We start from the raw sequence: 55,531 nt of genomic DNA, 5'->3' as shown, positions 1-55,531 counted from the left end.
AAGCAATTTGGGGTCGTTTTCCCCGACAAATACCGACTGAAAATCCTTCTTCACAAAGCACTGCACATTGAGTGGATTCTGCTGCGCCATCGTTTTTTCTCCTCTCCTCTTGTTTCTTTCTCTATGCACTTTATTATAGCAGAATCTTGAAAGTCAGAGTAGCAGATTATTGTTTTTTCCCCGCCTTGTCTCGTGTCTGTTTCTGTGATATGATACGGTCAACGCACAGGAAGAGAGGAACTGAAAATGAATCGCAGTCCATATCTTACGACCTATTATTCCCCTGTCGGCGTGCTGACACTCGCCTCCGACGGGACACAGCTGACTGGGCTGTGGCTGGAGCATCAGAAGTATTTCGGCAGCACACTCGCACCGAATGCCACAGAGCAAAATCTTGTTGTTTTTGCACAGACCATCGACTGGCTCAACCGTTATTTTCACGGCGAAGCACCTGCTATGACGCTCCCGCTTGCGCCGGAGGGCAGTGCCTTCCGGCAGACAGTCTGGGACATTCTTTTCCGCATTCCATACGGTGAAACCATGACCTATGGACAAATTGCGGTGCAGCTGGAACAGCAGACCGGAAAGCGCATTTCCGCACAAGCAGTCGGCGGCGCGGTCGGGCACAATCCCATCAGTATCCTGATTCCCTGTCACCGTGTACTCGGCGCGGACGGCAGCCTGACCGGATATGCAGGCGGCCTGCGCGCAAAAGCACAGCTTCTGACGCTGGAGGGCGCGCACTTTCGCACATAACTCTGCCGCAGCACCTTGCACAGCTGCCACAAATCCGTTACAATAAAGGCAGTAATTGATAGACTGGTTTTGCGAAAGGAAGGCTTATCTATGCAGGATTTTGAATACTATACCCCGACGCATGTCGTATTCGGCAAACATGCCGTAGAACGCGTCGGCGAACTCATCACAGGTCAGAACGGCAAAAAGGTTCTGATCCATTACGGCGGCGGTTCGGCTAAGCGCAGCGGACTGCTCGATCGCGTCACAGATGCGCTGGAACAGTCCGGGATTTCCTATGTCATGCTGGGCGGTGTCGTACCCAATCCGCGCCTCGGCCTTGTGCGCGAAGGCATTGCGCTGTGCAAGCGCGAGGGCGTCGATTTCATCCTCGCAGTCGGCGGCGGCTCGGTTATCGATTCCTCCAAGGCGATTGCTTATGGCATTGCAAACGACGGCGATGTATGGGATTTTTACGCCAAGAAGCGCGTACCACAGGCGTGTGCCCCGGTCGGTACAATCCTAACCATCGCAGCGGCAGGCAGTGAAATGAGCAATTCCTCCGTCATCACCAACGAGGACGGATGGCTCAAGCGCGGACTGAGTACCGAGCTGTGTCGCTGTAAATTCGCCATTATGGACCCGACGCTGACCTATACACTCCCGGCATACCAGACGGCAAGCGGCGCCGCCGATGTTATGATGCACACAATGGAGCGTTATTTCACGCAGGTAGACACACTCGGTCTCACCGATTCCATCGCAGAGAGCCTGTTGAAATCCGTCATGCGCGACGTAACCGCTGCGCTGAAAAATCCGGAGGATTATGACGCACGTGCCGGACTGATGTGGGCAAGCAGCCTGTCGCACAACGGCCTGACCGGCTGCGGCACGGACGGCGGCGACTGGTCCTGCCATCAGCTGGAGCATGAGCTGAGCGGCAAATATGACGTCGCACATGGCGCAGGCCTGTGTGCTGTCTGGTCGAGCTGGGCACGGACTGTCATGCCTGCCAATCCCGCGCGCTTTGCAAAATTTGCCATCCAGGTCATGGGCGTACAGCCGGGGGCAGACGACATCGAAACTGCTAACCGCGGCATTGACGCAATGGAAGCCTTTTTCCAGTCCATCGGCATGCCGGTTCGCATCAATCAGATGGGCATTGAACTGACCGAAGAGGACATGCGCGAACTCGCCTATAAGTGCAGCTTTATGGATACGCGCAAAATCGGCCGCTTTGTACCGCTGGATAAAGAAGCGATTTACAAAGTCTATCAGAAAGCAAAGGCATAACAAAAGCCAAACGGCATCGGGTATTCACCCGATGCCGTTATGACACTCCTCTGAAATGCCGATATCTGCCAGTACGATTTCACCGCAATATGGTTTGGATGTTTCCTGCACATGCAGCGGTTTATATGAATCAAAGGTCACGGTCAGATCGGCATGCACCGCGCCTTCCGCAACAGCGCCTGTATCCGCATGAATCCCGCTTGGCAGGTCAAGTGCAGCAAGATACGCCCCCGATTCATTCATGAAGCAGCATGCCTTTGCGCCGGATGGACGCAGAGTACCGTGAAATCCTGTGCCATACAGCGCGTCGATGACAACATCTGCATCTGTCAGCCGATCAATCTGCTCAATTGGGCAGACGGTTACATTCAACCCATCCAGGCGGTGAAAATTAGTCTTTGCATCCACCGTGACCGGCTCCCCCTCTGCAAGCACAACCCGTACGGCCAACCCATCCTGTGCGGCAAGGCGCGCAATGACAAATCCATCGCCGCCGTTGTTGCCCTTTCCGGCAACAATGGCAAGTACATGTGCATCCGGCTTGTGCGCACGGATGATCTGATAAGCAGCTGTCCCGGCATTTTCCATCATTTGCAGATAGGAAAGCCCGCCCGCGTCGGCATTGCATTCAATCTGCTTCATCTGTGCGGCTGTAACAATACGCATAGCAAAATTACCTCCAATTTCAATAACATAAGGAAGAATGACCTATGAAAATAATCAGTGAAACCTTTGTCTGCCCCTCCACCGGCTGGGGCGTTTTCCTCGTTTATGACGAAGAGGAATGTGAACTTTATGCCCGCGTCTGTGACGAGGGCGAATGGGATCCGGATCTGGCAGATGAGGATTCCCTTCCAGATTTTGAAGCCACAGAAATCTGGTGTGAACAGTTCGGCTACCGCCGCTGTGATTCCTATCCGGAGGCACAGATGGTTGCCGACCAGTTCAATTCGATGTTTTGACGCGCGGAGAATCGCCGCGGTCGATCTGAATTTCATATCCAATTTTGGCAAACCGTGCGCGCAGATCGGCAATATGCTGTGCTGATTCTGCGCCGGTTGCCAGCTTGTTGTCATACAACATGTATTTGCTGCGCACTGCCTGTGGGCTGAGATTCGGCATGACGACATTTGCACCCGCCAGGATGCCTTTTTCGCGCCCAACCGGATCGAGCGTTCCCAACGCTGTTGTCGCGGGCAGCAGCACATCCGGAAACATCAGCCGCAGCAGTGATAGCAGGAACAGGGTCAGTTCCACTGACCCCTGCGGCATCTGTGCAAATGGAGTATCCTGATGCGGGATAAACGGCCCGATTCCGATCATTTCCGGCTGTAAATCTGCCAGAAACAACAGATCATCTGCCAAATTTTCCGCCGTCTGGAACGGTGAGCCGACCATAAACCCGGAACCAGTCTGAAAACCGATCTCCTTCAGCCATCGCAGGCACTGTTTGCGATGTGCACCGGAAAGCTCTGCGGGATGCAGGCGGCTGTAGTGTGCCTCATCTGCTGTTTCATGCCGCAGCAGATAACGATCTGCTCCTGCGTCAAAATATGCCTGATACGTCTCTCTGGTCTGTTCTCCGACCGACAATGTAACAGCACAGTCCGGGTGCTGCCGTTTGATGGACGATACGATGTCTGCCATGCGCTCCGTAGTATAGTATCCATCTTCTCCGCCCTGCAAAACAAATGTGCGAAATCCCAGTGCATACCCCTCTGCCGCACATTGCAGGATTTCTTCTTTTTCCAGCCGATAGCGTTGTGCCTTGCGGTTGGAACGTCGGATTCCACAATAATAGCAGTCATTGCGACAGAAATTGCTCAGTTCAATCAGACCACGAATATATATTTTGTTTCCAAAAACTGCCTGCGCGGTTTTGCGTGCACATTCAGCGGCATAGGAGGCAGTTTCCGGTGCAAACGCCGAAATCAGCTGCACAAAATCTGTCCGTGGAAGAACATGCTCAGCCGAAAGGCGGTCAATCAGTCGATTCATAGATAAAATGTTCCTTTCGTGCGCGGAAATACTGAAAACAGTATACCATTCCTCTGCGAAGTGCGCAATTCTTCAAAAAAAACTTTACAAATGATGGCAGGGTTGCTATAATAACAGTTAGACACGCGCCCGTAGCTCAGTTGGATAGAGCGTCAGACTCCGACTCTGAAGGCCATGCGTTCGAATCGCACCGGGCGTACCACAAAGACCCGCTATTTCTTACGAAATAGCGGGTCTTCTTAACTATTTTTACCACTTAAAAATTTTGACGACTTTTTGACGACAAAATCTAAAATAACAATGACTAAAATTTTCCATTCCATTAAATAGGGTGCAATTCACTATTCCCCTTTTCCGCTTTATTTTCCATCTTTCCCCGAGCGGTTTTCCAACTGTGCTTTATATTTCTTGCCTACATTGAACGATTGGTCTGACATTCCGCGCTGAATCAGCTCGGAGCCGAATCTGCTGCGAATGGCATCCACTGCTTTGTCCATTTTCCTCGCTTTTTCTTTTTGTTCATCGGGAAACAGGGTGAGTTGTATGGCTTCTTCACGAGTAATCTGTGTCAGCGAAATACCGATCAGCCGCAGCGGTGTCCGTCCATCCCAAAGCTCCCGGAACAATTGTTTGCTGACCGACAGGATTTCAGATGTAATATCCGTCGCTTCATCCAATTTGCGTTGATGTGAATGATTTTTAAAATCATTTGCCCGAATGGTAACCGAAATGCAATACGCCCGTGCGTCATCTGCCCGCATACGTGCTGCAACACTGTCCGCGAGTGCAAGCAGAATCCGGTGGGCTTCTGTAACAGTTGTCACATCTTCTGCCAATGTTGTGGAAATGCTGTATCCCTTCGCCTCCTCCGGCTGCGCCAGTACCGGCGAATCGTCTATTCCATTTGCAAAATTGTGAATCTGTCTGCCCAGCTTCACGCCGACCAGTGCCTGTACCTGTCTCAGATCACTTCGAGCAAGATCTCCTATTGTACGAATATGCGCCTTTTCCATTCTGGCGGCTGTAGATGCTCCTACAGTAAACAGCTCCCGTACTGGCAACGGCCAAAGCTTCGCCTGTATCTCATCTGGAAACAGAGTGTGTACCTTATCCGGTTTTTCAAAGTCACTTGCCATTTTTGCAAGCAGCTTATTTGTTCCGATACCGACATTGACAGTAAACCCTAATGTATCGCGGATTTCATCCTTTATTTTGTGCGCAACCGCGACCGGATCAGGATAAATATGCTCTGTGCCGCTCATATCAAGAAAGCATTCATCAATAGAATACTTTTCCACTACAGGCGCATAACTGCGGCAAATATCCATAAATGCTTTGGAACACGTCTCATAGAGCCGGAAATCCGGTCTGGCAAGAAACAGCTCCGGGCACTTCTCCAATGCCTTTGCAACCGGCTCTCCTGTGCGGATGCCAAACTTTTTTGCGGGGATAGATTTGGCCAGAATGACACCGGTGCGTTTTTCCCGATCTCCGCCGATTGCCGCCGGAATCAGTCTGATATCTTCCTTTCCCTGTGAAACACGCCTTGCTGCTTCCCAGGAAAGATACGCACTGTTTACATCAACATGAAAAACAAGTGGTTTCATCGCAGCGCACCTCTCTTCATGAAATATCATCTATCAACAGACAACTAAAAACAGAAAAACCGTCCATTTCGTATGAAACAGACGGTTTAATTGGTGGACCCGAAGAGGATCGAACTCTCGACCTCCGCGTTGCGAACGCGGCGCTCTCCCAGCTGAGCTACGAGCCCAAGTGCTTTATTATAATAGCACGCTCGCTTTCAAAATGCAAGCCCTTATGACAAAAATTTTCCTGCCGGAACATCCGGCAGGAAAGGTGTTTTTATAAATTTTGAAGGGTGTTGATAATCGCAGGAATGAACTGTTTTTTGCGCGAAACCAGACCGGGCAGCTCAAGTGGCTTGCTCGTGTCGACATCCCTGTTAAATGAACGCGACAACAGTTCCGGCGCATCCTTTCCCGCAAACAAAACCTCACTCGACTGGTCAAGAATATTGGTGACAAGATAAAATACCATGTCCACATCCTCATGTTCCAGCACCGACTCCAGATATCCTGACAGCATATTCTTCGCAGCCTCACGGTTTTTCTCACTGACATAACTGCCCTGACCAACGCCAAAGCGTGTCTTTCCACTGACAAAGATTTTATAGTCCTGCAGCAGCAGCTGTTCGGCGGTCTTGCCTTCCAGATTTTCGCCCGCTTCAAACATCTCTGTCGCAAGCGCTTCCACTTCAACGCCCGCAATGCTCGCAAGCTGCCTTGCCGCATATTCATCCTGCGGTGTACAAGTCGGAGAACGGAAAATCAAGGTATCCGACAGAATGGCACTGCACAGGATTCCCGCAATATTCGGTTCTATTTCCACATTGTATTCCTGATACATCTGGAATACAATGGTCGCCGTACAGCCGACCGGCTGATTGCGGAAAAACACCGGGCCATTGGTTTCCAGATTGCCAATGCGGTGATGATCGATAATTTCAAGAATTTCTGCATCCTCAAAGCCATCGACACACTGCGTTTTTTCATTGTGATCGACTAGAATGAGCTGTTTCCGCTGTAAATTCAACAAATTACGGCGGGAAATGACACCCTGATAGATGCCTGCCTTATCCACAACAGGAAAGTAATTGTGACGCACCTGTCCCATGATCTTCCGCGCTTCTTCAACCGGGGTAGAGAGCTGAAACATAATCATGGAACGTGCCATGGGGTGGCAGATGGGAATACTCTGGTTAATCAGACAGGACGCCGCATACGTATCATATGGCGTACTGATGACAGTACAGTTGTGCTCTTTCGCAATTTTGATAATGGTCTTTGCAATGTTCGGCGTCATGCAGACGACGAGACAGGCTGCCTCCAGTTCAATGGCACACAACTGTGCCTCATAGCGGTTTGCAACCAGAACAATGTCGCCCGGGTCTACCATATTTTCCATTGCCTCCGGGCTGCCTGCGGCAATGACAATCTTGCCATGGTCAATGCGCATATCCGTCGAGCCGGTGACCAGCGTACCGTTGAGTGTTTCCACAATATTGGAAACCGACGTCTTCGCATTTGCAACCGCATGCGGATCAAGGCTGTCCATATTCGCCATGGCCAGCCGTTTCAGAGTAATCAGGCCTTCCAGCTTGTTGTCACTGTTCGTGATCGGCAGCGTGGTAATATCCTGATCTCGCATCGTCTCCCACGCGCGGCGCAGTGTCATCTGTCCGTCCACGCCATCGATATAACGGATATCAATATCTCGTACTTTTGCATGTACATCCAGACAGATTCTGGGAGGTTTCATGTCAAATTTATTCAGTACAAACGCCGTTTCCTGATTGATTTCACCTGCACGGCGCGGTTCATATTCACGGTCTGTCGTGATATTTTTCAAATGTGCATAGGCAATGGCGGAACAGATCGAATCGGTATCCGGATTTTTATGGCCAATGACATTGACTGTACGCTGCAATTTATTCTTTCGCCCCATGTAGCTTTCTCCTCCTGTGCATTTTCTCACTCTTCATGTAATTATATCGTAATTCACTGTGCAGCAAAAGTCAACCGTGTGCGCCATGGATTTTCCCAGTTTTTTGTCCTTTCTTCTGAATTCAGGCAAATTTCCCTTGACATTATTGTGTATTATTGTCAAACTGGTATTGTAACATCTTGCAACAGGAGAACAACGCTATGAACCGAACAACTTCCTCATCCAAAAAGCAACGAGCACAACGGTGTCGGCGGAACCGACACCGTGCCTTTCTCCTTCTCTGCTGTGTGGTGCTGCTGGTTTCCGCCGCCGGCATCATCCATGCCCTGTCCGGCAGCAAAGAACGCCAATCCGACCAGCAACCGGAAAAATATGCAGCCGCAGGAACAATCCGCAAATCCGCAGCGACTCTCGAAAAATACCAGCCGGCAAGTGTCTCTCTGATTGCGGTCGGCGATAATCTGATTCACAACACTCTGCTGAAGGATGCGTATGAAGGCGGAGGTTCGTATGATTTTACACCATTTTATGAGGACATCAAGCCGTATATACAGGCAGCTGACATTGCCATTGTCAACCAGGAATCCCCTCTCGGCACAGGAACACCCTCCGGGTATCCGAGCTTCAATACACCGCAGGCGTGTGGGGATGCATTGATCGATGCCGGTTTTGATGTGGTGTCCCACGCTAACAACCACGCAATGGACTCCGGCTCCAGCGCAGTGTATGACACGCTGGATTTTTGGGACAGCCGGGCAGACAGCGGTGTGATCCGTATCGGCATTGCACGTGATGCAGAAGACCGCGCCAAAGTTCGCTATCTCGAGCGAAACGGCATAAAAATCGGTTTTCTGACCTATACCTATGGACTGAACGGCTATTCTCTGCCGGGTACCAATCCCGACCTCGTTTCACTGATTGACAAAGAAAAAATTGCTGCTGAGCTGGCAGCAGTCAGGGAGCAATGCGACGCAGTTGTTGTGCTGATGCACTGGGGGGAAGAATATCAGACCGTCGAAAACAGTGAGCAAAACGAACTCGCGGAATTTCTGACGGAAAACGGCGCGACGCTGATTATCGGCGGACATCCACATGTCTGCCAGCCATGCGAATGGATTGAATCAGAAAATGGTAACCGCGCGTTCTGTATCTATTCGACCGGGAATTTTATTTCTGCGCAGAATCAGACCAATACCATGGTGGAGGCCATGCTCCAGGTGACACTCACCCGCCAGAAAGATGGCTCCGTTGTCGTCGAAAATCCGGGAGTCATGCTGCTGGTCTGCTATTTCAATTCCAGCTGGCGCGGCTACCGTGTCGTTCCTTTGGATGATTATACAGAGTCCATGGCATCCTCTCATGCACTCGCAGGGCGCTGCCAGATGAGTCCCGCCCATCTGCGCAGTGTTGCCGCAGAAATTTTTGGAGAATATGTAATTGGCAGCACAATCCCGGTCACCTATGCCGCCGAAGAGGAACCGGCATCCAATACTGCCGCATAACCTGACCGCCATAGCTGTGCTGTTTTCCCGCGCAAATGATTGCAATGCTTCGACAAATACGGTATAATATTTCTTTGATGTGGCAACATGCGAAATAATTGCCCGCGCCGGCAGTGCGGGCTTATAGAGGAAGGATATCAATGATTTATAACAACGTACTCGAAGCCATGGGACATACGCCGGTCATCCGGCTGAACCATATGACGGCGCCGGACAGCGCAGATGTCCTCGTCAAATTTGAAGGACTGAACGTCGGTGGCTCTATTAAAACGCGTACAGCGTACAATATGATCGCTGAAGCAGAGGAAAAAGGCCTGATCGGCCCGGATTCCATCATCGTCGAGCCGACCAGCGGCAACCAGGGCATCGGCCTCGCACTCATCGGTGCTGTTCGCGGCTATCAGACCATCATCGTCATGCCGGATTCGGTCAGCGAGGAGCGCCGCAAGCTGGTGCGCCATTACGGCGCCGAAGTCATCCTCATCCATGATGACGGCGATATTGGCAAATGCATTGACGAATGCCTGAACACGGCACTGCGCATGGCAGCGGAAAACCCGAAGGTCTATGTCCCGCAGCAGTTTGAAAATCCGGCCAACCCGGAAGTACATCGCAACCAGACCGCGCTGGAAATTCTGGCGCAGGTGGACGGTCCGATTGACGGCTTCTGCTCCGGCATCGGTACGGGCGGCACCATCACCGGCATCGGCGAAGTACTGCGTGAGAAAAACCCGCATATGACCATCTGGGCGGTCGAGCCGGAAAACGCCGCAATTCTCGCAGGCGGTACCGTCGGTACCCATCTGCAAATGGGCATCGGCGACGGCCTGATTCCCGGCATCCTCAACACTGGCATTTATGATGATATCTATATCGTCACCGATGAGGAAGCCATCACGACCGCAAAGGATCTTGCCCGCAAAGAGGGCCTGATGTGCGGCATTTCCAGCGGCACCAATGTTGCTGCAGCCTGTAAGCTCGCAAAGAAGCTCGGCCCCGGCAAAACAGTCGTCACTGTCCTGCCGGACACAGCCGAACGCTATTTCAGCACCCCGCTGTTCGATGAATAATACACCAGTCACCCCATCCCGCGTGCCCGGCACGCGGGATTTTTTTTTGCACTGCACAGGTATCGTTTTCCTCTATCCGGCAGATACTGTGTTTTGAGGTGAAGCGACATGAAAGATGACTGTACCCTGCTCAACCATATCCGGCAAACCACAGAAATGGGAGTCGAAGGCATTGACTCCGTAATGGAATATGCAGACGGTTCATTCCGCCAGGCACTGGAACAGCAGCGCACCGAATACCGCAAGCTGCACGACTCCGCCGACACTCTTCTCCGCCGGCACAACGGCGTACCGGAGGATCTCAGCTCATTTGCCAAATGGTCAAGTGAATTGTCTGCCGGGCTGAAAACCATGATGGATTCCTCTCAGTCCAACCTCGCACGCATGATGATCGAGGGCAGCACGATGGGCGTCACCAAGAGCCTGCAAACCATGAAGACCTGTGATGTACGCGATAAGGCGGTATCCAATCTCGCAGAAAAACTGCTGGCGACGGAACAGGCCAACATCGACCAGATGAAAACCTTCCTGTAAAAAGGAACCGGGGCATAAAAGCCCCGGTTCCTCGGTCGTTGTACGATGTTTACTGATTTTTTCTGCACCGCTTGTAGTTTTCATACCGCGGCTGCTTGTGCTGCTTTTCATTCCAGATTTCATCTGCACATACCGCCCACTCCTGTGCATAGTGTTCACACTTTGCGCACAGGTGTTCGGCGCTCTCAGGAGACTGCAAATCGGTGGACTTTGCGCCGGATTCCTTTACAATGCGCTGCAAAATTTCTGGATTCTCCAGCATCGGACACGGCCGCAGATGGTTTTCATTGAACGGCTGGTTGTTGTAGTACGCCATGAACAGCGGCTGCTTGAGTGCCTCGAGAATGGAGCACTCGTGGATATTCGCGCCGGAGTAATGGATAAACACGCACGGCTCACAATCGCCGTTTGCATTGATATGGAAATAGTTTCTGCCGCCTGCAATGCAGCCGCCGACAAATTCACCGTCGTTCTGGAAGTCCATGCAGAACAGCTGCTTGCCGCCGGTCAGACCGCGAATCTCGCGGACACGGTGCAACATATACTTGCGCTGCTCCATTGTCGGCAGCAGGTCAGGCGCTGCCTCGTTGCCGACCGGCATATAGTGGAAGTACAGCGAATACCGGCAGCCCTTTTCAATAATCATATCGAGGAACTCGTCACTGGTGACGGTCTCGATATTCGCTCTCGTATAGCAAATTGATGTGCCGAAAATCAGACCGTTCGCCTTAAGCAGGTCAAACGCATGCATGACCTTGTCGAACACACCTGCGCCGCGGCGCAGGTCATTGACATCGGTAAAGCCCTCCAGGCTGATCGCAAGCATCAGGTTGCCGACGCGCTTCATGTCATCGCAGAATGCCTGGTCAACCAGCGTGCCGTTGGTATATGCGAAAAACTCGCAATCGTTGTGCTTCTCGCACAGGCGGATGACATCCGCCTTGCGGACAAGCGGTTCGCCGCCGGTCAGCATATAAAAATAAACACCGAGTTCCTTGCCTTGCGTGACAATACGATCCATATCGTCAAACGAAAGGTTCATGCGGTTGCCATATTCGGCAGCCCAGCAGCCGGTACAGTGCAGGTTGCATGCCGTGGTCGGATCCATCAGGATCAGCCACGGGATGTTGCACTGATGCACCTCACGCATTTTTCGGATGGTTTTTGTTCCATGCAAAAATGCCTCAAAGCCCAAATTCAGCGCCGTCATTTTGATGACATGCGGATCGAGCTCATCCAGCGCGCGATATGCATACTGTACCCACTTGTTGTCCGGGTCCTGAATCATGTTGCGAACCGAATTGTAGTTTTCCTCGGTAAATGTATCACCCATAAACTTTTCAGCCAGATCGACAATTTTGAGCAATGCCTGCTCCCGGTCCCGCCGAACATATTTCAGAGCACCATCAATTGCGACACCGAAAGCCGCACGCTCCGCCTTATGCTTCAGGGTATCCATGATAATCACCTCTAACCTTAAATTTGTCTTATCATAGCACCATTTCCGACAGAATTCAACAATTTCTTTTTTAAACCGGACGTTTTAAAAATTTTGTCCAATAATCGTAACTTTTTTATCAGAAAAATGACCAATCTTAAGTTTTGGTCATTTTTCCATCACTCTGCGGGAAGACTTTTTGTTGCCCAACACGAATGCATATTCTGTTGAATTTTATGCCGCGCCATTGGCCAGATGTTCGCGCACCATGGAAAGAAAATACTGGTGTACGGCTGTGCTGTCCCCCAGCTCCGGGTGGAATGCGGTCACAAGCTGCATGTCCTGCCGTGCTGCGACAATCCTGCCGTCGACAGTCGCAAGAACCTCCGTGCCCTCGCCCACAGATGCAATATATGGCGCACGGATAAAGGTCATCGGGATGTTGCCCGCATCCGCAAACGGTGCGCAGGTGAAAAAGCTGCCCAACTGTCTGCCATAGGCGTTGCGGCAGGCCGTGATATGCATAGTTGCAATATGACGGCGGCTGTCGTTTTCCATGTCCTCCGCCAGCAGGAGCAGCCCCGCGCAGGTGCCAAACACCGGCAGTCCGGCGCGGATCTTTTCCCGCAGCGTGTCGAGCATGCCCAGCTCACGCAGCAGTTTGCCCATCGCAGTCGATTCGCCGCCGGGCAAAATCAGACCATCCAGCGGCTGATTGAGATCCTCGGCACAGCGCAATTCCACAGTCCGTGCACCCAGCTGCTCCATCCGGTGCTCATGCTCGATGAATGCGCCCTGTACGGCGAGCACGCCAATGGTTATCATTGTCCGCGCGCCTCCATAATCAGCTCAATCTCGTCCGCATTGATGCCGACCATCGCCTCGCCGAGGTCTTCGGACAGCTCTGCCAGCTTATAGGGGTCATTGAAGTTCGTGACAGCCTGTACGATGGCAGTGGCACGTTTTTCCGGATCGCCGGACTTGAAGATACCGGAGCCGACAAAGACGCCCTCTGCACCCAGCTGCATCATCAGCGCTGCATCTGCCGGAGTCGCAACACCACCTGCGGCGAAATTGACAACCGGAAGGCGGCCGGCCTCATGTACCTGGAGCAGCAGATCCAGCGGAACCTGAAGCTGCTTTGCTGCCTCGAACAGCTCATCCGGCTGCATGGATGCAACGCGGCGAATCTCGCTCATCATCTTGCGCATATGGCGTACCGCCTGTACAACGTCACCGGTGCCCGGCTCGCCCTTGGTTCGGATCATGGATGCACCCTCGGCAATGCGGCGCAGTGCCTCGCCGAGATCACGCGCGCCGCAGACAAACGGCACCTTAAACTTCGTCTTGTCAATATGATATACATCATCCGCCGGAGAAAGAACCTCGGATTCGTCGATGTAGTCGATTTCAATTGCCTCGAGAATCTGTGCCTCGACAATGTGGCCGATGCGAACCTTCGCCATGACCGGGATGGAAACCGCTTCCTGAATGCCGCGGATCATCTTCGGATCACTCATGCGAGATACACCGCCTGCCGCGCGGATATCCGCCGGAATGCGCTCGAGTGCCATGACCGCGCAGGCACCTGCCTGCTCTGCAATCTTCGCCTGTTCCGGCGTAGTAACGTCCATAATAACGCCGCCCTTCAGCATCTGGGCAAGCTGCTTGTTCAATTCATAACGTTCAGACATACTGATCCCTCACATAATTTATTGGTAGCAATCGCGCGGTTTTTACTTTGGTCTCCATTATATCATGAACTGTGCTTAAATAAATATCCAATTTTTACATTTTTCGCATGCACAGTTTTGTTGCTCCACATACCTCTCCCCCTGTGTTTTTTCGCGCCGCTACATTGATTGCATGAGTATTTTATGATATGATAATTGTGTTATATGGATATGAATGGGAAGGTGGTGCCTGTAAATGGAACAGACAGAGCAAAAACAGGATGAACAGGCTGTACAGGCTGCGCACGATTCCGCAGGCAAGATACCGACGACTCCCGTTTCCAACGGCGATGTGCGCCTCATCTGGAAGCTCAAGGGCACCGGGAAAAAGGCGCGGCGTCAGGTCATTGAGGAATGTGTCAAGGGGCAGCCCGCGTTTATCATCTGTGATTCCAACGGAGCTAACTGCACCGTCATCACGGAGGAAGGTGAGGAAATCGGCCGCCTGAACGACAGGGATTCCAAAACCTACCATGAATTTGTGGAGAAGCATCCGCACCACATCTATATCAAACGGATTCGCTTTGACGTAGACAAGCCGCGCGTCAAAATCCTCCTCATCGTGCACGAGAAACCGCCGTACCCGCTGAACGAACTGCACGCCAATTCCTGACAGAAAAAAAGAAACCTGAGACCGTCCGCACGCTGCGAATTGCCTCAGGTTTTTATATTTATCATTGTATTGTCGGTTTTATTCCTCCGCCATACGGTAACCGACACCGATTTCCGTGCGGATATAGTACGGTTCTGCCGGGTTCGGCTCGAGCTTGCGCCGGATATGTGCCATGTTGACGCGCAGAATGCGATTGTTGTCGGTCGCATACGGCCCCCAGATGCGGCTGATGATGTAATCATAGGTCAGCACGCGGCCGGGTCGGCGGGCGATCAGCTCGACAATCTTATATTCAATCTGGGTCAGATGGACAATTTCGCCGGCGAGCAGAACCTGTCTGCGCTCAAAATCTACCGTCAGGTCGCGCACCGTATAGCTGCCGCGCGGCAACTCATCGCCGGAATCCAGCTTCGCCTGATGGCGCAGTGCCGTGCGGATGCGCGCGAGCAGTTCCGAGGTGCCGAACGGCTTGGTGATGTAATCATCCGCTCCGAGGTCGAGTGCCTCTACCTTCTGGCTCTCCTCCTCTCGCGCTGACACGATAAGCACCGGAACCCCCGACCAACCGCGCAGCCAGCGCAGCAGCTCGAGACCGTCCATATCCGGCAGACCGAGGTCGAGGAGGATCAGGCTCGGGCAATGTGAATTGATAATAGACCGCGCAAGGCTTGCGGTCTCCGCCTGAAGCGTGTGGTAGCCGTTGGCGGTCAGGACAGTGGTCAGGACATGCGCAATCGGCTGTTCATCTTCTACAATTAAAATTGTTTCCCTGTTCATGTGTTCTCCTCCATCGGCAGGGTGAATACAAACTGGGCGCCGCCGTCCAGGTGGTTGATTTCACTGATCTCGCCTTCATGTGCCGCGATGATGGATCGGCACAGCGTCAGGCCAATGCCGAGGCCGCCGCGCCTGCTGTCCGCATGCACCTGCGTCGTTTCAAACAATGTGTCGCGCTGCTCCTTCGGAATGCCGGGGCCAAAATCACGCACCGTAAACTGTGCATTTCCGTTCTGGCGGCGAAGGCTGACCTCTACAGGTGTACCCGCATAGCGGATGGCATTTTCAATGAGATTGATGAGCACCTGCACAATCAGTGTCACATCCATCGGGACAAACAGCATCTCCTCCGGCAGATGTACACTGATCTGTGCGTCCGGATAGCGCTTCTTGCACCGCGCTACTGCTTCAGCAATGACTTCTTCGGCAGCTTCCTCCGATTTTTTCAGGTTCGTCACCTGTGATACGCGCGTGACGGAGAGCAGATTCTCCACCATACGCAGCAACCATTCCGCGTCTTCATGGATGTCAGCGGCGAGCTTTTTGGTCTCCACTGCGCCGATGCGGTCTCCACTCTCCTCGATTGCAGCAGATGCGCCGATGATACCGGTCAGCGGTGTACGCAGATCGTGTGAGATAGAGCGAAGCAGGTTGCTGCGGATCATCTCGCGGTCGGCAGCCAGCGCAGCGCGGTTGCGTTCCTCCGCCAGCATCTGGCGCTCCAGCGAAATACCGGTCTGAGCGAGAATCGCACGGACATGCTCCATTGTCTCCTCGTCAATCGGATTGTCTTTCCACAGAAGTCCATAGCATCCGAGCATGGTCTCACCGCTCATCAGTGGAATATAGTGGAACATCGCATACGGTGCCAGCAGGGTTCCCGCACCGGCAGCTTTCTTTTCCCGGAAGCATGCCTCCACCGCGCCGCGTTCGATGGAATCGGATACAAAACCGCTGATTTCCCCACAAACGCGCTCCTGATTGTTTACCAGACTGTCCTCATTCTGGAAATACAGCACCGGGCAGCCCAACAGCTCGTGCAGATAGCGCAGCGTCAGGTCAATCATGCTGTCGGTGTCATGTGCATTGGCCAGCTGCTGGGAAAACTCGTACAGCCTGCGGATGCGCTGCTCGCTCGCACGCGAACGGCGCGCCTGCTGCTTGACGCTGCCGGTGGTCGCACTGGTAATGATCGAAATCAGCAGCAGCGATATGAAGATAACCGGATAGCCCGCCGCCGTAAAATTGAGCTTGTAAAACGGATCGGTAAAGGCATAGTTGACGGCAAATACACCCATGACCGATGCGAGAATACCCCAGCCATAGCCCTCTGTGGTACGGGCAACCAGCAGGGCAGCAAGCATATACAGCGCTGTGACGTTGGCGGAGCTGTCCGTCCACTTTACCAGCAGCGCAGACGCCCCGGTTGTCACCGCCACAATCGCTGTAGTAATACATAAATCGAGTACATTTCGGCGGCTGATATGCACCCGCCTGCGATGCTTCTCTTTTTCTTTTCTTTGCATGCAATTTTCCCCTTTCCTGCCGAAGCCCAACGAATTCCGGCTAATCCGGCAGATTATCTTTCTATTATAGCAACCGTCTGCGGCGGAAACAAGCGACGCAGTGTTAAGAATTTGCTATGTCATACAAGCCTGATACTTTTTGAACGACATCCGCATTTTATTTACAAAGAACGGACATGTTTAGGGCAAAAATTGGTGGTTTTTTAAGATTCGCGATATATTTTATAAAAACTATTTGCAATTTCAATTTTTATGCTATAATATGGAGAGACACAGGAGGATTACCGATGAGTTTTTTGAAACCAATACTTATTGCTGTTATCGTGATTCTGACAGTACTGATTATAGTAAAGGCAAACAGCTTCGCAACGTCTGACCAGCCGTCCGGCAAACAGAAGCCGGAAAAGGAACCGCCGGCATCGCCGAAGCCTGAACCGCCGATGCAGACCCCGATCGAATTTTTTATCGTCTATGTCGGTCGGCGTGTGCCGGTCACACATTACCCGTTCACCATCGGCAGCCGCAATGACAACGACCTGATTATCACCGATTCGACGGTTTCCCGCCAGCATGCCGAACTGTTCCGCAAGAATGGACAGGTCTGCCTGCGCGACCTCGGCTCGCTCAATGGCACAATTGTCAATAAGGTTCCCCGTTCCGAGACGCCGATTGTCGGCGGAGAACGCATCCAGCTCGGCACGACCATCCTTCAGATCGAACGCGCAATCGATGACGTGTCGGATGATACGCAGTTTATCCGGAGGTGATTGAGAGCATTATGGCTAATAAAAAATCCCCAAAAACAGCCAAGGCACCAAAAACGAAAAAGCAGAGACCGGCTCGTTCAGAATTGCGCACCATCGGTTCCCAGCCGATTGTCCTGTTCGTTCTGTTCCAGCTGGTTTCTCTGCTTATTGTCATGGTCAGCGGACGCGGCACCGCATACCTGTATATGATGATCCCGCTGTTGGTTATCACCTACGGCGGTTGGTTCCTTGTCAATCGCATCGGCGCGGAAATCTCTTTCTTTATCAACGCCGCTATGCTGCTGACTTTCGGCACAATGATTCAATGCATGCTCCTCAAGGAGGACGGTATTCCGAAATCGCTGATCGTCATCTATGCGCTGGCAGCTGCCGCAGGTCTGATCTGCGGCTTCCTTTACCGCCGTATGCCGGTGATCGCATCGGCCAATGGCGTGGCGATCCTGATGATCGCATCCGTCGTGCTCTATCTCGCCACGCTGGTTCTCGGCGCGGCAGTCGGCGGCGGCGTGCGCAACTGGATCCGCATCGGCGGTATGTCCATCCAGCCGTCTGAATTTAACAAGGGCATTTATGTCCTCGTCATGGCAGGTCTGCTGTGCACCAAGGATCAGCCCGGGCGCAAGCGCATTTGGACTTCCATCCTGTTCACACTGGTCAACCTCGGCTTCCTCGGTATTCAGGGCGAGTTCGGCACCTTCCTGCTGATTCTGTGCACATTTCTCGCATTTATTTTCCTGTTTGTCCCAGATATCAAGGTATTCATTTCCGTCTTCAGCATTCTGCTGGCGGGCGGCACAGCGGTCACAGCCTGCTGCATGGCACTGCTCAAGGTAACCGGCGGCACAAGTGATTTCGGCCCGATGAGCTTTATTCTGGCACAGATCAAGAAAATTTCCAACCGATTTGTCTACTGGCTTGACCCGGCAAGTGATGCGCAGGGCGCAGGCTATCAGATTTTACAGGCGCGCAAGGCGCTGCTCAATTCCAACCTGTTCGGCAGCGACACGACAACACCGCTGTCCAACCCAACCAACGACATGGTATTCCCGGCGCTCACCGAGCGCTGCGGCCTGCTGATCGCGCTGACGGTCTGCATCCTGTTCGGTCTGCTGCTGGTTCGCGGCACGCGCATCTATTTCCGTTGCTCGGATCGCTACCATCAGGCTGTATGCGCAGGCCTGTGCTTCCAGCTGATTCTTCAGGCATTTATCATCATCGGCGGTTCGATTGGCATGTTCCCGCTCACCGGCATCACGCTGCCGCTCATCTCCCGCGGCGGTTCCTCGCTCATGTCAACGTTTATCTTCCTGGCGGTTATCCTCGTAATCTCCGCAGGAAATCTCTGGGATGGAAGGAGGGACTACTCCCATTATGAAACCAAGCTTCAAAAAGCGCGTACAGTGCATACAAACCGCGTTTCTTCTGTGCGCAATCGCAGTCGGCGTCGGACTGGTGTGGACAACGCTCGGAAATCCTGAGAGCCGTGAAGCTGCGGCGGCGGAAACCGCACAGCGCACCTATCTGCGCGGCACAATCTATGACCGCGACGGAAAAGCAATCAACTATTCCGAAGAGGTCAACGGCACCCGCAAATACACCGGCGGACGCGCTTTTTCCACAGTAACCGGCTATTTCTCGCGGATTTACGGTACCACCGGTATTGAAAAGACATTTAACACCGAGCTGGTCTCCAGCAAATGCAAGGGTGATACCAAAAAGGGTCACGACATCACGCTGACGCTGGACCGCGATCTGCAAAACGCCGCATATGATTCGATTTCCAACATTGCAGAGGGCGCCGCAGTTGTGCTCGATGCGCAGACCGGTGAAATTCTCGCGCTGGCATCCACACCGACCTATGAGCCGGAAACGCTCGAGGACAACTGGTCGGAGCTGTGCTCGGTAGATGGCCTGTTCCTGCCGAACGCCTATAAATCGACCTTTGCCCCCGGTTCTGACTTCAAAATCATTACGGCCTGCGCGGTCATTGACAACGGCGTAGCAGATACCACAGTCAACGACCAGGGCTCGTATACCTTTAAAAACGGCCAGACAATCACCAACTATGACAGCCGTGCATTCGGCGAAATCGATCTGGACGGCGCGATCAAGAACTCTTCCAACGTCTATTTTATCACCAAGGCGCTGGAAATGGGCAGCGACAAGCTGGAGGCAAGTCTGCGCAAGTTCCTGCTCGGCGAAGACATTCAGCTGGATTTCACAACGCTCAGCTCCAATCTCGATTTTGAGGACTACCGCGATGAGGTTGTTGGCTCCATTGCTTTTGGTCAGGGCAAAACCGAAGTCACGCCACTCTACATGGCTATGGCTGCACAGGCGATCGGCAATGACGGTGTCATGCTCAAGCCGTACATGATTCAGTCTATCGACACCGGCGATGGCAAAAACGTCACGACCGGACAGACCACCGAGCTGACTACCGTGACCAGTAAGGAAACGGCAGATCAGGTCACCAGCGCAATGACACTGGCAGCAGAGCATTACGGCTTCGATTATGTCGGCCCGGAGGGCTGGGATATCGCGGCAAAGACAGGCACGGCGCAGACCGGCACCAACACCAACGCCTGGATTGTCACCTTCGCCCCGTCGGAGAACCCGAAATATGTCGTCGTCGTCATGGCGGCACATCAGGGACATGATGGTATCTACTACAAGGATTCCGTCGACCAGCTGTACGACGCACTGGTTGATTATGACCAGTCCAAAAACAGCAGCTCCAACAGCTCTAACAGTGACGAATAATATATGATATGCATGATAAAAGCTCCTGTTCCCGATAAAAAGGGACAGGAGCTTTTGTTCTGTTCTTATCTTAAAACCTTTCTGCGAAGGAACTTTCCCACCACATCGTTGAATTCGTCAAAATTATCCGCATTGGCATTGTGTGCCGCCGCCGAAATAACATGCATCGGATATCCGCTCTGCTCTGACCATTTGCGGCAGTATTCCGCAAATTTACCTTCGTAGTCCAAAGCACCGACAATCAGCAGCACCGGACAGGTGAAATCAATCGCTTCTCTGCGTGTAAACCGGTCTTCAAATGTGTCACGAAATACCTGGACGATCTCACGCTTCGGCATCTGCTCAATCATGGCGAGTGCATTGTGATAGCCATAGCTGGATTGCCCGCGTGCCCGCGCCAAACTGGTGTGCAGCAGATGCTCCGGCAGACGTTTGACCGACATCGGTACGCGGCGCATCTGCCGCATCTCTGCCGCCGAATAATACTGATCGCCAAACGGCATGACGCCGACACCGATAAATGCCTGTACCTTTTCCGGGTGCTGAGCTGTATACTCCTGACAGACATAGCCGCCAATGCCGACACCCACCAAAATCACACGGGACAGCCTTTCCCGCTGCAAAATCGCTTCCAGCTCCTCCGCTGCATGCGCATACGAGAAATCCTGATAGGCACGCGACCTGCCATGCAGTGGAATGTCCCATGTCAAAACGGTGTAATCGCGCCCAAAATACGGTACCTGTTTGTCAAACGCATGGTGGTTTACTGCAATGCCATGTGTAAATACAATACACGGCGCATCGGCGTCCGCATGGCGCTCCACCCAATAATACGTCGCTCCGCGCGGCGAAGATATCAGCTTCCCGACCACAGCCATTCCTCCTGTTCTCAATCTCTCATCATATCTTCTCTCAGCTTCTGCACGCCGTCACCGTGAACCGCAGAGCAATGCACAATTTTCGCCCGTGGATTCAGTTCATGCACATCCTGTGCAAAACGCACCGGGTCAAAGTTGGTATATGGCAGCAAATCCATCTTATTCAGCACCACCAGATCGGATGTCTGGAAAATCAGCGGATATTTGCGCGGTTTGTCATTTCCCTCGGTCACACTGATGACGGCAATCCGCTTGTGCTCACCGAGTGCAAATTCCGCCGTACAAACCAGATTGCCAACATTGTCGATGATAATCGTTGTAATCCCGTCCAGATTGAACTGATCCAGTGCGGCTTCGATTGCATCTGCCTCCAGATGGCAGGCGCCCTGTGTATTGAGCTGTACTGCCTGCACCCCACAGGCACGTATGCGCTGCGCGTCCTCGTCGGTAAACAGGTCACCTTCGATGACCGCAATGTGTGCTGCGTCCTGCCGGAGCAGCTGTTCCAGCAGTGTCGTCTTACCCGATCCGGGCGTGCCGAGCAGATTGAACAGGCGGATGCCCTGCGCATCCAGTCTGTGCCGCACACGCTGTGCAATGTTGTCATTGCGCGCATAAACCGATTCATTCAGTTCCACTTGCTTCAAACTGTCAATCCCCCTCTATGCCGCGGACAAATTCCTGCCGCGCGCCTGTAATCGTGTCATCCTGTTCGATGGTCAACACGGCATGTGACGCCTGCGTGCCCTGCTTCGCAATCTCAAAAAAGAATTGCAGCTGCGCCGGATTGACACAGGACTGCGCACCGACAGCAAGCGTAATGCCGGTGATATCGCGAATGCCGTGCTGCTGCGCGGCACGCTCCGCGATCAGCAGAATTTCCCGGCAGACTGCGCCCTCATGCATGGGTGCGCCTCTTTGTCCGGACAAACACCTGCCGCTCGTTCCTGCGCAGTACGCGCACCGGGAATGGACACTGTACCGCACACTGTCCGCATCCAATGCAGCTTTCCGGCAGGAAGTTCAGCTTTTTCTGTTTTTTGTCATACCAGGTCGCCTCCGTCGGGCAGAAATTTCCGCATTTGCCGCAACCGACACAGGCGTTCTCATCCACAATCTCCGGCATAACGTATGCCTTCACCAGAATTTGCGACAGCGACCCGCTGCGATAGCCGTGATAGAGAAAACAACAGTCGACACAACAGTTACAGATCGCGATTTCCTCTTGATTGGTGTCCATGCCATAGTGATAAATCGTGTGGATACAGCCCTTCTGCTCAAAATCCGCAATCATGCGTCTGGCTTCCTCCAGACTGATTTTTCGGCCGATGCCGCTGTCTGCAATCTGTTCGCTGAGCGCACCGACCATCATACAGCCTTCCAGCGATAGGTCAAACGCACAGCTTTCCCCCTTCACGCGCCTCAGCGTGCGGCAGAAACAGTTCATCACCGCCAGCTGATCCGCATGTCGTTCGAGCATGGGCATGATTTCCCCCGCTGTCGTGACCGCCTGCTCTGCCGTAATCGGTTCATCCAGCGCGATGCTCTTTTTGCCGCGCGAAACCGTAACCGACATGCGTGCGGGCAGCTGCTGAATCGTGCGGCTGTTGACATGGTTCATATACAGGCGCACCGGCGGGATATTGAGCCGCAGCAGCCAGTCTTCAAATGCCGCAAATTCCTCCATCATACGCCTGCGAGCGGGATCATCCAGCGAGCCGCCGCCATAGACCTCAATCCAACCTGGAAAAATCGGTGCGAGCTCATAGGCTCCGTTCCGCTTCCACATCAGGCTCTTGCGCAGAATATCCGCAAAAAATGCGTCAAACTGCTGTGGCTTGCCATACAGTTCACACAGCTGCTCCCGTGTCATCTGCCGCGCGCCCACGGCAAGGAGAAAGTCTGCTTCTTCCTCATTCATGACGATGCGGAAGCAATTTTTTACCGGCTGTACGAGCGGAATGGTGAACTGCGATTTTGCATTCATCTGCGCGCCAAGCTGTTTGATTTTCTCGTCCGAGATCGTCATGCCTGCATCTGTCCGGGCAGCCTGCGTGCGCGGAACTGTTCGATCATATAATGCGTCAGATCAAGCGGGTCTTCCTCATATGCCGGCGGAATTTCATCCGGTGTAAACCATCCTGCTTCCTTCAGTTCATCTTCCTGAAGCGTGATTTTATCGCTGCCGTCCAGTTCTGCCCAGTAGCCGATCATCTGTGCCCCAGAGAAGCCCCACGGCTGATTGCCATAGTATTGCAGATTCTTAATCTTCAGACCAGTTTCTTCGAGTACCTCACGATGCACGGTCTCCTCCATCGTTTCGCCCACGCTCATATAACCGGAAACCAGTGCATAGACTGGATTTTTATAGACCGAAGAACGGGTCAGCAAAATGCGGTCACCATTGCGCACACCGACAATCACTGCCGGACACACGGTCGGATAGGTGACCGAATGGCAGTCCTCATTGGTACAGCGCATGGCCAGCTCTTTTGCATCCGGGCGCATCGGAGCGCCGCACACACCGCAGAAGCGATGTGTCTGGAACCACTGGTACAGATGCAGGCCGGTAACTGCTGCAAGCCGCAGCCAGCGCGGTTGGGCGGTACGCAGGCAGCGCGAAACATCCTTTTTCAACTGACTGCGGATATCCTCCGGCAGATCGAGTACAGTGAAAAACTGGATGCCGTCCACCTCCAGCATATGTACCAGCAGCTCATCCGAGCCGCCCAGTGCACACCAGTCACGATATGTCGGCAGCGTGCCGGTTTCCGGCAGCAGGAACACATCGGTATGCTCAAACAGCAGCACAAAATCGGTTGCCTTCGGCTTTGGTTTTGCAAATTCGGTACTGAGCATATGCTGTCCAATTTCCTGAATCATAGGTATCCTCCCAATTCATTTCTGTGAATGAATATCTTTTTATTTTATTGCGGTCATATTATGCATTTCTATCGCTTCTTTTATTATACGTTCTGTCGTGTAAAATGCAAGCATTTCTGCCGGCTCCGAGTTGAACAGCACGTAAAATTTCAGTATAATAACTATGGTATTGATTGGAGGGAATCACAGATGAAACCATCCTTATGTCATCTCACGCCGCTGCGGGCAGACATTGTCTCGACCGCGCAGCGTGCATATCATTCCGGCCTGATGGCAGGAACCAGCGGAAACCTGAGCTGCTATGACCCGGAGAGCGGCTGTATGGCGATTACGCCGAGCAACATGGATTATTCGGTCATGACACCGGAGGACATCGTTCTGATGCAGCTGGACGGCACCGTGCTGGACGGCGGCAAGCCGTCGTCCGAATGGAAAATGCACGCAGAGCTTTATCAAAATCTGCCGGAGGTGCGCGCCGTCGTGCACACGCACTCGCCCAACGCCACCGCCTATGCCGTGCTGCGCCGGGAAATCCCGTGCGTGCTTGTTGAAATGCTGCTGTTCCTCGGCGGCAGCATCGAGGTCGCGGCATATGCCGCCCAGGGCTCCGCCGCCGTCGGCACACACTGTCTGCCTATTCTGCGCCGCAAACCCGCCTGTCTGCTCGCCAACCACGGCGTTGTGACAACAGGAGCCACTCTCGAGCAGGCGTACACCAACAGTATATACGTCGAGGATTCCGCCAAAATAGTCCGGCTCGCCATGAGTACGGGCAGCCCAATTCCGGCGGTCATCGATGAGGAAGGAAGCAAACCCTACCATGAATGAATATCTGTCCGACCACGTCCATCTGACTGACGACGGCACAGCTGTCGTCATCCTCGACCAGACACAGCTCCCCTGCCGCACAGAATATCTGACTCTGCGCACAGCGCAGGAAATGTTCGATGCCATCCGGCTTTTGCAGGTACGTGGTGCGCCCGCCATCGGTATCTGTGCGGCATATGACCTGTATGTGCTCGCACAGCAGGTTTCGTCCGATACACCGGAGGCATTCCTCACACAGCTCCGGCAGCAGGCGGACTATCTGGCATCCTCCCGCCCGACTGCGGTCAATCTGAGCTGGGCGCTGAACCGTATGCTGGACATCGCCGCTGCACAGACATCCATCGCGGACATGCTGTCCGCCCTGCACCGCGAATGTATCGCCATCCACGAGGAAGACATCGCAATGTGCCGCGCCATTTCGGAATACGGCCTGACGCTTATCAAAGACGGCGACGGCATCCTGACGCACTGCAATGCAGGTCCACTGGCCACCTCGCGCTACGGCACTGCACTCGGCCCGCTGTTCCTCGGCAAAGAACGCGGCATGCATTTCCATGTCTTTTCCGATGAAACCCGTCCACTGCTTCAGGGCGCGCGGCTTACCTCCTATGAACTCAGCCGCGCGGGCATTGACGTCACTCTGATCTGCGACAATATGGCCAGCCTGGTCATGAAAAATGGCTGGATACAGGCGTGCTTTGTCGGCTGTGACCGCGTCGCGGCCAATGGAGATACCGCAAACAAAATCGGTACCTCCGGCGTCGCCATTCTTGCCCGGCACTACGGTATTCCGTTCTATGTACTCGGCCCGACGTCCACCATTGATCTGTCCTGTGCGACCGGCGCGGATATTCCGATTGAACAGCGCGACCCTGAGGAAATCAAACAGAAATTCTATGCCGAACCGATGGCGCTGCCGGAGGTCAAGTGCTACAATCCCGCATTTGATGTCACCGACCAAAGCCTGATCTCCGGCATTGTCACCGAATACGGCATCTGCCGCGCGCCATATACCGAAAGCCTGCGCACGGTCTTTGCACAGAAAACCGCCGGACAATCCGGCGAAGGGAGGAATCCGCTTTGAACACCCGCCTGTATAACGCCCGCATTCTGACCATGGCGGACGGAACTGAACCCATCTGGGGCGAAATCTGGATTGAAAACGACAAAATTACTTATGTCGGCGCGGAAAAGCCGACGGAGATCCATTGGGATGTCGAGCGCAATGTCTGCGGCAATCTGATTCTGCCCGGCTTCAAAAATGCGCACACGCATTCTGCGATGACATTCCTGCGCTCGTATGCCGATGACCTGCCGTTGCACGATTGGCTGAACACACAGGTATTCCCGATGGAGGCCAAACTGAACGAAGACCTGATCTACCATCTGTCCAAGCTCGCCATTCTGGAATACCTCACAAGTGGTATCACGGCGAATTTCGACATGTATCTCACACCGGATTCCATTCTACAGGCGTCCATTGACTGCGGCTTCCGCACCGTACTGACCGGTGCCGTCAACGATTTCAGCCAGTCTGCCGCCCTGATCGGTGAATGGTACCAGAAATACAACGGTTATCACCCGCTGATCTCATTCGAGCTTGGTTTCCATGCGGAATACACCACCTCGCGCGATATTCTTGAGGATCTCGCGGCACTCGCTGCGCTGTACCGCGCCCCGGTCTACACACACAATTCAGAAACCGCATCCGAAGTGCAGTCCTGTGTCGAAAAGACCGGCATGACACCGACACAGTACCTCGACTCACTGCACCTGTTCGACTACGGCGGCGGCGGATATCACTGCGTCCACATCACGCCGGAGGACATTGAGATTTTCAAGCAGCGCGGTATTTCCGTCATCACAAACCCGGCATCCAATCTCAAGCTCGCCAGCGGCATCGCACCGATTCAGGCGCTGCTGGATGCAGGCGTCAATCTCGCCATCGGTACGGACGGTCCGGCGAGCAACAACTGTCTCGACATGTTCCGCGAGATGTTCCTGACTACAGCGCTCGCCAAGGTACGCGAAAATGACGCCTCCGCCGTCGATGCAAACGCCGTGCTGCGCATGGCGACAGTCGGCGGAGCGAAGGCCATGCGCCTGACCGACTGCGAGACACTGACTCCGGGCAGCCAGGCAGACCTGATCGTCCTCGACCTGAACCAGCCAAACATGCAGCCGCTGAACAACATCAGCAAAAACATCGTCTACAGCGGCAGCAAGCAGAACGTCGTGCTGACAATGGTTGCCGGTAAAATTTTGTATGAAAACGGACAGTTCGATGTCGGCGAAGATCCTGCATCGATTTACGCCAAGGCAAATGAAATTACCGCACAGCTGAAAGCGCAATAAACACACAAATACACGCAAAAAATCCACCCTTGCAGGTGGATTTTTTTGCGCGATCTGAAACCGAAGAAATTTTCGACGATTTCGCAAACGCAAGGAATCACCCCGCATTTGCAAAAACAGGCGAAATTTTCAACTTTTCAGATATGTTATCCATTTCAGTCCTGACGAAACTTCTCCGACTGGCTTGCAATCAGATCCACGTCATCGAAATAGTTGATTTTCATCGCATCGCGCACATCATGCAACGTCTGTGCTGCGACCTCACGCGCCTTTGCGCTGCCTTCCTTCAGGATTTCATAAATCGCCGGAATATCCTTCTGCAACTCCTTACGGCGCTGACGAATCGGCTCCAGCTCTTCCTGAAGGACATTGTTCAGGAATTTCTTAACCTTGACATCACCGAGACCGCCGCGCTGGTAATGGGCCTTGAGTTCATCGAGATTTGCATACTCCGGCCAGTAGCGCTCGAAATGCTCCGGCTTGCAGAATGCATCCAGATAGGTAAAGACCGTATTGCCTTCAATCTTGCCGGGGTCCTGTACGCGGATGTGATCCGGATCGGTATACATGCTCATGATTTTCTTGCGCACTTCCTCCGGTTCATCCGACAGGTAAATGCAGTTGCCGAGCGATTTGCTCATCTTCGCCTTACCATCAATGCCCGGCAGGCGCATGCATGCCTGATTGTCCGGCAGAAGAATCTGCGGCATGGTCAGGGTCTCGCCGTATACACTGTTGAACTTATGGACGATTTCGCGCGTCTGCTCGACCATCGGCATCTGATCCTCGCCCGCCGGGACAGTAGTCGCCTGGAATGCGGTGATATCGGACGCCTGGCTGATCGGATAGGTGAAGAAACCAACCGGAATGCTGGCCTCAAAATTGCGCATCTGGATTTCCGACTTGACGGTCGGGTTGCGTTGCAGGCGGGATACCGTGACGAGATTCATATAATAGGTCGTCAACTCGCACAGCTGCGGCACCTGTGACTGAATAAACAGTGTAGACTTTGCCGGATCCAGACCACAGGACAGATAGTCCAGTGCGACCTCAATGATGTTCTGGCGAACCTTCTCCGGATTGTCGGCGTTGTCGGTCAATGCCTGCGCGTCTGCAATCATGATGTAAATTTTATCATATTCTCCGGAATTCTGTAATTCAACACGCCGTCTCAGCGAGCCGACATAATGTCCTACATGCAGTCTGCCGGTCGGACGGTCTCCGGTCAAAATAATCTTACCCAATGTACTTCCTCCTAAGCGGCGCACAGCACACAGCATGCGCACGTTTGTTTCCTTTACTAATGTAATACAAAATGCCCATAAATGCAAGTTATTTTGTACGCTGTGTCTTGCACAAAACGCAGAAGAAGCATGGCATACATGCCATGCTTCTCCCGCAGAACAATGGTTCCTGTCCGAACGCTCCGGCCAGACGGCTGCCCGGCCTGTCCGGCAGGCGATCAGCCCATCTGGAACGATTCGCAGTCAGTGCACTTCTTCTCAGTCGGGTTCATCTCATGGGTGCCGACCTGAATGCTCTCGAGCGCGCAATAATCTGCGTCAGAACAATGGTTCTTGCACTGCTGTACCGAACAGCGGATGCTCTTGTTTGCATGACATTTGTCCATCATAACAATGTCCTCCTTTTGATTGGTTCACCTATAGCATGCCCGCCCGCGCACAATTTATTCACTCTGCTGTGCGTTCTGGAGCGCTTGTGCATCATAGGCTCCCTGTACCATATTGAGAAAATCGTTCCATTTGTTCTCATGAATGATGGTCTGTGGACAGATTTTTCCGGAAAAATCGCGGTGCTGCTTGACAGCATCCAGCGGCAAGTCATATTTGAGCAGCAGATATGCCGTCAGCTGTGCCGCGTTGCGCATTGTGTGGTCAAAATTTCCGCCCGCATTGACGCACAGCTCAATGCCAATACCGCACTGATTGCCGCCGCCCGGTGTCATGCGGTCACCCGCATGGTAACCAACCTCGTTGTCCGGCAGATGATGCCAGATTTCCGTATCGTCTACCGTATAATGCCAGCTTTTCTGTTCCTTCCAGCAATTTTCATGGATGTATTCGTTGTGTGCCTTTGCGGTTGCATGCGCACCCGTATTGTCAGTTTCATGGATTACAATATAGCGCACCGTGCGTTTTTTCTCCGGACGCGCCGGTGAATCCTGCGGGATGTAATCGGTATGTACGGCAAGACCTGCAATGGAATCCGGTGCGTCCGATTGCTCCTGTGAAGACTCCGGGCCGAAAACCGCATACAGCACACATGCCGACAGCGTAACGGCGAGAATGGCACCGAACAGCAGCCAGAGCATGGCACCCGATGATACTTTTTTCTTTTTCCGTGCCACTGCGCCTCACCTCCGCCGCAAAACAATGTATGTGGAACGGTTCTGAAAAATCCCGCCCGGAACAAATTCCGAACGGGATTGGAAATTCAAACAGACTTTTTCTTCCGCAATGCAAACAAGGATTTTCTTCTGGAAGACTTCGCCGTCTGAGGATATTTTCTGATCTTTACCAGGTAATAGATAACTGCCAGAATCACAGACAGATAGAATGACGCATTCGGACGGCGCAGGATACCTGCCGTATTATATGCGTTAATCAGTGCCAGCAACAGCGAAATGCCAAAGGCGCCCGCATCCAGCGTGAAATATTTTTTCGCGTCCTTCACCAGCGCCCAGCCGACAAGATACAGGAAATACGCCAGAAATGCCAGAAACAAAATAAGCCCGACGATGCCATACAGGAAATAGATGCCGTGGAAATCGTTCTCTACGTCATACATGTCACCCTTGTATACCATCTTATCGCGTTCCAGGCCAAACAGGCGGGATGAGAACGGCTCCTCATCCATCAGCAGCGAGCAGAACATGATTTTACTCATGCGTGCACCGGTGATCTGGGAGACATCCGTGGAAAAATTGCAGTTTTCCATCACCTTCTCCACGCCAAACCGCTGTACGAGGTCAGAACGGTAATACACATAAATCTGATTGAACTGACGCATTTTATCGATGCTGGTTTCTTCTTCCTTCTCTTCCTCTGTCAGAACAGAGGTACCGCGGTCAGCCGACATCGAGTTGAGCACACTCTGCTTTTCCTGCATCGTCTGGCCATAGCTCATCTGATGCTCATACATCGGAGAAATTTTGAAACACACAAGGCTGATGGCTGCAACCAGCACGAGAATACCATATTTCACTTTATCTGCATACCCGCATACCGCCGTGACAAAAAGAATGCCGATGGTGGAGGCAAAAATCGCCATATATGCCAGCCGGGTACCGAGAAAATACAGCTGTCCACAGCTCAGGACGGCCACCACAGCCAAAATCCATGGCTGTTTTGCCCGATATGCCATACAGAGCAGCACCGGTGTCAGCATACTCATAATGGATGCCTGTGAATTGGTAGTCGAAAACCAGCCCAGAATCCCCGACTGCGTGTCCACATAGGTATGCGGATTGGTGCCGGTGATGACACTGAGCAGAACGACAATCGTGATGATACCGAAGGAAATAAAAAATCCAGCTTTGACCCAGCGGAATGTGCGCGGGTCAGCCTTTAAAAACGAAATAAAACAGAAGGTGAACAGCGGGATTTGAATCACACGGATATAATTCGTGAAATCCGCAACCGGGCTGACATACCCCGCGATGAAGCAGCCCGCCATATGCAGCACAAAAAAGACCGCGCATACTGCCGCAAGATACCAGTAATACTTCCGGCGGTCGGAAAGGATGTAACCCGCCAGCGCCGTTGCCGCCAGCACCAGCATGCGCAGCAGCAGCGAAGGTGCGGTGCTCATTCCCAATCGATCCAGCCAGAAGGACAGGACATCCATCGCCGGCTGGGCGGCGAATAAAACAAAGATACACACAGCCAGATGCTGTTTCAGCACTGACCGGCATCGCTCCAACAATTGAACAGCCATCATAGACTCCTAACAATACCCTTTCTCTATTTGCCATATGCGGGAAAACAGCAATTTTCCCTTGGATAACGCAACACATTATACCGTTCGACAAGAAACTTGTCAAGCAGGCGGCAGCTCTTCCTGCTCCGCGCTGTACGCTTTGATTTTTACAAAATAATAGATTACTGCCAGCACAACGGACAGGTAAAACGAAGCATTTGGACGACGCACAACGCCGGCCGTACAATAGACATGCACGAGCAGCAGGCACAGCGATATGCCGAACGCGCCCGCTTCCAGCGTGAAATACCGTGAAAAATCACGCAGCATGGCTCGCACGATCAGCCACGCAAAATACAACAGGAACAGAATAAACGCTGCAAGCCCGACAGCACCGTACAGATAAAAGATGCCGTGAAAATCGTTCTCCACATCATAGGTCTCGCCGTCCCACGTCATGTCGGACAGCTCCATGCCGAACAGTACGGCAGGCAGACCGGTGTCTTCCATCAAAAGCCGACAATACGTGATTTTCATCTCGCGCCAGCCGGACAGGCGCTCCGCATCGCGTGAATAGCCGTATTGCTGCATGACACGCGCCGCGCCGAACCGATCGACCAGCCCGCCCAGATGCTCCTCATAAACCGGGAGCAGACACAGCTCCGGCGACTGCTCCACCGTTGTGCCGTATTCCTCCTCTGCCTGTGCAATCATCTCGTCTGCGCGCTGCTGCTTTTCGCGTACAATGTCCTGATGCTCCGCCTGATTGCGGTACATCGGTGAAACAAAATAGCCCGCACCGCAGATAACTGCCCCTGCCAGCAAAATAGCTGCCGCCTTTTTGTCCAATCGACGGCACAGCAGCATGACGAGAATCAGTCCGGCGGCGCTGACGAAAATCGCCAAATACGCCAGCCGCGTCGCAAACAGATACAGCACCCCGAACGAAGCTACTGCTGCTGCCACTGTCCACAGTGTTTTTTTGGCCCGGATCGCCTGCATCAGCAGCACGGGAACCAATGCCGATAAAATCGCACTCTGCGAATTGGCGAAATAAAACCAGCCGAGCAAGCCAATGGACTTGTTGGGATATGTATACGGATTGGTTCCGGTTGCCGCACTGAGCAGCTCGACCGCGACAATCATGACAAAATTGACGGCAAAGCCGCGCTCTATCGCGCGGTAGCTGTCCTCCCCGCCCTCACGCAGGAACGTGACAAAGCAGAAGACAAACAGTGGAATCTGTGCCACACGGATGTAATTGGTGAGATCATAGACCGGATCGGAATAGCCTGCTGTCCCGCACGCCCAGATATGCCCTGCTGCCAGCAGCATGAGCACGGCACACAGCGCAAAATAAATTTTTCTGTTCCGGCTCAGCCCAAAGCCCACCAGCGCTGTCCCGGCGAGCATGGCAAACCGCAACAACAGGGAGACAGTATTTCCTCCGCCCAGTGCATCCAGCCAGTAGGACAGCACATCCATACCTGGCTGCGCGATAAACAGCAGCAAAATCAGCTGCGGCAGATGCTGCCGCAGGTACGTCTGCCCCGCCGCAGCAGGTTGTTGTTGTGACATAAGCAAAATTCCTTTCCCCGGTTTATTGCAGCACGCCGCGCAGGCTGCCCAACAGCTCCGCCGTGCGGAAACGGATCTCATACTGTGTACCGTCCCTGTGAATCAGTGCATCTTCTTCCTCCGTTAAAGCCCGTTCCCCGCTTGCGGCGTCGTAACACAGCGACGGATACAGCACACACCACCAGTTGTGACCCTCCGCCTGTCCGATACGAATCTGGAGCCCTTCATACTGTCCTGCCGGAAGCGAAAATGCCGCGTAATCGCGTGTCGGGTACCATTCCTCAGCCAAGCATGCAGTAACGTGCTCGGTGTGCCCGTTGTCATAGACCTCCTGCTGGGCGGCATTGGCGATTTCCTGCATGTGCGCACGCAGCATTTGCTGCATATCCGCACGGCTGTCTGCCTGCTGCTCCAGCGGCTGCATGAGTTCCAGCACGCGGTCGCGTACGCGCAGCTTGAGCGCCTGATCTTCTTCCGAGTCCGAATGAGCGACCACGCGCAGGCGCAGAACATCGTCCGCCAGCTCCTTCTGTACGGTATCACAAGCCGCTGCATAACACAGCGCGAAAAAAAGTGTGAGTGCAACCGTCAATTCCCAGCGCGCGCGGCGCATGTTTTTGATTTTCATAAGTACAGCTTCCTTTCGATATCTGAAGATATCAAAAGTATCGCCTGTTGTGTCAGCGTTTAACCTGTGCCGCCGTACAAAAATTCGTCAGATAGGTTTCCGGATACTGCGCCGCAAGGGTATCGCACGCCGCCTGCGCCTCCTCCGGCTTCTCAAACAGGCCGAAATTCGACGGCCCCGAACCGCTCATAATCGCGCCCATTGCGCCGCAGCTGCGCAGCGTGCCGCAGATTGCCTCCACCTCGGGGTGCATACCCGCCGTAACCGGCTGCATGACATTGCACAGCAGCTGTGCCACACGGAAACAGTCCCCGGCGGCAATTGCGGCGCACATCGCCTGTGTGTCTGGGCGCTCCGCGATCTCTGCGGAATCAATTGCGCGGTAAATCGCCGGCGTGGAAACCGCAATCGGCGGCTTGCACAGTACAACATGTGTCTGCGGTACATCAGGCAGGCGCGTCAACACCTCACCGATGCCCTCCGCCAGCATCGTACCGCCGGAAATGCAGAACGGTACATCCGCCCCCAGCTTCAACCCGATCTCCATGAGTTTTTTCTCACCCAGATGGGTATCATACAGTTCATCCAACAGCACCAACACCGCAGCGGCATCCGTGCTGCCGCCCGCAAGTCCTGCCGCCACAGGAATATTTTTCTCAATAACAATCGAAATGCCGTCACATGGCGTTCCAGTCTCGCTGAGAAACAGCTCCGCCGCACGATAGGCCAGATTGCTGTTGTCAGCGGGCAGGTCGCTGCCTTCGACAGACAGCCGGATGCAACTGCCCGTGCCGACGCAAGCTGTCACCATGTCGTGCAGCCCGATGGACTGCATGACCATGCAGACATCGTGATAGCCATTGGAGCGCTTTCCTGTGACGTCCAACGTCAGATTGATTTTGGCATGTGCCTCTGCCGTTGCCTGTTTCATATTCTCTCCCCCTGTCTCACAGTCTGTGCTGGATTGCTTTTCCGTTTTCAAAATCGGTTATGTAGGCAAAGCCAAATGCGCGCAAACGGTCAAGTGCCTGTGGAATGCCTGCGCCGATGCTCTCCGGCGCATGGGAATCCGAACCGGTCGTGATATATGTGCCGCCCAGCTCGCGATACCGCGTCAGCACGAAATCCTCCGGCCCGACCGATTGCTGCCAGCCAAATAATCCTTTTGCATTGCATTCCAGCGCGATGCCACGCTCAATGATGCCCTTCAAAATGATATCCACACGCTCCATGTAGCCCTTCAGGGACGGGCGGTTGTGCGGCAGCTTCATGACGCGCAGCGGATAATCGATGTGCCCCAGAATCTGAAAATGGCCATATGCCAGCATGGCTTCCATCTCGTCAAAATATGCGTGCAGGAAATCGTTCTGGTTGATATTCTCATAGCGGTAAAAATACATGTCCATATCAGCCGCCGTCTGATGAATCGAACCAATGACATAGTCAAACGAAAATTCTTTTTGCAGCTTGTCCGCAAGCTCTGGTGCTGCATGCGGCTGTCCCATCTCAATTCCCGCGCGCAGCGTAATCGTTCCGACAAATTCCTCCCGGCAAGCGGCAATATCCCGCTGCTGTGCTGCGATATCCGGCAGAATCATACGTCCGCTGCGGAACGGCGCAATTTCACGCGCATATCCCGCAAAATCCACCTCATCCGGTGCAAAGTCCGACGCTGACAGCGCATCCGTCCGGAAAAATTCCAAATGCTCGGTAAACCCCAGCACATCGATGCCGCCCTGTATTGCCGCCTGCACGTGCTGCCGGAGCGGCCGGTCTGCGGCGTCATAGGAATAGGCGGTATGTGTATGCAAATCTGTTGTCATTGCGAATTTCCTCATTTCGTGCAGCAAATTATGATTCATTATACCGCCTGTGAACGCGAAACACAAGTGCCACACGCATAAGTCAGCGAAAACCGGTCATACTGAATATAGCATGAAAAGGAGGTTTTTATATGGACAAATTTGTCCTGACGCTCGTCATCATCGGCGCGGTCAACTGGGGCTGTATCGGCCTGTTTGGGCTGGATATCGTCGGTGCGCTGTTCGGCGGGCAGGGCGCGATGATCAGCCGCATAATTTACGCCGTGATCGGTCTGGCGGGCCTGTGGGCGCTCACCTTTTATTCCAAGCTGCACAGCGGCAGCTCGGATGAGTCGTAATTCTGTGCACAGCAAAGCGGGCTGTCTCCGATAAGCCGGAGACAGCCTTTGCTGATTTTTCCGGCGATAAAACAGGGGGCAGGAAACTGATTTTCCTGCCCCCAAATCGTTCTCTTTTTCAGATTATTCGTCCTCTGCTGCCTCAACCAGGCGCTTGGTATCCTCTGCGATAACCAGCTCCTCGTTGGTCGGGATGACCAGAACACGGACACGCGCGTAATCGACGGAAATATCCATCTGACGGCCGCGGTACTTGTTCTTCTCCGGGTCAACCTTGATGCCGAGGTATTCCATGTGCTCACAAACGTCCCAACGAACAGAACGGTCGTTCTCGCCGACACCTGCGGTGAATACGACTGCGTCAACGCCGCCCATTTCTGCGATGTAGGAGCCAATCAGCTTCTTAACCGAGTTGATGAAGATATCCTTTGCCAGCTTAGCGCGCTCATTGCCCTCGTTGATTGCGGTATCCAGATCGCGGAAGTCGGAGGATACGCCGGAAACGCCGTATACACCGGATTCCTTGTTCATGACCTCGAGGATTTCCTCTGCGCTCTTGCCCTCATGCTCACACAGGAAGTTGATGATTGCCGGATCGATATCGCCCGAACGGGTGCCCATCGGCAGGCCTGCCAGCGGGGTGAAGCCCATGGAGGTGTCCACCGACTTGCCGCCCTTGACTGCGGTTACGGAAGAACCGTTGCCCAGATGGCAGGTGATGACGCGCAGGTGCTCCAGCGGGATGCCCAGCATTTCAGAAGCCTGCTGTGCAACGTACTTATGAGAGGTGCCATGGAAGCCGTAACGGCGGATCTTATACTTCTTATAGTAGTCGTAAGGGATGGAATAAATGTAATCGACTGGATCCATCGTCTGATGGAATGCGGTATCAAATACGGCAACCTGCGGAATGTCGGCACCCATGACATCCTTGCAGGCGTCGATGCCGATCAGGTTTGCGGTGTTGTGAAGCGGTGCAAGCGGGATACAGTCCTCAATTGCCTTGATAACGGAATCGTCGATAATAACGGAATCAGCAAAGTACTCGCCGCCGTGTACAACGCGGTGTCCGACTGCATCGATTTCCTTCATGGACTCGATGACGCCCCACTCCTTGTCGACAAGGATGTTGATAACCGCACGGATTGCGTCCGCATGATCCTTCATCGGTACGTTTTCACAATACTTTTCCGACTTATTCGGGTTTGTATGAGTCAGACGACCGTCAATTCCGATTCTCTCACACAGACCCTTGGCAAGAACTGCCTTGTTGTCCATGTCAAACAGCTGATACTTGAGCGAAGAACTGCCCGCATTAATAACAAGTACATTCATTTCTCTCATACTCCTTTATCATAATCATAACATTGCAAGAATATCGTCATCATAGTACAATAAACTTATCAGTAATTTTATTTTACACCACCTGATAAAATTTCTCAACTACTTTCCTTAGAAATTTGTGGAGGATTTATGAATATCTGCGCGATCATAACAGAATACAATCCGTTTCATGCAGGACATGCCTATCAAATTGAAGAAGTTCGCCGACGATTGCCGGATTGTGCGGTTATTTCGCTCATGAGCGGCAATTATGTCCAGCGCGGTGAGCCTGCAATCTGGGACAAATACTTGCGCGCGGCGTGTGCCGTGGACGCAGGCGGGCCCGATCTCGTACTGGAACTGCCGTTGACGGCAGCGCTCTCCTCTGCCGAAGGATTTGCACAGGGAGGAATCCATCTAGCCGCTGCACTCGGCTGCGTGACACACCTCTCCTTTGGCTGTGAAACCGGGACAGAAGAATATCTGATGCAGCTGGCCGCCTGCCTGAACACAGATGAATTCTCTGCTCGTCTGCGCGCCCTGTTGCCGAACAGCGCCAGCTATGCGCACGCAGCAGCTGCCGCCGCACAGGAACTGTGCCCGCAGGCGGCATCCCTGCTGGACTCCCCCAACGACCTGCTCGCTGTACAATACTGCCGGTTTTTACAGAAAATCTGTCCGGGGGTTCAGCCGATTGCCGTGCGCCGGCGCGGCGCGGCACATGACGGCACGCCGGAAGACGGCATCCCATCGGCCTCGCATGTACGCCGCCTGCTGCGCGCGGGACGGGCAGATGAGGCATTCGATCTGCTCCCCTCCGCCTGCCGGGAACGCGGCAGCGTGGCACGCCGGCACAGTTGGGATGATCTTGCCTCCGCCGTGCTCCCTTATCTGCGACGCCTGACTCCGGAAGACATCCGTGCGCTGCCCGGTGTATCCGAAGGGCTGGAAAATCGGTTTTATCAGGCATGCCAGAAGGCACAAACGCTGGATGAACTGTGGGACAGAGTTCGTTCGCGCCGCCATCCGCTCAGCCGTGTGCGCCGCCTGGTGCTGTGCGCCTATCTCGGCATCACACAGGAACTCACCGCACTGCCGCCCGCCTTCGTGACTGTACTTGCCATGAACACGCGCGGCCGCGAGGTGCTGCGAACCATGAAGCAAACCTGCTCCCTCCCGGTCATTGTAAAGCCGACGCAGGCGCGCACACTGACCGGAACTGCCGCCCGCCTCTGGAACCTGACTCTGTCTGCTGATGACCAGTTTTATTTCCCCGCCCCCGCCGGAACCAGCTGGACACAGACGCCGTTTTACCGCAGGCCGTACTGACATGTGCCTGCGGTAAAAAATTCCCCAAAGTACTTTACCTGATAGAGTAATCGCGTGATCCTTCATAAAAAAGAAACACAGGAGTTAAACCAATTTCAACTCCTGTGTTTTTCCTACTCTCCGTCTATGCGCTCAATTTTGAAAATAACCGGACGGGTACCGTCGTTGCAGCACGCGATCATGACGCGCTCATCATTTGTCCAGCCGTCCATAATCGAACCACCCTGTAATGCCGCATAGACATAGCGGCTGATACAGTCCCATGCCTCCGCACAAAATTTTCCGTCCATCATGTGCCAGAAATCATCGCGCTTGTCGCTGCGTTCCAGAATAAATTCCTGTCCAACCTCGAATATCGGACAGACACCAGCGTTCGGGTCTGCCAGATATTCCTCCTGTAAATCGGTAAACAGTTCCTTTCTGAGCACTGTAATCTTACACTTGCGTTTTCTCTTCACAGAACGCTCTCCTCCTTTTCCTTCAGACGGGCAAACTGGCGGATCGTTCATCCGACATGTTTGCAGCGCGCGGGAGCGAGCCACAAGGTTTTCTTTTGCCTACTTTTCTTTTCCTCAAAAAGAAAAGTACGGTTATCTCTCGTATTCAAATTCCATCTCGCCCATGATAACCGGGTCGCCATCCTGAATGCCCATGGCTTCCAGCTTGTCGAACACACCGGCTGCGCGCAGGCGGCGGTCGAGATACTGGCGGGATTCATAGTCGTCAAAATTGACCGAACCGGTGACGCGATCAATCCACGCGCCGGATACAATATAATAGTCGCCGTCCTTCGTAATTTCGATATCGTCCTCGGTGACCGGTTTATCTGCCGGCTCCGGAATGAACTCCGGCTCATAAACGAGCACCGGCGGCAGCTCCTCGAGCGCGTGCCAAGTCTGGTTCATCAGCTCACGCACACCCTGATTGGTCGCGGCAGACATCTCCGCATAGGCAAAACCATGATCCTCTGCCCATTTGCGGATGGCTTCCAACGGCTCACGGTTGTCGCCCAGCAGGTCAATTTTGTTCGCAACGACAATCTGCGGGCGGTTTTCCAGATCAATGGAATACTGTCCCAGCTCGCTGTTGATCTTTTCCAGATCATCAATCGGGTCGCGCCCTTCACTGCCTGCCGCATCGACGATATGCAGCAGCAGGCGGCAGCGGTCAATATGACGCAGAAACGCATGTCCCAGACCGGCGCCTTCAGACGCACCTTCGATGATGCCCGGAATATCTGCCATGACGAACGATTCGCCCTCGCCAATCGATACAACGCCGAGATTCGGTACCAGCGTGGTAAAATGATAATTGGCAATCTTCGGACGCGCCGCCGATGCCATCGACAGCAGTGTGGATTTGCCCACATTCGGGAAGCCGACCAGTCCGACGTCCGCCAGCAGCTTGAGCTCCAGACGGATTTCCAGCTCCTGACCGGGCAGACCCGGCTTGGCAAACCGCGGTGCCTGACGGGTCGGGGTGGCAAAATGGACATTGCCCCATCCGCCCTTGCCGCCACGTGCCGCAACAAACGGCTCGGAATCAGACAAATCCTTGATTACCTGTCCGCTCTTCGCGTCGCGCAGAATGGTGCCGCGCGGCACGCGGATGACCAGATCCTTGCCGTCCTTGCCGGAGCAGCGCTTGCTGCCGCCCGGTTCGCCTGCGGGCGCGGTATATTTCTTTTTATAGCGGAAATCCATCAGTGTCGACAGGTTGTCATCCACCTGAAACACAATCGAACCGCCGCGGCCGCCGTCACCGCCGTCCGGACCGCCGGAAGCAATGTATTTCTCGCGGTGGAACGATACCTTTCCGTCGCCGCCCTTGCCGGAACGAATCCAGATTTTCGCGGTATCAATAAACTGTGGCATATGAACTCCTTTCCAGAGTGTTCCTGAAAAAAAGCACCTCAGACAATATGTCCGAGGTGCCTTTCGCATCAAAGAATATCTTACTGCTCGATTTCGTAAACAGAAACCTGCTTGCGGTCACGGCCGAGACGCTCGAAACGAACAACGCCGGTAACCTTTGCAAAAAGGGTGTCATCGGAACCAATGCCGACATTTACGCCCGGATGGATGTGGGTGCCGCGCTGGCGAACCAGAATGTTGCCTGCCGGTACAACCTGACCATCAGCACGCTTAACGCCAAGTCTCTTGGACTCGGAATCACGGCCGTTCTTGGTAGAACCTACGCCCTTTTTATGAGCGAAAAACTGTAAGCTAATCTGAAGCATGACTTACACCTCCATTACTTCGATAAAATCCTGATATCGTGCCTTGAGGTTGACAAAATACAGCATCAAGGCGTCAAGTGCGTTCTGCGCCTGCATCTCATCTGCTTCATCCAGCTTCTTCGGAAGCTCGATGCGGATGCGCGCCTGTTCGTCGTCGACTTCGGTCTTGATGTCCAGACCCAGAACGTCGGCAAGCAGGCAGCTTGTCAGATCCAGATTCGCAGATACCGCCGCACAGACAATGTCTTCGCCTTCCTCCGCGTAGCCCGCGTGTCCGGTTACTTCCACTGCATCAATGCGGCTGCCTGTTGTAAAAAAACGGGCGGTTGTCATCTTACGCGTTGATTGCGCCGATGGTTACCTTGGTGTAGGGCTGTCTGTGACCCTGCTTGCGGCGGTAGCCCTTCTTCGGCTTCATCTTGTAAACGATGATCTTCTTCTGCTTGCCGGTCTTCTCAGCCGTGCCAGCAACGGTAGCGCCCTCAACATACGGAGCACCAACCTTCAGGTCTGCGCCCTCGCCAACTGCCAGGACCTTGTCGAACGTTACGGAAGCACCGTCTTCTACGCCGAGCTTCTCAACGTAAATAACGTCACCTTCGGATACCTTGTACTGCTTGCCACCGGTCTCTAAAATTGCGTACATGCGGTAGCACCTCTCTTTCTTTGATAGAGTCACGCTCTCACGGGCGGTGTCATGAGGCACACTTTTCCAACCCGGTCAATGCGGCTTTTCATATAGTATCACAGCAGTCGCCCGCTGTCAATACCAAATTTCGTGTTTTTTCAGTCCTCGATGCCTGCGTGCAGCTTAGCCGCTTTCAGTGTATTTTTCATCAGCATCGTGATGGTCATCGGGCCGACACCGCCCGGTACCGGCGTCAGATATGCGGCCTTTTCATTGACCTCATCAAAGCAGACATCGCCGCACAGCTTGCCGTTCTTGCGGTTCATGCCGACATCGATGACAGTCGCGCCTTCCTTAACCATATCAGCTGTGACGAAATCCACCTTGCCGACAGCGGCAACGAGAATATCCGCCTGCGCACAGACCTCTTTCAGGTTCTGTGTGCGGGAATGGCAGATGGTCACAGTACCATGGCGGTGCAGCAGCAGCATAGCCATCGGCTTGCCGACGATGTTGGAGCGGCCGATCACGACACAGTTTTTACCCTTCGGGTCAATGTTGTATTCATCCAGCAGCTGCATGACGCCTGCCGGGGTGCACGGCAGAAAATCAAAATTGCCGACCATGATCTTGCCGACATTGACCGGATGGAACGCATCGACATCCTTGCTCGGGTCAATGGCATCAATGACAGCCTGCTCGCTGATGTGCTTCGGTACCGGCAGCTGGCACAGGATGCCGTCAATGCGCGGATTGCGATTGAGCTCATCAATCAGGCCGAGCAGCTGCTCCTGCGTCGTTTCCTCCGGCAGCGCATATTTTTCCGAGTAAAAACCGCACTCCTCACACGCGCGCTCCTTATTGCGCACATAGACCTGCGACGCCGGATCCTCACCGACGATAATAACCGCAAGACCCGGACGCACGCCGCGCTCCTTCAGTCTGTTTACCTCATCCAGAATGCTTCCGCGAACCTTCGCGGAAACCATTTTGCCGTCCATTCGAATTGCACTCATGTTGTTTCCTCCGTGTTTGTATCGTTGTCGTTGACCTCCGCAGCTGTCTCACGCAAAAACGGCATAACCCGATTGAGCAGGAAGCCGCCAAAGCCGATGATAACAGAAATCAGTGCCACCACCTGTGAGACCCGGATGCCTGTGCCCCACAGGTACAGGCTGTCCGTGCGAAGACCTTCTATGAAGAACCGCCCGAGGCCATACCACCCGAAATAGAGCAGCAGAACCTCTCCGCGGTATTTCCGCTTTTTTGAGTAAAAATACAGCAGCACAAAGCCGATGGCATTCCATGCCGATTCGTAAAAAAACGTCGGATGGTTGCCGAATTGTCCCGCCTCGTCAAGGCCCTTGCCGATGACCATGCGCCACGGAAGCGAAGTCTCACTGCCAAACGCCTCACAATTAAAGAAATTGCCCCAGCGCCCGAGCACCTGCCCGATGGGCACAGCGCCCGCAACAAGGTCAAGCATATCCATGCAGTCGATTTTCCTGACACGACAGAACACAATCGCCGTAATCAGACCGCCAATCAGGCCACCGTAAATCGCAAGACCACCGTGCCATACGGCGAAGATCTCCGCTGGGTTGTCCTTATACTTCTCCCATTCAAACGCGACATAGTACAGTCGCGCACAGATAATTGCAATGGGAAGCACAAACAGCATCATATCGAGCAGGTCGTCCGATTTGACGCCGAACTGCTGCGACCGTTTGGATGCATAGGCAATCGCGAGAAGAATGCCCAGTGTAATCACAATACCATACCAGTAAATCGGTTTGGAACCAATGGTAAATGCCACACTGGAAAAATGAAATTCAAGCCCCAGTCCGGGGAACGATACCGTCTGGCTCATGTATTGTCCTCCCTCTGCGGCGCGATAACGGCAAGCGAAGTCATGCCATCTGCCGACCACTGCCGGATACGCCGCACAATGTCCTGCTTCGTGACGGAATGGAAGACCTCCGCGAAGTCGAAACACGATGCGCCGGAAAAGCATGCTTCTGCCTGCATGCGGCACACCTCTGCCGGATCATTTGTCCTGCGGATATATTTGCCATATGCCGCCTTTTTCATGCGTGTAAACACCGCGTCCTCCAGTCCACCGTCTGCGATGCGGCGCATTTCCGCCTCCAGCGCCGCGCGCACCGCCTGCGGGTCACGGCTCTCACCACTGAACATGGCACATGCGCCGTCCGGGAACGTAAAGTAATCCGGGTCAAACGTGCGGTCAATCAATCCGTCACGGTACAAACGCTCGTACAGCGGCGCGGACTTGCCGCATACGCAAGTTGCTGCCAACTCACCAATCAGCTGACGCGCATACGGCTGCTCCGGCACGGTATCTTTACAGCCCAGGATAAACATCGGGCGCGACACCGCCATACGTCGCTCTATATAAGGTAGCATTGCCTGTTTCGGCTCCGTACCATAGTCACGCGCCGCAATGCGCGCGGATTTCTTCGGTGTCATTCGCTCTGCCATCTCCACGACGCGGTCAAAGTCGTACCGGCCGCATACAATCAGCGCAAGATTTGCAGGAGAATAAAAGGCGCAATGGCAGACGCCCAGCACCTGCGGGTCAATCGGTTCAATCGTCTGCTTGCTGCCGGCGACTGAAATGCGCACCGGATGCTCGGCATACAGCCCCTCCAGCACGCCGACATAAGCCTGCCAGCTCGGTGTATCATCCAGCATACCAATCTCCTGCCCGATGATGCCCTTTTCCTTCGCAACATTCTGATCTGTAAAATACGGTGTTGTCACAAACCGCAGCAAAATTTCCAGGCAGTCATAAAACCGATCGGTGCACGTAACATGGTATGCCGTCATCGTATGGCTGGTGAACGCGTTCGGCTGCGCGCCGAGCGCGGTAAACTTTTGCAGCGCATTGCCGTCCTCCTCCTCAAACATCTTGTGCTCAAGGAAATGTGCAATGCCCGGCGTGACGTCGTACTTTGTCCCGTCCAGTGTAAACCGGCAGTCAACCGAACCGAAATTCACGGCGAGCATGGCAAATGTCTTTGTGCCGCGCTCGCGCGGGACGCAGTAAATATGCAGGCCGTTGTCCAGAACCGTCGTCTGGATGCAGTCATCTAAATTCGGATACGAAATGGTAGTCATGCGCCCGCTCCTTTGAGAAAATATACCGTGTCCGGCACCGCTCTGCGCGCCGCACGGGTGACGTCCTCTGCCGTCACCGTCTGGATGCGCGCAATCAGCTCATCCAGTGTTTCAGTCAGACCTGCCGCTGCCTGCGTCTGGTAAAAATTTTCCAGCGACAGCGGAGAATCCTGCATCGCCCGCAGTGATGCCGTCACTGACCGGCGCGCAACCTCGACCTCATCGACAGTCATGCCGTCCTGCATCTCCTCCAGCTGATGCAAAATCTCTGCGCGCGCCTTCGGTTCGCTTTGGTTCTCAATGCCGGAAGATACCGCCATGACGCCCTTGAGCTTGTCCGTCTGGGAAGACGCATAATAGCACAGGCTCAGCTGCTCACGTACCGTGCGGAACAGACGCGACGAGGTCGTACCGCCGAAGCAGGCGTTAAACAGCACCATCGCGGGATAGTCATCGTCAAATGCGGTGATGCCCGTGCGCAGGCCAATGGTCAGCTTGCCCTGTGCGACCGGCTCTTCCTCGGTCACTTCACGCAGCGCTGTGCCCTGCGACGCGCGCGGCGCATCAAACTGCGGGCAGATCAGTGCATTTCGCTCCGGGAACGCCTGCATCGCCTCGCGCAGCTGTTGTGCGACAGTTTCCGCCGGCAGCGAGCCGCAATAGAACAGCTCAAGCGGCGCGGTCTGAATGACGCTTTGATAGTGCATCTCCAACGCCTCCGGCGAGACCGCACGGACAGCATCGATGTCACCCAGCTCCACCGCACTGTATGCCTCCTGTGCACACATATGCTGGTACATACGCCGCACCGCCCATGACCGTTTGTCATCCGGCAGTGACGCAATGCGCGCACACAGCTGCTCTGCCTCACGGGCAACCGTCCCGGCCTCAAATCTGTCCGGTTCAAGCAGCAGCGCGGAAAGCAGCTGTGCCGTCCCGGCAAACAGGCTGCCCTCACCCGGCATAGCAAATCGCTCATCAATCACATCCGCGACAAAACCCACCAGCTGTGCCTCGCCGCGCTTGCGCACAATCGGTTCCAGCCGCGCGCCATACAGGTTGTCCAGCTGTGCCGCAACTGCCTGGTGCCCCGGATAGGCGCGGCTGCTGCTGCGCAGAACATAAGGCAGCAGCGCCGATTTGCTTCTTCCCTCTGCGCCCAGCGGAAGCGCAAGCATCGCGCTCAGGCACGAGGTCTTGGACTGTTTGGTTGTCACGCAGGTCAGCCCGATCCCGTCTTTCAGTGACATTCTCGTTGTATGGTACATATTTGTCTCCGTTACATGGCAATGGCGCAGAACGCCCGTTTCTCTGTGCTATTATATCGCTGTTTTTACCTTTCGTCTACCCGTTACTGTGTCGTTTTTTGCTTTCACTGCCATTTTGATTGCATTTGCCGCCTGCGAGTGGTATGATTATAATTCAATGAAAACCGGAAAGGAGTTTTGTGCGTGTCGGTAAAAAAACGGCGCTCTCCGCTGATTACGGTGCTGCTCTGGCTGTGCCTGATTGCCTATGTGCTGCTTTTGCTCAAGGTAATTCTGTTTAAATTCGATCACGACACCATTGTCAACATATTAAATGATACTGACGAGCTGGCGTATACCCGTGTCAATCTCGTCCCGTTCCAGACCATCCGTTTTTACGCGTTCTCCGGCCGCGTTCCCGCGTCCGTCGCAGTGCGCAACCTCGCCGGAAATATCGTCGCATTTATGCCCATCGGCATTCTGATTCCGCTGGTCACGCGCAGCCTGAGCCTTGGCCGCACATTCCTCGTTGGTTTTGTGCTGAGCGCAGGCATCGAGCTGACACAATACCTCACCGGGCTGGGCTCATGTGACATCGATGATATCATCTTAAACGTCCTCGGCGCAATGTCTGTCACACTGATTCTCGCTGTGCTCGACCTGATCGGATTTTTTCTCAAAAAAATCACAAAAATTATGCGAAAATCTCTTGACAAAAAACACAGACGGGTTTAGAATACCAAAAGTGTTGTAAAGCAAAATACCTTTACAAAGGTCAAAGCCTTTACACCACAGTGTTTCATCGGAGGTGTGTCATGAAGAACAAACCGTTTGAAATGTGCATGCTCTATGATTTTTACGGTGAAATACTCACGGCGAAGCAAAAAGAGCTGTTCGACCTGTATTACAACGATGACCTCTCGCTGGCGGAAATTTCCGAACACATGGGCATTACCCGTCAGGGCGTGCGCGACGGCATCTTGCGCGCGGAACGCACGCTGCGCGACACCGAGGAAAAGCTCGGGCTGGTCGCAAAATACGGTCAGACACAATCCGATCTGGAGCGTCTGGCGGATATCGTCTGGGAGCTGCGCGGCATCAACAACGTGCGCTACCACGATCCGAAGATTGCAGAATTGTGCGAACAGGCATTCCAGATTGCCAAACAGCTTTCGGAATAAGGAGAAATCATGGCATTTGAAGGTCTTTCCGAAAAAATCACTTCTGCCTTTAAGAAGCTGAAAAGCCGCGGCCGTCTGAGCGAGGCCGACGTCAAAAGCGCAATGCGCGAAATCAAGCTGGCGCTGCTCGAAGCAGATGTCAACTTTAAGGTCGTCAAGGACTTTACCAAAACCGTGACCGAGCGAGCAACCGGTGCAGAGATTCTCGAAAGCCTCTCGCCTGCGCAGCAGGTCATCAAAATTGTCAACGAAGAGCTGACCAAGCTCATGGGCGGCTCCAACGCAAAAATTAACATCTCCCCCAATCCCCCGACTGTCGTCATGATGGTCGGCCTGCAAGGTGCCGGTAAGACAACAAACGGCGCCAAGCTCGCTGGATTGTTCAAAAAACAGCAGCAGAAGCGCCCGCTGCTCGTCGCCTGCGACGTGTACCGCCCTGCTGCCATCGATCAGCTCAAGGTTGTCGGCGAAAAGTTGGATATCCCGGTCTTTGAAATGGGACAGGGCGACCCGGTGGAAATTGCCAAGGCGGGCGTGGATTACGCAAAGAAGAATGCGTATGACATGGTCTTCCTCGACACCGCCGGACGGCTCCACATCGACGAAGCGCTGATGGATGAGCTGAAAAACATCAAGGCGGAGGTTCAGCCCTCCGAAATCATGCTGGTTGTCGACGCGATGACCGGTCAGGACGCCGTCAACGTGGCAACCGCGTTTGACGATGCACTCGGGATCGACGGCATTCTGATGGCAAAGATGGACGGTGACGCTCGCGGCGGCGCAGCCCTCTCCACCAAGGCCGTCACCGGCAAGCCGATTAAATTCATCGGCACAGGCGAAAAGCTCGCCGACATCGAACCGTTCCACCCCGACCGCATGGCATCCCGCATCCTGGGCATGGGCGACATGCTCACGCTGATTGAAAAGGCACAGGAGAATTACGACGCCAAGAAGGCCGCGGAGCTGGAAAAGAAAATGCGTGCCAACCGCCTGACGCTGACGGATTTCGCCGATCAGCTCGCGCAGTTCAAAGACCCGGAAGCCATGCAGAACATGCTCTCCATGATCCCGGGCATGGACTCCAAGGCACTTTCTGGCGCGCAGGTCGATGAAAAGGCGGTCGCACATGTCGAAGCGATCATCAGTTCCATGACGCTGAAGGAGCGGGAAAATCCCTCCATCATCAACTTCAGCCGCAAAAAGCGTATTGCGGCGGGCTGCGGCCTGAAAATTGAGGATGTCAATCGTCTGCTCAAGCAGTTTGAGATGATGCAGAAGATGACCAAGCAGCTGAACGGCATGACAAAGCGCGGCAAAAAGCGCGGCGGCATGAACTTCCCCGGCATAGGTAACTTAGGCAAACGCGGCGGCGGCTTCCGCTTCCCGTTTTAATATCGTGTAAAGAAATTTACAATAATCAATTCACAGGAGGTGAAAACCATGGTAAAAATCAGACTTCGCAGACTGGGTGCTAAGAAGGCTCCTTTCTACCGTATCGTTGTCGCTGATTCCCGTTACCCGCGTGACGGCCGTTTCATCGAGGAAATCGGCACCTACAATCCGCTGGTTAACCCGGTTGAGATCAAGATCGATGGCGAGCGCGCACAGCAGTGGATCAAGAATGGCGCACAGCCGACCGATACCGTACGTGCACTGCTGAAGAAATCCGGCGTACTGTAATGCAAGTGAGGTTGTTTTAGATGAAAGAACTTTTGACCTACATCGCAAAGAACCTTGTAAACGACCCGGACGCTGTCAGTGTGACCGAAACCACGCAGGGCGAGGAGATCATTTTTGAACTCCGCGTCGCTCCTGATGATATGGGTAAGGTTATCGGCCGTCATGGTCGCATCGCAAAGGAAATTCGTACTTTGATGAAGGCGGCCGGAAATCGTCAAAATAAAAAGGTATCTGTCGAAATCGTCGACTGAGTCTTTTCGAGAGCCGCATCGCGGCTCTTTTTTTCTGCTATTGAAATTTCGGGCGTAGCTCACGCCCTGCATTCCCCGTGGAGGATTTTATGAAGAAGCAATTTCTGGAAATCGGCAAGATTGTCAACACGCATGGCGTGCGCGGCGATGTCAAGGTGCAGCCGTGGTGCGATTCCCCCGACTTTCTCGCCGAATTCGATACGTTATACCGCAAGGATCGGACACCGGTGACCATTCTCTCCGCGAAGGTGCACAAGGGCTGTGTGCTCATGCATCTCGAGGGCGTGGACACCATGGAGCAGGCGCAGCAGCTGCGCGGCATGACACTGTATATGAACCGCGACGACGTCGAACTGGAGGAAGGCGCGTTCTTCATTCAGGATGTCATCGGCCTGCCGGTCTATGACGAACGGGTCGGCCATGAAATCGGCGTGGTTAAGGAGATCAACGACGGCCCTGCGGGCGATTTGTATGTCATTCAGGACGGCAAATCTCAGCATCTGATTCCGGGCATGCCGTTTGTCGAAAATGTCGATTTGGAAAACGGCCGGGTCACTGTCCGCACGATTGAAGGGCTGCTCAGCGATGAAGATTGATATTCTCACCCTGTTCCCCGAAATGGTGGACTGCGTGATGCACACCAGTGTCATCGGACGCGCACAGCAGGCGGGGCTGATTGAAATCAATGCTGTCAACATCCGCGATTTCACGTTGGACAAGCACAACCGCGTGGATGACACGCCCTATGGCGGCGGCAAGGGTATGGTCATGCAGGCCGATCCGCTGTACCGCTGCCACGAACACGTGACCGGCGGCACACATGTCCACACCGTCCTGATGAGTGCACAGGGCGCGCCGTTCTGCCAGAATAAGGCACGCGAGCTGTTGGCGCACGAGCATGTCATCCTCGTCTGCGGCCATTATGAAGGCATTGACCAGCGTTTTATCGACGAGTGCGTCGACGAGGAAATTTCCATCGGCGACTTTGTGCTGACTGGCGGCGAAATTCCTGCGATGGCAGTCGCAGACGCGGTCTGCCGCATGGTGCCCGGTGTACTCGCAGAAGAGGTCTGCTTCACCGAAGAGAGCCACTGGAGCGGCCTGCTGGAATATCCGCAGTATACCAAGCCTGCGATCTGGCACGACCGCGCCGTGCCGGATGTCCTGCTATCCGGGCATCACGCCAACATTGAAACCTGGCGGCGCAAAAAAAGTCTGGAACGAACCAAAAACGACCGCCCGGACCTGTTTGCGAAGTTTGAACCGCAGGATAAGCGCGACCGTAAGCTCTTGCAGGAGCTGGAAGCTGAATCAGAATAACCGCGAAATCTTTGAAAAAGCGCTCATCTGAACAGAGTTCAGATGAGCGCTTTGCTTTCTCCCTGCAAATATCGTTCCGCAGATACAACACAGCTCGCGCCGTCTGCCGCTGCCGTCACAGCCTGACGCAGCGGCTTGCTGCGGATGTCTCCTGCTGCAAACAGGCCGGGCAGATTCGTTTTGCCGTCCTCTCCCGTCAGCAGATATCCGGCCGCATCGCGTGCGGTCTCCGGCGGCAGACAATCCGTATGCGGCACGGAGCCGACTGCAATAAACACACCGTCCGTTGGGATCGTGCGTTTTACGCCCTGTGTATCTGTGGTAAATGCCGTGACCTGCTCCTTCCCGTGAATCGCCAGCACGACAGTGTTCCACAAAAAAACTACATTTTTCTTTGTGCGCAGCAATTCCTGCCGCCGCCGGTTGGCGCGCAGAGTCTCACGCCGGTGTACCAGATACACGGTTTCCGCCAAGTCGGACAGATATAAGGCATCGTCCACGGCGGTATCCCCGCCTCCGACAACCGCGACCGTCTTTCCACGAAAAAATGCGCCATCACAGGTTGCACAGTATGACACACCGTGTCCGGTATACTGTTCCTCTCCCGGCACCTCCAGCCTGCGTCGCTGCGTGCCCATGGCGGCGATGACTGCGCGCGCCTTATATCGCGTTCCATCCGCACACTGCACCTCCCAATGTGATTGCCTTTGAATAAGGCGCAATACCTCTGCGGTCTCAAACACACTGCCCAGTGCTTCCGCATGCCTGCGCATCGCCTGTGCGAGGTCAAATCCGGATATCTGTGTCATTCCGGGATAATTTTCCACCTGCACGGCTTCTGCCAGTTGTCCGCCACCCATGCCGTCGCGTTCGAGTGTGCGCGCCTCCAGTGCTGCGCGCTGCGCATAAACGGACGCGCTCAACCCCGCGACACCTGCACCGACAATAATCAAATCCAGCATCTGCTTTCGCCTCGTTTCTGTCTGGAATATCCTTAGGTTTCCTGAAACAAGGTGAATTTATTCCATCGGAAACATAACAAAGGGCATGCCGTCCCTGTATGGAACACGGCATGCCCTTCCGCAGTGCGCCCCCGGGCGCAATCCCCCAGTGTTGACTTTTCAAATCCCCTTCAACCAGCTCGCGCAGCGCCTTGCCGCCGCAACAAACCGAACAGGTACAAGAAAAAATCAGCATATAGAAATAGGCTATTTCCTGTATCTAAGATATCATATTTCCTTCCGCCTGTCAATATCTAAAGATATTTATATATAATATCTTTAGAATTTTGATAGAGTCACAAATTTCGCATACATTATAAGTAAACCATGTGGGAAGTGATTGTGATAGATAGTCAAAAGCAAAAGATTACAGCGGAAACCGGACAGCGAATCCGCCATTTCCGCCAGCTGCGCGGCATCAGTCAGGAAGCGCTTGCGCTGAAAATTGGAATGAGTCCGGCCTATCTCGGACATTTGGAGCGTGGACTGAAATGTCCGACCATCGATACCCTTCACCGCATCACCGATGCACTGGGAATCTCGCTGTCAGATTTCTTTTCCTGCGACAACCTGGACAGCACCCGTGAACAGGAAACCCGCATCCAGCTTGCCATGCGACAGATTCCACCTCACAAAATGGAGCACATCGTTAAAATAATCGAAGAGTTAGCTGCATTGTATAAAGATGAAACCGGCACAGCCTGAACGTGACATGCACCTCATTTGCAGATAGTATCTCATACTGTCTGACAAATGGGGGCAGTTCATCTCGGGCTGTGCCGGTTTTATTTTAATAAAAATCGAAGTATTTGACGTATGTTATGCGTTGCTGCCGACAACCTGAACCTTAATCATGTTGGTCGTGCCGGAAACACCGATCGGAACACCAGACGTAATGACAGCGATGTCGCCTTCCTTCATCAGCCCCTGATCTCTGGTAGTATCCAATGCGTAATCGAACAGATCAAATACATTGTTCTTTTCCTCAACCAGAACCGGGCTGACACCCCATACGAGGTTGAGCTGGTGTGCGACCGTTTCGGACGGCGTACAGCCGATGATATCACAATCCGGACGATAGCGTGCAACCATACGCGCCGAGCGGCCGGACTTGGTTACCGTGACAATTGCGCGCGCATTCAGGTCATGCGCTGTCGTGCAGGTCGCATGGCAGATTGCATCCGTAATATCCGGATTTGCCTTTCTGTCGCGGACAAAGAAGCGCTTGCGGTAGTCGATGTCTTCCTCTGTGCGCTCCGCAATGCGCGCCATCATGGTCAGCGCCTCAACCGGGTACAGGCCGGCAGCGGTTTCGCCGGACAGCATGATTGCGCCGGTACCGTCATAAATTGCGTTTGCAACGTCGGTGACCTCCGCACGAGTCGGGCGCGGATTCTTCATCATGGAATCCAGCATCTGCGTCGCCGTGATGACCTGCTTACCTGCCAGCGTAACCTTCTTAATCAGCAGCTTCTGGATCGACGGAACATCCTCTGCCGGAATTTCAACGCCCATGTCGCCGCGGGCAATCATAACACCATCTGCCAGCGCAACAATGCCGTCGATGTTCTCAACGCCCTGCTGATTTTCAATCTTTGCAATGATGTTGATGTTTTCGCCGCCATTCTCATCCAGCAGCATGCGCAGCTGCTGTACGTCGTCCGGCGTGCGGACAAACGATGCCGCGATAAAGTCAACACCTTGCTCAATGCCGAACTTGATGTCTTCCTTATCCTTATCGCTCAGATACGGAATGGACAGATGTACGTCCGGTACATTGATGCCCTTGTGGTTGGAAACTGCGCCATCATTCAGGACACGGCACAGAATATCCTGCTCCTGCGTCTGCTCCACACGCAGCTCAATCAGACCGTCGTCGATCAGAATGCTCGTGCCCGTCTGCACATCCTTGTACAGATCCGGATAGGTAATCTGAATCTTTTCCGGCGTACCCAGGCAGGCGCGCGGGGTCAGGCGGAGCACCTCGCCCTTCTTCAGGAAAATCTTTCCGTCCTTCATATCGCCGGTACGGATTTCCGGTCCCTTGGTGTCCAGCAGGATGGCGATCGGCAGACCAGCTTCCTCACGAACTTTCTTCAGGCAGTCCATGCGCTGCTTGTGCTCCTCATGCGAGCCATGCGAAAAGTTGAAGCGCGCGACGTTCATGCCGGCCTGCGCCATCTGCCGCAAAACCTCGATGTCGTCGGTAGACGGGCCCATCGTACAAATAATTTTCGTTTTTCTCATAACCAATACCTCACAAAATACCCACGGGCATCCATTCTCAAATGCCCTCACACCGCACCAATTCAGTGCAAACGAAACCAACAATTTCCCAACAAAGTACAAATTCTTTGTACTTTTATGGGTTGTTCCTATCCCCTAACATCCTAATCGGATTATACCATATTGCACAAAAACAGTCAATTGTTTTTATGCATGATTAACAAGATATTTTCGCCCGATCAATCGTATGTTTCGCCGAGGCTATTGTGTCCAATTCTGAGTGGTTTATGCCGGTTTTGAGCAAAAAAGCACCCGAACAGAGCCAAAACCTGTCCGGGCGCAATTTATAAAAATATGCAGTTTATTCTGCTGCGGGCGGAATTTCGCCGACACCGGACAGCACAAGGCGCGGACGGTACGGGAATTTATCGATATCCTCCGGAGCGGTTACACCGGACAGCACGAGAACGGTATCCAGGCCGGATTCAATGCCCGCGATCATATCAGTGTCCATGCGGTCACCCACCATTGCGGCCTCTTCAGAATGCACACCGAGCATGCGCAGGCCGGTGCGCATCATCAGCGGGTTCGGCTTTCCGACAAAGTATGCCTTCTTACCGGTCGCCCGCTCAATCGGAGCGATCAGCGCGCCGCAGCCGGGCACAATCCCGCTTTCCGTCGGGCCAGTGATATCGGAATTCGTACCGATCAGCTTTGCCCCCTTGTTGACCAGGCGGATCGCACGGACAATATTGTCATAGCTGAATGACTCCGGCTCGCCGATAACAACATAATCCGGATCAATCTCATTGACCGTGATGCCTGCGGCAAACAATGCATTCTGTAAGCCATGGTCACCGACGACATAAGCGCTGCATCCCGGCGCCTGATGGCTGAGGAAGCTCGCCGTCGCCAGTGCACTCGTATAAAAGTGTGACTCATCGACATCCAGACCCATGCGCGCCAGCTTCTGCTGAAGCTCCTTCGGCGTATAGTGGCTGGAATTGGTCAGGAACAGAAAATGCTTGTTTTCGCGCTGGAGCCAGTCGACAAACTCACGCACGCCGGGCAGAATTTTGTTCCCGTGGTAGATGACACCGTCCATATCACAGATAAAGCCGGATTTCTCTCTCAAACGATCCATACAGTCTTTTCCTTCTTTCCGTATTCAGAATGACCGTCCGCTCTGACGGCCTATATTCAAGGTATCAGAATGATGCGCACATGTCAACCATACATAAAAAAATCCCCTCATATATACCGCATATTCGCGCAAATATATGAGGGAATGCATCAGCCGATTTTATAACCCACGCCGCGGATGGTCTGAATTTTGGTGCCGTCGTCATCGATTTTCCGGCGCAGCGTATTGATATGGATATCCACCGTGCGTGTTTCGACATCATAGCCTGTGTCCCACACATGCTCCATAATGCTTTCGCGCGTGACAACGCGCCCCTGATTTTCCAGCAGAAACCACAGCAGCTTGAACTCCTTGCGTGTCAGATGGATTTCCTCACCGCGCAGGGTGACAATATGGCTGTCTCCAAAGATGGATACATCCTTATATGTATAATGTTCCTCTGTATCCTCTCCATTCGCGCCTGTTCGCCGTGCAACCGCGCGGATGCGCGAAAGCAGCTCAAGGATACCGAACGGCTTTGCCACATAATCGTCGGCGCCGAGATCCAACCCGGTCACCTTATCCATTTCCGATGCCTTTGCAGTCAGCATGATGATGGGGATGGACGCAGTCCGGTCGGATGCGCGCAGTCGCTTCAAAATGGACAGTCCATTCTCACCCGGCAGCATAATATCCAGCAGGATCATATCAGGCAGACGCGCGCGCATGGCTACATTCAGCTCCCGGCCACTTTCAAATCCGCTCGCCTCAAATCCGTTGCCGCTGAGCGCGTACAGCACCATCGTGCGGATGCTCTCATCGTCTTCGACCAGATAGATGTTCATTCCCTTTCCCTCTCTGTGCTTCAGCCCAGCACGCGCATCTTTTTATGCGTGCCGGTGATGGAAAATTCAACCCACTCGGAGATATTGACCGCGTGATCTCCAATGCGTTCAAAATACTTGGCAATCATCATGATGTCCATCGCCTGCTCTGCGTCCTCAAGCGATTCGTGGATGCGCTCCACCAGCACGGTACGTGTCTCCGAAAACAACTTGTCTACGACATCATCATACTCAACAACGGCATGTGCTGCCGCAAGGTCTCGTGCAACAAAGGCATCGATAGAATCACGTACCATTTTAATGGTCGCCTCCGCCATATACGACAGCTGCTCCGGCGCAACATACGACGGCTTTTCACACAGGAACAGCGTGACCTCTGCAATATCCTCCGCGAGGTCGCCGATCCGTTCCATATCGGTAATCATTTTGAGGGCAGTCGAAATTTCGCGCAGATCACGCGCCACCGGCTGCTG

Annotated in this window: 61 protein-coding genes and 2 tRNA genes (2 of these 63 cut by a window edge); 24 read left to right on the top strand and 39 right to left on the bottom strand. The window is 53.7% G+C overall.

Translation table 11 applies throughout. The features are described from left to right. Positions 1-90: the start of an AraC family transcriptional regulator gene (locus tag ACLM7Z_RS09105; protein ID WP_273349553.1), read on the bottom strand. Its footprint begins 843 nt before the window's first position; the window shows 90 of its 933 coding nt (coding positions 1-90); its start codon is at positions 88-90; the stop codon falls past the left edge of the window. A 156-nt stretch (positions 91-246) separates the two neighbouring features. Here ACLM7Z_RS09105 and ACLM7Z_RS09100 point away from each other — a divergent pair, with 156 nt between their 5' ends. Beyond that, entirely contained in the window at positions 247-756 is a 510-nt protein-coding gene (locus ACLM7Z_RS09100; protein ID WP_435644925.1) for a methylated-DNA--[protein]-cysteine S-methyltransferase, read from the top strand. Between the two features lie 90 nt (positions 757-846). Then, the gene (locus ACLM7Z_RS09095; protein WP_087020029.1) at positions 847-2,028 is read left to right on the top strand and encodes an iron-containing alcohol dehydrogenase; all 1,182 of its coding nucleotides are present in this window, start codon (positions 847-849) and stop codon (positions 2,026-2,028) included. A gap of 24 nt (positions 2,029-2,052) precedes the next feature. Here the strand turns inward: ACLM7Z_RS09095 and ACLM7Z_RS09090 are convergent, their stop codons facing one another. Then, the gene (locus tag ACLM7Z_RS09090; protein ID WP_087020025.1) at positions 2,053-2,694 is read right to left on the bottom strand and encodes an NAD(P)H-hydrate epimerase; all 642 of its coding nucleotides are present in this window, start codon (positions 2,692-2,694) and stop codon (positions 2,053-2,055) included. A gap of 44 nt (positions 2,695-2,738) precedes the next feature. On the opposite strand from ACLM7Z_RS09090, the gene ACLM7Z_RS09085 reads away from it, so the two are divergent. Further along, positions 2,739-2,990 (top strand): hypothetical protein, encoded by a 252-nt coding sequence (locus ACLM7Z_RS09085; protein ID WP_087020022.1) that lies wholly within the window; start codon positions 2,739-2,741, stop codon positions 2,988-2,990. Here the strand turns inward: ACLM7Z_RS09085 and hydE are convergent. After that, a complete protein-coding gene (hydE, locus tag ACLM7Z_RS09080) occupies positions 2,974-4,026 on the bottom strand; it encodes a [FeFe] hydrogenase H-cluster radical SAM maturase HydE (protein WP_435644924.1) in 1,053 nt (350 codons plus the stop codon). The genes ACLM7Z_RS09085 and hydE overlap by 17 nt on opposite strands. A gap of 125 nt (positions 4,027-4,151) precedes the next feature. Here hydE and ACLM7Z_RS09075 point away from each other — a divergent pair. After that, positions 4,152-4,228 (top strand) — tRNA-Arg (locus tag ACLM7Z_RS09075). 157 nt (positions 4,229-4,385) lie between these two features. Here ACLM7Z_RS09075 and ACLM7Z_RS09070 read toward each other — a convergent pair. The 3 genes from ACLM7Z_RS09070 to ACLM7Z_RS09060 form a co-directional block, all read right to left on the bottom strand. Then, positions 4,386-5,633, bottom strand: a complete 1,248-nt coding sequence (locus ACLM7Z_RS09070) for a DNA polymerase Y family protein (protein ID WP_087018150.1) — start codon at positions 5,631-5,633, stop codon at positions 4,386-4,388. Positions 5,634-5,724: 91 nt separating this feature from the next. Continuing rightward, positions 5,725-5,800: transfer RNA gene (locus ACLM7Z_RS09065), tRNA-Ala, on the bottom strand. 92 nt (positions 5,801-5,892) lie between these two features. Beyond that, complete coding sequence (locus ACLM7Z_RS09060; RefSeq protein ID WP_435644923.1) at positions 5,893-7,554, bottom strand: putative manganese-dependent inorganic diphosphatase; 1,662 nt, start codon at positions 7,552-7,554, stop codon at positions 5,893-5,895. Positions 7,555-7,754: 200 nt separating this feature from the next. On the opposite strand from ACLM7Z_RS09060, the gene ACLM7Z_RS09055 reads away from it, so the two are divergent. The 3 genes from ACLM7Z_RS09055 to ACLM7Z_RS09045 all read left to right on the top strand — a co-directional run bounded on the left by ACLM7Z_RS09055 (position 7,755) and on the right by ACLM7Z_RS09045 (position 10,660). Continuing rightward, on the top strand, positions 7,755-9,056 hold the full coding sequence (locus tag ACLM7Z_RS09055) for a CapA family protein (protein WP_435644922.1): 1,302 nt from the start codon (positions 7,755-7,757) through the stop codon (positions 9,054-9,056). A gap of 140 nt (positions 9,057-9,196) precedes the next feature. Next, entirely contained in the window at positions 9,197-10,126 is a 930-nt protein-coding gene (gene cysK, locus ACLM7Z_RS09050) for a cysteine synthase A (protein WP_273349830.1), read from the top strand. 108 nt (positions 10,127-10,234) lie between these two features. Beyond that, complete coding sequence (locus ACLM7Z_RS09045) at positions 10,235-10,660, top strand: hypothetical protein (protein ID WP_087018158.1); 426 nt, start codon at positions 10,235-10,237, stop codon at positions 10,658-10,660. A 49-nt stretch (positions 10,661-10,709) separates the two neighbouring features. Here the strand turns inward: ACLM7Z_RS09045 and ACLM7Z_RS09040 are convergent, their stop codons facing one another. From ACLM7Z_RS09040 to pdxS, 3 genes are all read right to left on the bottom strand, one after another. Continuing rightward, a complete protein-coding gene (locus ACLM7Z_RS09040) occupies positions 10,710-12,119 on the bottom strand; it encodes a radical SAM protein (RefSeq protein WP_087018160.1) in 1,410 nt (469 codons plus the stop codon). A gap of 213 nt (positions 12,120-12,332) precedes the next feature. Continuing rightward, positions 12,333-12,920 carry a pyridoxal 5'-phosphate synthase glutaminase subunit PdxT gene (gene pdxT / locus ACLM7Z_RS09035; RefSeq protein WP_087018661.1) on the bottom strand — a complete coding sequence of 196 codons (588 nt, stop codon included), beginning with the start codon at positions 12,918-12,920 and terminating at the stop codon, positions 12,333-12,335. Next, the gene (gene pdxS / locus ACLM7Z_RS09030) at positions 12,920-13,792 is read right to left on the bottom strand and encodes a pyridoxal 5'-phosphate synthase lyase subunit PdxS (protein WP_435644921.1); all 873 of its coding nucleotides are present in this window, start codon (positions 13,790-13,792) and stop codon (positions 12,920-12,922) included. The genes pdxT and pdxS overlap by 1 nt, the downstream gene beginning before the upstream one ends. A 235-nt stretch (positions 13,793-14,027) precedes the next feature. Between pdxS and ACLM7Z_RS09025 the strand changes: the two genes are divergently transcribed. Further along, positions 14,028-14,444 carry a hypothetical protein gene (locus ACLM7Z_RS09025; RefSeq protein WP_087018164.1) on the top strand — a complete coding sequence of 139 codons (417 nt, stop codon included), beginning with the start codon at positions 14,028-14,030 and terminating at the stop codon, positions 14,442-14,444. A 78-nt stretch (positions 14,445-14,522) separates the two neighbouring features. Here ACLM7Z_RS09025 and ACLM7Z_RS09020 read toward each other — a convergent pair whose 3' ends face one another. Together ACLM7Z_RS09020 and ACLM7Z_RS09015 are read right to left on the bottom strand one after the other, a co-directional pair. Then, positions 14,523-15,221: a response regulator gene (locus ACLM7Z_RS09020; RefSeq protein WP_087018165.1), complete on the bottom strand. Its 699-nt coding sequence runs from the start codon at positions 15,219-15,221 to the stop codon at positions 14,523-14,525. Continuing rightward, the gene (locus tag ACLM7Z_RS09015; protein WP_273349838.1) at positions 15,218-16,747 is read right to left on the bottom strand and encodes a DUF4118 domain-containing protein; all 1,530 of its coding nucleotides are present in this window, start codon (positions 16,745-16,747) and stop codon (positions 15,218-15,220) included. Before ACLM7Z_RS09015 ends, ACLM7Z_RS09020 begins: the two co-directional genes overlap by 4 nt. A gap of 287 nt (positions 16,748-17,034) precedes the next feature. On the opposite strand from ACLM7Z_RS09015, the gene ACLM7Z_RS09010 reads away from it, so the two are divergent. The 3 genes from ACLM7Z_RS09010 to ACLM7Z_RS09000 are packed head-to-tail and all read left to right on the top strand — an operon-like array spanning position 17,035 to position 20,277. Next, positions 17,035-17,514, top strand: coding sequence for an FHA domain-containing protein (locus ACLM7Z_RS09010; protein WP_165761052.1), 480 nt, complete (start codon positions 17,035-17,037; stop codon positions 17,512-17,514). An 11-nt stretch (positions 17,515-17,525) separates the two neighbouring features. After that, positions 17,526-18,992 (top strand): FtsW/RodA/SpoVE family cell cycle protein, encoded by a 1,467-nt coding sequence (locus tag ACLM7Z_RS09005; RefSeq protein WP_273349841.1) that lies wholly within the window; start codon positions 17,526-17,528, stop codon positions 18,990-18,992. After that, positions 18,886-20,277 (top strand): peptidoglycan D,D-transpeptidase FtsI family protein, encoded by a 1,392-nt coding sequence (locus ACLM7Z_RS09000; RefSeq protein WP_435644920.1) that lies wholly within the window; start codon positions 18,886-18,888, stop codon positions 20,275-20,277. Before ACLM7Z_RS09005 ends, ACLM7Z_RS09000 begins: the two co-directional genes overlap by 107 nt. A 65-nt stretch (positions 20,278-20,342) precedes the next feature. On the opposite strand, the gene ACLM7Z_RS08995 is transcribed toward ACLM7Z_RS09000, so the two are convergent. Genes ACLM7Z_RS08995 through nudC form a run of 5 tightly spaced genes read right to left on the bottom strand, consistent with a single transcriptional unit; the run spans position 20,343 to position 24,038 of the window. Then, complete coding sequence (locus ACLM7Z_RS08995; RefSeq protein WP_165761054.1) at positions 20,343-21,149, bottom strand: alpha/beta fold hydrolase; 807 nt, start codon at positions 21,147-21,149, stop codon at positions 20,343-20,345. Between the two features lie 17 nt (positions 21,150-21,166). After that, a complete protein-coding gene (gene hypB / locus ACLM7Z_RS08990) occupies positions 21,167-21,793 on the bottom strand; it encodes a hydrogenase nickel incorporation protein HypB (RefSeq protein WP_242969808.1) in 627 nt (208 codons plus the stop codon). A 13-nt stretch (positions 21,794-21,806) separates the two neighbouring features. Continuing rightward, positions 21,807-22,061: a hydrogenase maturation nickel metallochaperone HypA gene (locus ACLM7Z_RS08985; protein WP_087018177.1), complete on the bottom strand. Its 255-nt coding sequence runs from the start codon at positions 22,059-22,061 to the stop codon at positions 21,807-21,809. Beyond that, a complete protein-coding gene (locus ACLM7Z_RS08980) occupies positions 22,054-23,184 on the bottom strand; it encodes a 4Fe-4S dicluster domain-containing protein (protein ID WP_435644919.1) in 1,131 nt (376 codons plus the stop codon). Before ACLM7Z_RS08980 ends, ACLM7Z_RS08985 begins: the two co-directional genes overlap by 8 nt. Next, positions 23,181-24,038 carry an NAD(+) diphosphatase gene (nudC, locus tag ACLM7Z_RS08975; protein WP_273350396.1) on the bottom strand — a complete coding sequence of 286 codons (858 nt, stop codon included), beginning with the start codon at positions 24,036-24,038 and terminating at the stop codon, positions 23,181-23,183. Before nudC ends, ACLM7Z_RS08980 begins: the two co-directional genes overlap by 4 nt. Before the next feature lie 189 nt (positions 24,039-24,227). Between nudC and ACLM7Z_RS08970 the strand changes: the two genes are divergently transcribed. Genes ACLM7Z_RS08970 through ACLM7Z_RS08960 form a run of 3 tightly spaced genes read left to right on the top strand, consistent with a single transcriptional unit; the run spans position 24,228 to position 27,221 of the window. Continuing rightward, positions 24,228-24,866 (top strand): class II aldolase/adducin family protein, encoded by a 639-nt coding sequence (locus tag ACLM7Z_RS08970; RefSeq protein ID WP_087018183.1) that lies wholly within the window; start codon positions 24,228-24,230, stop codon positions 24,864-24,866. Further along, a complete protein-coding gene (gene mtnA, locus ACLM7Z_RS08965) occupies positions 24,859-25,950 on the top strand; it encodes an S-methyl-5-thioribose-1-phosphate isomerase (RefSeq protein ID WP_087018185.1) in 1,092 nt (363 codons plus the stop codon). Before ACLM7Z_RS08970 ends, mtnA begins: the two co-directional genes overlap by 8 nt. Further along, positions 25,947-27,221, top strand: a complete 1,275-nt coding sequence (locus ACLM7Z_RS08960) for an amidohydrolase (protein WP_435644918.1) — start codon at positions 25,947-25,949, stop codon at positions 27,219-27,221. The genes mtnA and ACLM7Z_RS08960 overlap by 4 nt, the downstream gene beginning before the upstream one ends. Before the next feature lie 155 nt (positions 27,222-27,376). On the opposite strand, the gene trpS is transcribed toward ACLM7Z_RS08960, so the two are convergent. The 8 genes from trpS to ACLM7Z_RS08920 form a co-directional block, all read right to left on the bottom strand. After that, positions 27,377-28,465: a tryptophan--tRNA ligase gene (trpS, locus tag ACLM7Z_RS08955; RefSeq protein ID WP_273350397.1), complete on the bottom strand. Its 1,089-nt coding sequence runs from the start codon at positions 28,463-28,465 to the stop codon at positions 27,377-27,379. Positions 28,466-28,683: 218 nt separating this feature from the next. Beyond that, a complete protein-coding gene (locus tag ACLM7Z_RS08950; RefSeq protein ID WP_407922950.1) occupies positions 28,684-28,854 on the bottom strand; it encodes a DUF1540 domain-containing protein in 171 nt (56 codons plus the stop codon). Between the two features lie 54 nt (positions 28,855-28,908). Then, on the bottom strand, positions 28,909-29,589 hold the full coding sequence (locus tag ACLM7Z_RS08945) for a peptidoglycan recognition protein family protein (RefSeq protein WP_435644917.1): 681 nt from the start codon (positions 29,587-29,589) through the stop codon (positions 28,909-28,911). A gap of 86 nt (positions 29,590-29,675) precedes the next feature. Continuing rightward, positions 29,676-31,178: an O-antigen ligase family protein gene (locus ACLM7Z_RS08940; protein ID WP_435644916.1), complete on the bottom strand. Its 1,503-nt coding sequence runs from the start codon at positions 31,176-31,178 to the stop codon at positions 29,676-29,678. A 102-nt stretch (positions 31,179-31,280) separates the two neighbouring features. Further along, the gene (locus ACLM7Z_RS08935; RefSeq protein WP_435644915.1) at positions 31,281-32,738 is read right to left on the bottom strand and encodes an O-antigen ligase family protein; all 1,458 of its coding nucleotides are present in this window, start codon (positions 32,736-32,738) and stop codon (positions 31,281-31,283) included. A 22-nt stretch (positions 32,739-32,760) separates the two neighbouring features. After that, positions 32,761-33,366: a stage II sporulation protein R gene (locus ACLM7Z_RS08930; RefSeq protein ID WP_273350400.1), complete on the bottom strand. Its 606-nt coding sequence runs from the start codon at positions 33,364-33,366 to the stop codon at positions 32,761-32,763. A gap of 52 nt (positions 33,367-33,418) precedes the next feature. Beyond that, entirely contained in the window at positions 33,419-34,297 is an 879-nt protein-coding gene (gene ispE / locus ACLM7Z_RS08925) for a 4-(cytidine 5'-diphospho)-2-C-methyl-D-erythritol kinase (RefSeq protein ID WP_087018197.1), read from the bottom strand. A 16-nt stretch (positions 34,298-34,313) separates the two neighbouring features. Beyond that, positions 34,314-35,189 (bottom strand): histidinol-phosphatase HisJ family protein, encoded by an 876-nt coding sequence (locus ACLM7Z_RS08920; RefSeq protein WP_165761057.1) that lies wholly within the window; start codon positions 35,187-35,189, stop codon positions 34,314-34,316. A 131-nt stretch (positions 35,190-35,320) separates the two neighbouring features. Here ACLM7Z_RS08920 and ACLM7Z_RS08915 point away from each other — a divergent pair, with 131 nt between their 5' ends. Continuing rightward, the gene (locus ACLM7Z_RS08915) at positions 35,321-35,527 is read left to right on the top strand and encodes a DUF378 domain-containing protein (protein ID WP_087018201.1); all 207 of its coding nucleotides are present in this window, start codon (positions 35,321-35,323) and stop codon (positions 35,525-35,527) included. Between the two features lie 123 nt (positions 35,528-35,650). Here ACLM7Z_RS08915 and ACLM7Z_RS08910 read toward each other — a convergent pair whose 3' ends face one another. Continuing rightward, on the bottom strand, positions 35,651-36,862 hold the full coding sequence (locus ACLM7Z_RS08910; RefSeq protein ID WP_087018202.1) for an acetate kinase: 1,212 nt from the start codon (positions 36,860-36,862) through the stop codon (positions 35,651-35,653). Between the two features lie 138 nt (positions 36,863-37,000). On the opposite strand from ACLM7Z_RS08910, the gene ACLM7Z_RS08905 reads away from it, so the two are divergent. After that, entirely contained in the window at positions 37,001-38,179 is a 1,179-nt protein-coding gene (locus ACLM7Z_RS08905) for a nucleotidyltransferase family protein (RefSeq protein ID WP_273349120.1), read from the top strand. Positions 38,180-38,292: 113 nt separating this feature from the next. Here the strand turns inward: ACLM7Z_RS08905 and ACLM7Z_RS08900 are convergent, their stop codons facing one another. The 9 genes from ACLM7Z_RS08900 to yfmF all read right to left on the bottom strand — a co-directional run bounded on the left by ACLM7Z_RS08900 (position 38,293) and on the right by yfmF (position 45,452). After that, positions 38,293-38,637 carry a TIGR04076 family protein gene (locus ACLM7Z_RS08900; RefSeq protein ID WP_242969793.1) on the bottom strand — a complete coding sequence of 115 codons (345 nt, stop codon included), beginning with the start codon at positions 38,635-38,637 and terminating at the stop codon, positions 38,293-38,295. 132 nt (positions 38,638-38,769) lie between these two features. Beyond that, the gene (gene obgE / locus ACLM7Z_RS08895; RefSeq protein ID WP_087018208.1) at positions 38,770-40,053 is read right to left on the bottom strand and encodes a GTPase ObgE; all 1,284 of its coding nucleotides are present in this window, start codon (positions 40,051-40,053) and stop codon (positions 38,770-38,772) included. An 80-nt stretch (positions 40,054-40,133) separates the two neighbouring features. After that, a complete protein-coding gene (gene rpmA, locus ACLM7Z_RS08890) occupies positions 40,134-40,418 on the bottom strand; it encodes a 50S ribosomal protein L27 (RefSeq protein ID WP_087018210.1) in 285 nt (94 codons plus the stop codon). Between the two features lie 3 nt (positions 40,419-40,421). Next, a complete protein-coding gene (locus tag ACLM7Z_RS08885) occupies positions 40,422-40,751 on the bottom strand; it encodes a ribosomal-processing cysteine protease Prp (protein WP_087018212.1) in 330 nt (109 codons plus the stop codon). A gap of 1 nt (position 40,752) precedes the next feature. Further along, positions 40,753-41,064 (bottom strand): 50S ribosomal protein L21, encoded by a 312-nt coding sequence (gene rplU, locus ACLM7Z_RS08880; RefSeq protein WP_087018214.1) that lies wholly within the window; start codon positions 41,062-41,064, stop codon positions 40,753-40,755. 140 nt (positions 41,065-41,204) lie between these two features. Beyond that, positions 41,205-42,062: a bifunctional methylenetetrahydrofolate dehydrogenase/methenyltetrahydrofolate cyclohydrolase FolD gene (folD, locus tag ACLM7Z_RS08875; protein ID WP_087018216.1), complete on the bottom strand. Its 858-nt coding sequence runs from the start codon at positions 42,060-42,062 to the stop codon at positions 41,205-41,207. Then, on the bottom strand, positions 42,059-42,916 hold the full coding sequence (gene lgt, locus ACLM7Z_RS08870; protein WP_165761058.1) for a prolipoprotein diacylglyceryl transferase: 858 nt from the start codon (positions 42,914-42,916) through the stop codon (positions 42,059-42,061). Before lgt ends, folD begins: the two co-directional genes overlap by 4 nt. After that, positions 42,913-44,184 (bottom strand): EF-P 5-aminopentanol modification-associated protein YfmH, encoded by a 1,272-nt coding sequence (gene yfmH / locus ACLM7Z_RS08865; RefSeq protein ID WP_435644914.1) that lies wholly within the window; start codon positions 44,182-44,184, stop codon positions 42,913-42,915. The genes lgt and yfmH overlap by 4 nt, the downstream gene beginning before the upstream one ends. Next, a complete protein-coding gene (yfmF, locus tag ACLM7Z_RS08860; RefSeq protein ID WP_435644913.1) occupies positions 44,181-45,452 on the bottom strand; it encodes an EF-P 5-aminopentanol modification-associated protein YfmF in 1,272 nt (423 codons plus the stop codon). The genes yfmH and yfmF overlap by 4 nt, the downstream gene beginning before the upstream one ends. Before the next feature lie 183 nt (positions 45,453-45,635). Between yfmF and ACLM7Z_RS08855 the strand changes: the two genes are divergently transcribed. From ACLM7Z_RS08855 to trmD, 7 genes are all read left to right on the top strand, one after another. Next, positions 45,636-46,166 carry a VanZ family protein gene (locus ACLM7Z_RS08855; protein WP_165761059.1) on the top strand — a complete coding sequence of 177 codons (531 nt, stop codon included), beginning with the start codon at positions 45,636-45,638 and terminating at the stop codon, positions 46,164-46,166. Positions 46,167-46,246: 80 nt separating this feature from the next. Next, on the top strand, positions 46,247-46,612 hold the full coding sequence (gene ylxM / locus ACLM7Z_RS08850; protein ID WP_087018226.1) for a YlxM family DNA-binding protein: 366 nt from the start codon (positions 46,247-46,249) through the stop codon (positions 46,610-46,612). A 9-nt stretch (positions 46,613-46,621) separates the two neighbouring features. After that, positions 46,622-48,004 (top strand): signal recognition particle protein, encoded by a 1,383-nt coding sequence (gene ffh / locus ACLM7Z_RS08845; RefSeq protein ID WP_087018228.1) that lies wholly within the window; start codon positions 46,622-46,624, stop codon positions 48,002-48,004. A gap of 48 nt (positions 48,005-48,052) precedes the next feature. After that, the gene (gene rpsP / locus ACLM7Z_RS08840; RefSeq protein ID WP_435644912.1) at positions 48,053-48,292 is read left to right on the top strand and encodes a 30S ribosomal protein S16; all 240 of its coding nucleotides are present in this window, start codon (positions 48,053-48,055) and stop codon (positions 48,290-48,292) included. A 20-nt stretch (positions 48,293-48,312) separates the two neighbouring features. Next, positions 48,313-48,543 carry a KH domain-containing protein gene (locus ACLM7Z_RS08835; RefSeq protein WP_087018232.1) on the top strand — a complete coding sequence of 77 codons (231 nt, stop codon included), beginning with the start codon at positions 48,313-48,315 and terminating at the stop codon, positions 48,541-48,543. An 89-nt stretch (positions 48,544-48,632) separates the two neighbouring features. After that, positions 48,633-49,139, top strand: coding sequence for a ribosome maturation factor RimM (gene rimM, locus ACLM7Z_RS08830; RefSeq protein WP_087018234.1), 507 nt, complete (start codon positions 48,633-48,635; stop codon positions 49,137-49,139). Continuing rightward, positions 49,129-49,863 (top strand): tRNA (guanosine(37)-N1)-methyltransferase TrmD, encoded by a 735-nt coding sequence (gene trmD / locus ACLM7Z_RS08825; protein ID WP_087018236.1) that lies wholly within the window; start codon positions 49,129-49,131, stop codon positions 49,861-49,863. Before rimM ends, trmD begins: the two co-directional genes overlap by 11 nt. A gap of 38 nt (positions 49,864-49,901) precedes the next feature. On the opposite strand, the gene ACLM7Z_RS08820 is transcribed toward trmD, so the two are convergent. Then, on the bottom strand, positions 49,902-50,825 hold the full coding sequence (locus ACLM7Z_RS08820) for an NAD(P)/FAD-dependent oxidoreductase (RefSeq protein ID WP_087018238.1): 924 nt from the start codon (positions 50,823-50,825) through the stop codon (positions 49,902-49,904). Positions 50,826-51,206: 381 nt separating this feature from the next. Between ACLM7Z_RS08820 and ACLM7Z_RS08815 the strand changes: the two genes are divergently transcribed. Then, on the top strand, positions 51,207-51,569 hold the full coding sequence (locus ACLM7Z_RS08815; protein ID WP_205703611.1) for a helix-turn-helix domain-containing protein: 363 nt from the start codon (positions 51,207-51,209) through the stop codon (positions 51,567-51,569). Positions 51,570-51,683: 114 nt separating this feature from the next. Here the strand turns inward: ACLM7Z_RS08815 and pyk are convergent, their stop codons facing one another. The 4 genes from pyk to phoU all read right to left on the bottom strand — a co-directional run. Beyond that, the gene (gene pyk, locus ACLM7Z_RS08810) at positions 51,684-53,111 is read right to left on the bottom strand and encodes a pyruvate kinase (RefSeq protein WP_165761060.1); all 1,428 of its coding nucleotides are present in this window, start codon (positions 53,109-53,111) and stop codon (positions 51,684-51,686) included. Positions 53,112-53,451: 340 nt separating this feature from the next. Continuing rightward, the gene (locus ACLM7Z_RS08805) at positions 53,452-54,234 is read right to left on the bottom strand and encodes an HAD-IIA family hydrolase (protein WP_087018244.1); all 783 of its coding nucleotides are present in this window, start codon (positions 54,232-54,234) and stop codon (positions 53,452-53,454) included. Positions 54,235-54,383: 149 nt separating this feature from the next. Beyond that, positions 54,384-55,058 (bottom strand): winged helix-turn-helix domain-containing protein, encoded by a 675-nt coding sequence (locus ACLM7Z_RS08800; RefSeq protein ID WP_087018246.1) that lies wholly within the window; start codon positions 55,056-55,058, stop codon positions 54,384-54,386. A 20-nt stretch (positions 55,059-55,078) separates the two neighbouring features. Next, positions 55,079-55,531, bottom strand: the 3' portion of a protein-coding gene (phoU, locus tag ACLM7Z_RS08795; protein ID WP_087018248.1) for a phosphate signaling complex protein PhoU. Its footprint extends 207 nt past the window's final position; only the last 453 of its 660 coding nucleotides appear in the window; the start codon falls outside the window, past its right edge; it ends in the stop codon at positions 55,079-55,081.

Source organism: Butyricicoccus porcorum (assembly GCF_051246315.1).
Classification (GTDB): Bacteria; Bacillota; Clostridia; order Oscillospirales; family Butyricicoccaceae; genus Butyricicoccus_A; species Butyricicoccus_A porcorum.
Note: the sequence above shows the minus strand (reverse complement) of the source record. Positions and strands in the feature narration are given on the sequence as shown.

Bases quoted from the DNA above. Each gene is read 5' to 3' on its own strand.
- ACLM7Z_RS09055 (WP_435644922.1), top strand. From the start codon at position 7,755: ATGAACCGAACAACTTCCTCATCCAAAAAGCAACGAGCACAACGGTGT.
- folD (WP_087018216.1), bottom strand. From the start codon at position 42,062: ATGAGTGCAATTCGAATGGACGGCAAAATGGTTTCCGCGAAGGTTCGC.
- ACLM7Z_RS08885 (WP_087018212.1), bottom strand. From the start codon at position 40,751: ATGACAACCGCCCGTTTTTTTACAACAGGCAGCCGCATTGATGCAGTG.
- hydE (WP_435644924.1), bottom strand. From the start codon at position 4,026: ATGAATCGACTGATTGACCGCCTTTCGGCTGAGCATGTTCTTCCACGG.
- rpsP (WP_435644912.1), top strand. From the start codon at position 48,053: ATGGTAAAAATCAGACTTCGCAGACTGGGTGCTAAGAAGGCTCCTTTC.
- pdxS (WP_435644921.1), bottom strand. From the start codon at position 13,792: ATGTCTGAACGTTATGAATTGAACAAGCAGCTTGCCCAGATGCTGAAG.
- ACLM7Z_RS09010 (WP_165761052.1), top strand. From the start codon at position 17,035: ATGAGTTTTTTGAAACCAATACTTATTGCTGTTATCGTGATTCTGACA.
- mtnA (WP_087018185.1), top strand. From the start codon at position 24,859: ATGAATGAATATCTGTCCGACCACGTCCATCTGACTGACGACGGCACA.
- ACLM7Z_RS09095 (WP_087020029.1), top strand. From the start codon at position 847: ATGCAGGATTTTGAATACTATACCCCGACGCATGTCGTATTCGGCAAA.
- ACLM7Z_RS08935 (WP_435644915.1), bottom strand. From the start codon at position 32,738: ATGTCACAACAACAACCTGCTGCGGCGGGGCAGACGTACCTGCGGCAG.
- nudC (WP_273350396.1), bottom strand. From the start codon at position 24,038: ATGATTCAGGAAATTGGACAGCATATGCTCAGTACCGAATTTGCAAAA.
- ACLM7Z_RS09000 (WP_435644920.1), top strand. From the start codon at position 18,886: ATGAAACCAAGCTTCAAAAAGCGCGTACAGTGCATACAAACCGCGTTT.
- ACLM7Z_RS08950 (WP_407922950.1), bottom strand. From the start codon at position 28,854: ATGATGGACAAATGTCATGCAAACAAGAGCATCCGCTGTTCGGTACAG.
- rplU (WP_087018214.1), bottom strand. From the start codon at position 41,064: ATGTACGCAATTTTAGAGACCGGTGGCAAGCAGTACAAGGTATCCGAA.
- yfmH (WP_435644914.1), bottom strand. From the start codon at position 44,184: ATGACTACCATTTCGTATCCGAATTTAGATGACTGCATCCAGACGACG.
- ACLM7Z_RS09045 (WP_087018158.1), top strand. From the start codon at position 10,235: ATGAAAGATGACTGTACCCTGCTCAACCATATCCGGCAAACCACAGAA.
- ACLM7Z_RS08835 (WP_087018232.1), top strand. From the start codon at position 48,313: ATGAAAGAACTTTTGACCTACATCGCAAAGAACCTTGTAAACGACCCG.
- ACLM7Z_RS08805 (WP_087018244.1), bottom strand. From the start codon at position 54,234: ATGGATCGTTTGAGAGAGAAATCCGGCTTTATCTGTGATATGGACGGT.
- pyk (WP_165761060.1), bottom strand. From the start codon at position 53,111: ATGAGAAAAACGAAAATTATTTGTACGATGGGCCCGTCTACCGACGAC.
- ACLM7Z_RS08820 (WP_087018238.1), bottom strand. From the start codon at position 50,825: ATGCTGGATTTGATTATTGTCGGTGCAGGTGTCGCGGGGTTGAGCGCG.
- ACLM7Z_RS09020 (WP_087018165.1), bottom strand. From the start codon at position 15,221: ATGAACAGGGAAACAATTTTAATTGTAGAAGATGAACAGCCGATTGCG.
- ispE (WP_087018197.1), bottom strand. From the start codon at position 34,297: ATGAAACAGGCAACGGCAGAGGCACATGCCAAAATCAATCTGACGTTG.
- ACLM7Z_RS08915 (WP_087018201.1), top strand. From the start codon at position 35,321: ATGGACAAATTTGTCCTGACGCTCGTCATCATCGGCGCGGTCAACTGG.
- lgt (WP_165761058.1), bottom strand. From the start codon at position 42,916: ATGAGCCAGACGGTATCGTTCCCCGGACTGGGGCTTGAATTTCATTTT.
- ACLM7Z_RS08910 (WP_087018202.1), bottom strand. From the start codon at position 36,862: ATGAATGTACTTGTTATTAATGCGGGCAGTTCTTCGCTCAAGTATCAG.
- ACLM7Z_RS09090 (WP_087020025.1), bottom strand. From the start codon at position 2,694: ATGCGTATTGTTACAGCCGCACAGATGAAGCAGATTGAATGCAATGCC.
- ACLM7Z_RS08905 (WP_273349120.1), top strand. From the start codon at position 37,001: ATGAATATCTGCGCGATCATAACAGAATACAATCCGTTTCATGCAGGA.
- ACLM7Z_RS09040 (WP_087018160.1), bottom strand. From the start codon at position 12,119: ATGGATACCCTGAAGCATAAGGCGGAGCGTGCGGCTTTCGGTGTCGCA.
- cysK (WP_273349830.1), top strand. From the start codon at position 9,197: ATGATTTATAACAACGTACTCGAAGCCATGGGACATACGCCGGTCATC.
- trmD (WP_087018236.1), top strand. From the start codon at position 49,129: ATGAAGATTGATATTCTCACCCTGTTCCCCGAAATGGTGGACTGCGTG.
- ACLM7Z_RS09085 (WP_087020022.1), top strand. From the start codon at position 2,739: ATGAAAATAATCAGTGAAACCTTTGTCTGCCCCTCCACCGGCTGGGGC.
- ACLM7Z_RS09100 (WP_435644925.1), top strand. From the start codon at position 247: ATGAATCGCAGTCCATATCTTACGACCTATTATTCCCCTGTCGGCGTG.
- ACLM7Z_RS09015 (WP_273349838.1), bottom strand. From the start codon at position 16,747: ATGCAAAGAAAAGAAAAAGAGAAGCATCGCAGGCGGGTGCATATCAGC.
- yfmF (WP_435644913.1), bottom strand. From the start codon at position 45,452: ATGTACCATACAACGAGAATGTCACTGAAAGACGGGATCGGGCTGACC.
- ACLM7Z_RS08920 (WP_165761057.1), bottom strand. From the start codon at position 35,189: ATGACAACAGATTTGCATACACATACCGCCTATTCCTATGACGCCGCA.
- ACLM7Z_RS08985 (WP_087018177.1), bottom strand. From the start codon at position 22,061: ATGCATGAGGGCGCAGTCTGCCGGGAAATTCTGCTGATCGCGGAGCGT.
- rpmA (WP_087018210.1), bottom strand. From the start codon at position 40,418: ATGCTTCAGATTAGCTTACAGTTTTTCGCTCATAAAAAGGGCGTAGGT.
- ACLM7Z_RS09070 (WP_087018150.1), bottom strand. From the start codon at position 5,633: ATGAAACCACTTGTTTTTCATGTTGATGTAAACAGTGCGTATCTTTCC.
- ffh (WP_087018228.1), top strand. From the start codon at position 46,622: ATGGCATTTGAAGGTCTTTCCGAAAAAATCACTTCTGCCTTTAAGAAG.
- rimM (WP_087018234.1), top strand. From the start codon at position 48,633: ATGAAGAAGCAATTTCTGGAAATCGGCAAGATTGTCAACACGCATGGC.
- ACLM7Z_RS08980 (WP_435644919.1), bottom strand. From the start codon at position 23,184: ATGACGATCTCGGACGAGAAAATCAAACAGCTTGGCGCGCAGATGAAT.
- ACLM7Z_RS08970 (WP_087018183.1), top strand. From the start codon at position 24,228: ATGAAACCATCCTTATGTCATCTCACGCCGCTGCGGGCAGACATTGTC.
- ACLM7Z_RS08940 (WP_435644916.1), bottom strand. From the start codon at position 31,178: ATGGCTGTTCAATTGTTGGAGCGATGCCGGTCAGTGCTGAAACAGCAT.
- ACLM7Z_RS09005 (WP_273349841.1), top strand. From the start codon at position 17,526: ATGGCTAATAAAAAATCCCCAAAAACAGCCAAGGCACCAAAAACGAAA.
- ylxM (WP_087018226.1), top strand. From the start codon at position 46,247: ATGAAGAACAAACCGTTTGAAATGTGCATGCTCTATGATTTTTACGGT.
- obgE (WP_087018208.1), bottom strand. From the start codon at position 40,053: ATGCCACAGTTTATTGATACCGCGAAAATCTGGATTCGTTCCGGCAAG.
- ACLM7Z_RS08800 (WP_087018246.1), bottom strand. From the start codon at position 55,058: ATGAACATCTATCTGGTCGAAGACGATGAGAGCATCCGCACGATGGTG.
- ACLM7Z_RS09025 (WP_087018164.1), top strand. From the start codon at position 14,028: ATGGAACAGACAGAGCAAAAACAGGATGAACAGGCTGTACAGGCTGCG.
- ACLM7Z_RS09060 (WP_435644923.1), bottom strand. From the start codon at position 7,554: ATGGGGCGAAAGAATAAATTGCAGCGTACAGTCAATGTCATTGGCCAT.
- ACLM7Z_RS08930 (WP_273350400.1), bottom strand. From the start codon at position 33,366: ATGAAAATCAAAAACATGCGCCGCGCGCGCTGGGAATTGACGGTTGCA.